General features: G+C 64.6%; 42 protein-coding genes and 1 pseudogene (1 of these 43 running past the window's edge). 20 read left to right on the top strand and 23 right to left on the bottom strand.

Going from position 1 to position 57,671, the window contains the following annotated elements:
* The 3 genes in view from KW842_RS26175 to tssF are tightly spaced (at most 9 nt apart) and all read right to left on the bottom strand, a layout consistent with a single transcriptional unit that may run on beyond the window.
* A protein-coding gene (locus KW842_RS26175; RefSeq protein WP_373925239.1) for a type VI secretion system Vgr family protein crosses the window boundary here: on the bottom strand, positions 1–1,205 show its 5' end (the start). 1,585 nt of this gene lie to the left of the window's left edge; the window shows 1,205 of its 2,790 coding nt (coding positions 1–1,205); it begins with the start codon at positions 1,203–1,205; the stop codon falls past the left edge of the window.
* Positions 1,206–1,214: 9 nt separating this feature from the next.
* The gene (gene tssG / locus KW842_RS26170) at positions 1,215–2,153 is read right to left on the bottom strand and encodes a type VI secretion system baseplate subunit TssG (RefSeq protein ID WP_218307086.1); all 939 of its coding nucleotides are present in this window, start codon (positions 2,151–2,153) and stop codon (positions 1,215–1,217) included.
* Positions 2,117–3,949 carry a type VI secretion system baseplate subunit TssF gene (tssF, locus tag KW842_RS26165; RefSeq protein ID WP_218307085.1) on the bottom strand — a complete coding sequence of 611 codons (1,833 nt, stop codon included), beginning with the start codon at positions 3,947–3,949 and terminating at the stop codon, positions 2,117–2,119. Before tssF ends, tssG begins: the two co-directional genes overlap by 37 nt.
* 261 nt (positions 3,950–4,210) lie before the next feature.
* Here tssF and KW842_RS26160 point away from each other — a divergent pair, with 261 nt between their 5' ends.
* Positions 4,211–4,807 (top strand): Wadjet anti-phage system protein JetD domain-containing protein, encoded by a 597-nt coding sequence (locus tag KW842_RS26160; RefSeq protein ID WP_373925238.1) that lies wholly within the window; start codon positions 4,211–4,213, stop codon positions 4,805–4,807.
* A gap of 39 nt (positions 4,808–4,846) precedes the next feature.
* Here the strand turns inward: KW842_RS26160 and KW842_RS26155 are convergent, their stop codons facing one another.
* Together KW842_RS26155 and KW842_RS26150 are read right to left on the bottom strand one after the other, a co-directional pair.
* Positions 4,847–5,752 carry a hypothetical protein gene (locus KW842_RS26155; RefSeq protein ID WP_218307083.1) on the bottom strand — a complete coding sequence of 302 codons (906 nt, stop codon included), beginning with the start codon at positions 5,750–5,752 and terminating at the stop codon, positions 4,847–4,849.
* Positions 5,753–5,796: 44 nt separating this feature from the next.
* Entirely contained in the window at positions 5,797–6,345 is a 549-nt protein-coding gene (locus tag KW842_RS26150; protein ID WP_218307082.1) for a type 1 glutamine amidotransferase domain-containing protein, read from the bottom strand.
* A gap of 96 nt (positions 6,346–6,441) precedes the next feature.
* Here KW842_RS26150 and KW842_RS26145 point away from each other — a divergent pair, with 96 nt between their 5' ends.
* A complete protein-coding gene (locus KW842_RS26145) occupies positions 6,442–7,164 on the top strand; it encodes an ABC transporter substrate-binding protein (protein ID WP_218307081.1) in 723 nt (240 codons plus the stop codon).
* Between the two features lie 6 nt (positions 7,165–7,170).
* Here KW842_RS26145 and KW842_RS26140 read toward each other — a convergent pair whose 3' ends face one another.
* From KW842_RS26140 to KW842_RS26100, 9 genes are all read right to left on the bottom strand, one after another.
* Positions 7,171–10,569 carry a DUF4214 domain-containing protein gene (locus KW842_RS26140; protein WP_218307080.1) on the bottom strand — a complete coding sequence of 1,133 codons (3,399 nt, stop codon included), beginning with the start codon at positions 10,567–10,569 and terminating at the stop codon, positions 7,171–7,173.
* An 85-nt stretch (positions 10,570–10,654) separates the two neighbouring features.
* Positions 10,655–11,929 carry an FCSD flavin-binding domain-containing protein gene (locus KW842_RS26135; protein ID WP_218307079.1) on the bottom strand — a complete coding sequence of 425 codons (1,275 nt, stop codon included), beginning with the start codon at positions 11,927–11,929 and terminating at the stop codon, positions 10,655–10,657.
* On the bottom strand, positions 11,926–12,249 hold the full coding sequence (locus KW842_RS26130) for a c-type cytochrome (protein ID WP_218307078.1): 324 nt from the start codon (positions 12,247–12,249) through the stop codon (positions 11,926–11,928). Before KW842_RS26130 ends, KW842_RS26135 begins: the two co-directional genes overlap by 4 nt.
* The gene (gene soxA, locus KW842_RS26125; protein WP_218307077.1) at positions 12,246–12,998 is read right to left on the bottom strand and encodes a sulfur oxidation c-type cytochrome SoxA; all 753 of its coding nucleotides are present in this window, start codon (positions 12,996–12,998) and stop codon (positions 12,246–12,248) included. Before soxA ends, KW842_RS26130 begins: the two co-directional genes overlap by 4 nt.
* Positions 12,995–13,321 carry a thiosulfate oxidation carrier complex protein SoxZ gene (gene soxZ / locus KW842_RS26120; RefSeq protein ID WP_218307076.1) on the bottom strand — a complete coding sequence of 109 codons (327 nt, stop codon included), beginning with the start codon at positions 13,319–13,321 and terminating at the stop codon, positions 12,995–12,997. Before soxZ ends, soxA begins: the two co-directional genes overlap by 4 nt.
* Positions 13,321–13,761: a SoxY-related AACIE arm protein gene (locus tag KW842_RS26115; RefSeq protein WP_218307075.1), complete on the bottom strand. Its 441-nt coding sequence runs from the start codon at positions 13,759–13,761 to the stop codon at positions 13,321–13,323. Before KW842_RS26115 ends, soxZ begins: the two co-directional genes overlap by 1 nt.
* The gene (soxX, locus tag KW842_RS26110; RefSeq protein ID WP_218307074.1) at positions 13,758–14,225 is read right to left on the bottom strand and encodes a sulfur oxidation c-type cytochrome SoxX; all 468 of its coding nucleotides are present in this window, start codon (positions 14,223–14,225) and stop codon (positions 13,758–13,760) included. The genes KW842_RS26115 and soxX overlap by 4 nt, the downstream gene beginning before the upstream one ends.
* Before the next feature lie 2 nt (positions 14,226–14,227).
* Positions 14,228–16,405: a molybdopterin cofactor-binding domain-containing protein gene (locus tag KW842_RS26105; protein ID WP_218307073.1), complete on the bottom strand. Its 2,178-nt coding sequence runs from the start codon at positions 16,403–16,405 to the stop codon at positions 14,228–14,230.
* Positions 16,402–16,905: a (2Fe-2S)-binding protein gene (locus tag KW842_RS26100; protein ID WP_218307072.1), complete on the bottom strand. Its 504-nt coding sequence runs from the start codon at positions 16,903–16,905 to the stop codon at positions 16,402–16,404. The genes KW842_RS26105 and KW842_RS26100 overlap by 4 nt, the downstream gene beginning before the upstream one ends.
* Before the next feature lie 152 nt (positions 16,906–17,057).
* Between KW842_RS26100 and KW842_RS26095 the strand changes: the two genes are divergently transcribed.
* On the top strand, positions 17,058–17,666 hold the full coding sequence (locus tag KW842_RS26095) for an OmpW family protein (RefSeq protein ID WP_218307071.1): 609 nt from the start codon (positions 17,058–17,060) through the stop codon (positions 17,664–17,666).
* Positions 17,667–17,738: 72 nt separating this feature from the next.
* Positions 17,739–18,164, top strand: coding sequence for a hypothetical protein (locus tag KW842_RS26090; protein ID WP_218307070.1), 426 nt, complete (start codon positions 17,739–17,741; stop codon positions 18,162–18,164).
* Between the two features lie 15 nt (positions 18,165–18,179).
* Here the strand turns inward: KW842_RS26090 and KW842_RS26085 are convergent, their stop codons facing one another.
* Positions 18,180–19,793, bottom strand: a complete 1,614-nt coding sequence (locus KW842_RS26085; protein ID WP_218307069.1) for a methyl-accepting chemotaxis protein — start codon at positions 19,791–19,793, stop codon at positions 18,180–18,182.
* A 204-nt stretch (positions 19,794–19,997) separates the two neighbouring features.
* Here KW842_RS26085 and KW842_RS26080 point away from each other — a divergent pair, with 204 nt between their 5' ends.
* Positions 19,998–21,587, top strand: coding sequence for a M20/M25/M40 family metallo-hydrolase (locus KW842_RS26080; RefSeq protein WP_218307068.1), 1,590 nt, complete (start codon positions 19,998–20,000; stop codon positions 21,585–21,587).
* Here the strand turns inward: KW842_RS26080 and KW842_RS26075 are convergent.
* From KW842_RS26075 to nudC, 3 genes are all read right to left on the bottom strand, one after another.
* Positions 21,584–22,903: a thioredoxin family protein gene (locus KW842_RS26075; RefSeq protein WP_218307067.1), complete on the bottom strand. Its 1,320-nt coding sequence runs from the start codon at positions 22,901–22,903 to the stop codon at positions 21,584–21,586. The two genes, KW842_RS26080 and KW842_RS26075, sit on opposite strands and share 4 nt — an antisense overlap.
* Before the next feature lie 16 nt (positions 22,904–22,919).
* A complete protein-coding gene (gene folE / locus KW842_RS26070; protein WP_218307066.1) occupies positions 22,920–23,480 on the bottom strand; it encodes a GTP cyclohydrolase I FolE in 561 nt (186 codons plus the stop codon).
* A gap of 65 nt (positions 23,481–23,545) precedes the next feature.
* Positions 23,546–24,364 (bottom strand): NAD(+) diphosphatase, encoded by an 819-nt coding sequence (gene nudC, locus KW842_RS26065; protein ID WP_218307065.1) that lies wholly within the window; start codon positions 24,362–24,364, stop codon positions 23,546–23,548.
* A gap of 207 nt (positions 24,365–24,571) precedes the next feature.
* Between nudC and KW842_RS26060 the strand changes: the two genes are divergently transcribed.
* The 7 genes from KW842_RS26060 to KW842_RS26030 all read left to right on the top strand — a co-directional run bounded on the left by KW842_RS26060 (position 24,572) and on the right by KW842_RS26030 (position 41,075).
* On the top strand, positions 24,572–33,661 hold the full coding sequence (locus KW842_RS26060; RefSeq protein ID WP_218307064.1) for an S-layer family protein: 9,090 nt from the start codon (positions 24,572–24,574) through the stop codon (positions 33,659–33,661).
* 143 nt (positions 33,662–33,804) lie between these two features.
* Complete coding sequence (locus KW842_RS26055; RefSeq protein ID WP_218307063.1) at positions 33,805–37,011, top strand: methyltransferase domain-containing protein; 3,207 nt, start codon at positions 33,805–33,807, stop codon at positions 37,009–37,011.
* Positions 37,012–37,027: 16 nt separating this feature from the next.
* The gene (locus tag KW842_RS26050; RefSeq protein WP_218307062.1) at positions 37,028–37,930 is read left to right on the top strand and encodes a glycosyltransferase family A protein; all 903 of its coding nucleotides are present in this window, start codon (positions 37,028–37,030) and stop codon (positions 37,928–37,930) included.
* Positions 37,927–38,343, top strand: a complete 417-nt coding sequence (locus KW842_RS26045; protein WP_218307061.1) for an FdtA/QdtA family cupin domain-containing protein — start codon at positions 37,927–37,929, stop codon at positions 38,341–38,343. The genes KW842_RS26050 and KW842_RS26045 overlap by 4 nt, the downstream gene beginning before the upstream one ends.
* Positions 38,344–38,350: 7 nt before the next feature.
* Entirely contained in the window at positions 38,351–39,457 is a 1,107-nt protein-coding gene (locus KW842_RS26040) for a DegT/DnrJ/EryC1/StrS aminotransferase family protein (protein ID WP_218307060.1), read from the top strand.
* A 46-nt stretch (positions 39,458–39,503) separates the two neighbouring features.
* Complete coding sequence (locus KW842_RS26035; RefSeq protein ID WP_218307059.1) at positions 39,504–40,262, top strand: acyltransferase; 759 nt, start codon at positions 39,504–39,506, stop codon at positions 40,260–40,262.
* Positions 40,263–40,421: 159 nt separating this feature from the next.
* Positions 40,422–41,075, top strand: coding sequence for a hydrolase (locus tag KW842_RS26030; protein WP_218307058.1), 654 nt, complete (start codon positions 40,422–40,424; stop codon positions 41,073–41,075).
* Positions 41,076–41,087: 12 nt separating this feature from the next.
* On the opposite strand, the gene KW842_RS26025 is transcribed toward KW842_RS26030, so the two are convergent.
* The gene (locus KW842_RS26025) at positions 41,088–41,492 is read right to left on the bottom strand and encodes a CBS domain-containing protein (protein WP_307729880.1); all 405 of its coding nucleotides are present in this window, start codon (positions 41,490–41,492) and stop codon (positions 41,088–41,090) included.
* Positions 41,493–41,572: 80 nt separating this feature from the next.
* On the opposite strand from KW842_RS26025, the gene KW842_RS26020 reads away from it, so the two are divergent.
* The 8 genes from KW842_RS26020 (at position 41,573) to KW842_RS25985 (ending at position 50,559) form a co-directional block, all read left to right on the top strand.
* On the top strand, positions 41,573–44,416 hold the full coding sequence (locus KW842_RS26020; RefSeq protein WP_218307056.1) for a glycosyltransferase: 2,844 nt from the start codon (positions 41,573–41,575) through the stop codon (positions 44,414–44,416).
* A 103-nt stretch (positions 44,417–44,519) separates the two neighbouring features.
* The gene (gene rfbF, locus KW842_RS26015) at positions 44,520–45,293 is read left to right on the top strand and encodes a glucose-1-phosphate cytidylyltransferase (protein WP_218307055.1); all 774 of its coding nucleotides are present in this window, start codon (positions 44,520–44,522) and stop codon (positions 45,291–45,293) included.
* Positions 45,290–46,375: a CDP-glucose 4,6-dehydratase gene (gene rfbG, locus KW842_RS26010; protein WP_218307054.1), complete on the top strand. Its 1,086-nt coding sequence runs from the start codon at positions 45,290–45,292 to the stop codon at positions 46,373–46,375. The genes rfbF and rfbG overlap by 4 nt, the downstream gene beginning before the upstream one ends.
* Before the next feature lie 10 nt (positions 46,376–46,385).
* Positions 46,386–47,711 carry a lipopolysaccharide biosynthesis protein RfbH gene (gene rfbH, locus KW842_RS26005; RefSeq protein WP_218307053.1) on the top strand — a complete coding sequence of 442 codons (1,326 nt, stop codon included), beginning with the start codon at positions 46,386–46,388 and terminating at the stop codon, positions 47,709–47,711.
* Position 47,712: 1 nt separating this feature from the next.
* Positions 47,713–48,345, top strand: a complete 633-nt coding sequence (locus KW842_RS26000; RefSeq protein WP_218307052.1) for a hypothetical protein — start codon at positions 47,713–47,715, stop codon at positions 48,343–48,345.
* A complete protein-coding gene (locus KW842_RS25995; protein WP_218307051.1) occupies positions 48,342–49,121 on the top strand; it encodes a hypothetical protein in 780 nt (259 codons plus the stop codon). Before KW842_RS26000 ends, KW842_RS25995 begins: the two co-directional genes overlap by 4 nt.
* Positions 49,118–49,675, top strand: a complete 558-nt coding sequence (gene rfbC / locus KW842_RS25990; RefSeq protein WP_218307050.1) for a dTDP-4-dehydrorhamnose 3,5-epimerase — start codon at positions 49,118–49,120, stop codon at positions 49,673–49,675. The genes KW842_RS25995 and rfbC overlap by 4 nt, the downstream gene beginning before the upstream one ends.
* Positions 49,672–50,559 (top strand): NAD(P)-dependent oxidoreductase, encoded by an 888-nt coding sequence (locus tag KW842_RS25985; RefSeq protein ID WP_218307048.1) that lies wholly within the window; start codon positions 49,672–49,674, stop codon positions 50,557–50,559. The genes rfbC and KW842_RS25985 overlap by 4 nt, the downstream gene beginning before the upstream one ends.
* Before the next feature lie 17 nt (positions 50,560–50,576).
* Here the strand turns inward: KW842_RS25985 and KW842_RS25980 are convergent, their stop codons facing one another.
* The 4 genes and pseudogenes from KW842_RS25980 to KW842_RS25965 form a co-directional block, all read right to left on the bottom strand.
* Positions 50,577–51,359 (bottom strand): glycosyltransferase family 2 protein, encoded by a 783-nt coding sequence (locus KW842_RS25980; RefSeq protein ID WP_218307046.1) that lies wholly within the window; start codon positions 51,357–51,359, stop codon positions 50,577–50,579.
* Between the two features lie 16 nt (positions 51,360–51,375).
* Positions 51,376–52,743 carry an HlyD family type I secretion periplasmic adaptor subunit gene (locus KW842_RS25975; RefSeq protein ID WP_218307044.1) on the bottom strand — a complete coding sequence of 456 codons (1,368 nt, stop codon included), beginning with the start codon at positions 52,741–52,743 and terminating at the stop codon, positions 51,376–51,378.
* Entirely contained in the window at positions 52,716–54,866 is a 2,151-nt protein-coding gene (locus tag KW842_RS25970) for a peptidase domain-containing ABC transporter (protein WP_218307042.1), read from the bottom strand. The genes KW842_RS25975 and KW842_RS25970 overlap by 28 nt, the downstream gene beginning before the upstream one ends.
* Before the next feature lie 207 nt (positions 54,867–55,073).
* A pseudogene (locus KW842_RS25965) lies at positions 55,074–57,671 on the bottom strand (heme utilization protein); the annotation flags it as partial.

The following is a 57,671-nucleotide window of genomic DNA, read 5'->3' as shown; positions in this document are numbered from 1 at the left end:
ATATCTCGCAGCATGTCTAGTTCTCCCCCGCCGTGCACCCAACGGCTACGGGTAAATAGACGCTCTACACGCGCAGCAAGGGCTTGGGGCAGGTTGTTTTGGGCAAGCACCTGCAAGGCGGTGACGACAAAGTCGCGCTCTTCGGGCGGATGCGCGTCCACTTCCGGATGCTCGGCCAGCGTGAAGTACTCGCCAGCGCACAAGTCGCGCACACTGCCTTCGCCGTGGAAGCATTTCGACTCGTAGTCGTGACGACTCATGCGCAACTGGCCGAGGCGGAACAGGTCTTCGTTGTCATCGCCGGCGTGCGGCGGCAGGATCTGGTAGTCGTCCAGGCTGGCAGCCAGTTCGTTGCCGCTCACGCCCTGGTCGATGCCACTGCTGGCTCCCACCAACATGAAGTCCCTGCCCTGTGGATTCATATAGTCCCAGCTATGACGCGTGACCGTGCCGGGTTGCAGACTGCGTACCGCGCTCCAGGCGGTGATGGTGTCGCGTTCCTCGGTAGCGTTATCGCGGTGGTAGCGGATGGTGCCGGCGGCATTCTGGCGTAGGCTGTCGGCGCTGTTGAATAGGACCAGCGTGTGGCCAGCGTCGGCGGCACGGATATACCAGCAGATACCGCGTCGCTTCAGAAGACGACGGATAAAAGCGGCGTCCGATTCGTTGTACTGCATAGTGAATTCGCGCTTGGGATAACTACGCTGACTGAAGGCTTCATCGACTTCGTGATTGAAGCAGGTGCCCAGTAGGGGGCTTTTCTGCCGCCATTCGTTGAGGATGCGCTGGACGATTTCCATTTCGTTCATGTTGCGGAACACGCGCGTGTTGCTGCGTTTTTCCAGGATCGCCAGTGCATCGCGCAGCACCAGTTGATAGCTGGCCAAGCCGCCATCGCTGTCGCCGGAGCTAGCTTCGGTAACGATACCGCACACGCTGCGCAAGCCGCCGCGATCAGTAACGAATTCCAGCACCGCTGACACAGCGATCAGTTGTTTTAGTGGCAGCTGGGCGTTGACGGAGACGCACAGCACACGGTATTCGATGCCGCCGCAGATACTCTCCGATCCATACACGCGCTGCGGCAGCAGCATGTCTTCATTGGCGCCGCCGGGCAGGTCGAGGCGTAGCCGCAACGGACGGTTGTCCGTCACCAGTTCCTTGGCCAATGCCATGAAGGTGAAAAAATTGCTGTCGCTTTCCACAGTGGCTCCTTAGCTATGCAGCAAATACATCAACTCGTCGTGGTCTTCCTTAGACGGACCGCTTTGCAGCCGGGTGGTGACACCCAGACGGCTGTTGGCATCCAGCAGCGCGCCTTGCATCTCCTGCCCGCGCAGCAGCAGACGCACTTCCCACGTCATGCCCACACCACAGTGCAGTTTGAGCATGGCGTGCAGTTTTTGCGCTGACGTTTGACCGTTCAGGAAGCTGGTGTAGCGCTCCCGGCCCAATGGTCCGATACGCAGCCGGACACGCGCATCGCAGCTGTATGCACGGCTGCCGAGCATCACACCGCCGTCCAGATCGACGTTGGCACGCCCCAGCTGCGCCTGATCATCAGTGGGCAGCGTGGCCCATTCGCCGACTAGCTGCTCCACCTTTACAGCCACCCCAAAGTATTCCGTGTACATGCTGGCCATCTGCGGTGCGGTGAAGGTACGGCTGCGGATGTGCATCGCGTAGCGGGCCAGCGTTTCGCGGTCGATGGCGCCGTCACTGTATTGTGTGCCGGCCAGCGCGTTCAATAGGTCAAGATAGTCTGCGCTCACGCATTCCGGGCGGTTACGCGCCCATGCCTGATAAAACATCTCCACTGGGCGATGCGATAGTATGCCGAGGAAGGCGCGCGGACCGCCATCGTTGTGATCTTTTTCGTGGCGGGCAATGCGTTCGGAGTAATGCAGCGGTAGCACGCCTTGACTGCCCAGAAAGCCAATAAAAGCAGGCGTGATGCGTACGCTGTTATCGTCCATGCTGATGTTTTCGATCTGGTTCGGTGCGTAGCTCAGCGCAAGACGATTACGGAAGCGCACGCGATCCCGGCGCCATTGCGCCGCCAGCCGCACCGCCTGGAAGAATTCGAAGCGCTGCGGATGGACTAGCAGTTCGCCGATCACGCCAGTGTCAGTTCGCCGTTGCGAGGTGGGCATCGCAGCAACTCCTTTCCGCTAACATGGGACAACACCACCAGCCGCGTGAAGCTGTTCAGGTGCACATGCAAGGCAAACAATTGGTCGAGTATCTGCGCGAAGGCGTGGATGCCGGTGCCGACATACGCTTCCTCGTCCAGCGACACGCTTACTTCGACGCCGCGCAGGTAGGCGTTGCCTTGTGCCTGGCGTATCCATGCGGTGCTCGGGCGATGACTTAGCGCCATCACACCGGCGATCATCCGCTCCGAGACCATGCTGTCCTGCTGCGCATACAGCCGCAGCATGGCGATCAGCGCCGGCAGGCCTTCCTGCATCAGTGAGCGGTGATTGAGCGCCAGGTGGGCGATCAGTCCCCACTGGCGGCTGCCTTCGCTGGAGAGACGATATGACAGCGTTGGCCGGCACAGCATGCGGATGGGGAAGCTGCCGGCCAGGCTTTCGGTGCTGAGGTCTCCACCGGCCCGTCCATACTGCAAACCATGCGGCAGGTTGCGATTGGTACAGGTCAGCCGCACGGAGACGGTACCCTCGTCGATGTGCATCGGCGAGAAGTCACGGTCTACCAGCGTGATGGTGTGTTCATGGCCAGCGGACATCAGGTCATCGCGTTGCACCAGCCAGTAGCGGCCCTTGCGGCTTTCCTCTTCTCCGTGACGCAGCGAGTAGTAGGGAAAGAATTCCGTGACCATGCTGCCTTCCGCTGTCTTGCGCACCATCTGCACGCTGTCGATGCTATAGATGTCGCAGGCATGGCCCGGCATTTCGTCCGCCATCAGCGGATAGCTGCTACTGGTATGGGTGATCCGGATTGGCGTGGCAGGCTGCGTGAACAGGTTGACGATAGGTGTGCAGCCTAGCAGCAGGTTGTCCGCGCTGAGCGTGCGCAGGGTACGCGCGGCTTGCGTGTCGGGCCGCACGTCGCGCAATAGCAGGCGCAGGGTGAGCTGTGAGCTGCCTTCTGGCGCGGCAGCGATCAGCGCGACAAGGTCGATATCGACGAAGTCGAACTTTTCGGGAAAGGCGAAGTATTCGCTCAGCAGCCGATAAGCCCCATGCTCGGATGGCGCGGCGGGCAGCAGCGCTTCGTCGGTGGTCAGACCGACAGGCTGTAGCGGCAGTCGTTCCAGCATCTGCCACTGGCCGCTCGCCTCCACGCATGAGCATGCGGTGTGCATGAAGATAGCGTCGCGCAGGGAAGCGCACAACGATGCTTCGCCATCAATGTGGACGCGCAGTGTGGATAATCCAAGTGAAGCTAGGCTGCGGCCAGCGGTGCTACAGGCAATGCGGATACTGATGGCGACGCCGGCGTCCGGTGGCAGCGATAGCGTCGGCGGCGTTTGCGGATAGGGTTCAAAGCCGGCCGCGCTGATGATCACCGGCGCTACCACAGTGTCGTAGACGGTGCGAAATCGGCACACCACCGCGCCCTGCCCTAACGCCTTCAGCGTGGCGCCGCGCGGCAGCACATTGACACTGCTGATTTCATTGGAGCGCGCGCCACTGTAGTCGATGCGCGCGATCGAGCAGGAAGGAATCGGCCGCAGAAAATGCGGGTACAGCATCCCCAGCAGGGCTTCGGTGAAGTGGGCATAGCCGTCATCCAGCAGGCGCGCCACGCGAGCGTTGAGGAAGGCGGACGACTGGATTAGCCGCTCAACATGAGGATCGGCGCAGCTTTCGCCGCGCATCTGCAAGCTGCCGGCAAGCTTGGGATAGCGTCCCGCAAACTCGGCGCCGGCGCGCCGCAGCATGCTTAACTCGCGCTCGTAGTACGGTAGCAGTTTTTCCATCGTGACATCCGTCGCAATATGGACGCCCGCCTATCGGGATGGCCCAGGTTGCCGATCATGTCATGGGTGCTAGCGCTTCTTTTTGAGAAAAAGCAATGCCCGGCCAGTTTATGTGCCGTTGAGCAATCGTCGCTCGCCTACTCATAGCCGACCGGCTTGGTAGCGTTGCATCACAGCGGCAATACCGGCGATTGCCGTAAATGGCGTCATGAAAGCCGACAAAGCCCTCGCCACCTACTAGCGCTTGCGCCAGCAACCGCTGTGGCCGATGCCTGGACACTGCGCGGGCTAAAACGTCCGGCGACGCTGGTACGGTTGCGTGTACTGGATCCGGCACTGCGCGCCAGCATCGGTGGCCTGGGCGATCTCTGCGCACCGCTGGCAATGATCGCCCACCTTGGCTGGCAGCCCACCACGGTGCTGATTGTCGAAAATCTGCAGACCGGGCTGGCGTTGCAAGACCTGCCGGGGACGGTAGCCATCATCGGCCTGGGATACGCGGTGGAATTGCTCGGCAATATACCTTGGGCCTCACGCACGGCTTGCCTTTACTGGGGCGATATCGACACGCACGGACTGGCGATCCTGCATCGGGCACGCAGCGTGTTGCCGAATCTGGTTTCAGTGATGATGGACGACACCACACTGCATCGTTTTACCGACCTGTGGAGCAATGAAATTGGACAGTCCGCAGCGGAGGTCCTGCCTGCCCTCACGCTGGCCGAACACGCCCTCTATGATGGGCTACGCAGCAACCGCTGGGGACAAGGGGTACGCCTGGAGCAGGAACGTATCAGCTGGGACTACGCCTGGCTTGCCCTTTGCGCAGCGGTCACCCAGGCTACGGCCATCGATTAAACAGCCGAGCCTGGCGTGTGCTCTGCGTTATCAAAGGAATTAGCGCGTGATGCGTTCCCAGCCATGCTTCACCGCATCCTTGAACTTTTCCCAGCTCGATTGCGGCTGCTGGCTCTCCCAGCTGGTGCGGGCTTCCGGTTCAACGTCATTCCATTCCTTGTCGCGGTAGGTCGGGTTATCCTTCAGCGACTCGCCATAGCGGTAGGCCGGGTCGTATTCCTGGTAAGTGCCGCCGGTGTAGGTCTTCTCCCAGTGCGAGCGGAAGTAGTCGTCCTCGGCTTCCTCGCTGCCGGTCAGGATGTCGATGCTGTCCTGGTTGATGCCAGCGTCACGCGGGTAGATGCGCATGCCGCTGCGCTGCACGGTGCTCTGGATGTCGGCCACCGCTTCCTGCGCCACCGGCGGCACGGCCGCCAGCACGTCGCCACGTTGCAGCGAACCCGGTGCCGCCACCTGTTCGGCACGCGCAAACACCACCGCGTCCTCGCGCGGGCGGATGCCGTGCTGTTCCGACGCCGCCTGCTGCGCGCCCACACTGGTCTGCAGCGGACCGGTGCCGCTGCGCAGCACGTCCGCCCCCCAGCCGCTGGCGCGCCACATGGTTTCGTGGTCGTCAATGTCGATCGGGTTGAAGTCGTCGATGATGTCGGCCGCACGCTCGGCCGCCTCCAGGTTGACGGTATCCAGCGACAGTACGGCGTGGCCGCGGTTCAGCGCTTCGGCGTAGAGGTGCTGGTCGACTTGGTCGCGGCCGATCAGCTCGCTGAACATCTGCTTGACGGTGCCCAGCACCGAGGCATCGTCGTTGATGCGCGCGGTGCCGGCCGCACTGGTGGAGTCGTGGATCTGGATGCGGTCGCTGTCAAAGCCGTTGTGGATCAGTTCTTCCTTGGCCAGGTTGGCTTCGGCGCGGGTTTCAAAGACGGCGGCTAGAGTGTGGTTCATGGTGATCTCCTGGGTTTCAGACACATGAGGTCGATGGTGGAAATTCAAGCGGCTTGCAGCGCCTGCTTGAAGGCGTCGTTGAAGGCCGGGATGTCATCCGGCTTGCGGCTGGTGACCAGCGTGCCGTCGGTCACCACTTCCTGGTCGCGCCAGTCGGCGCCGGCGTTTTGCAAGTCCTGCTGCAAGGATGGCCAGCTGGTGATCTGCCGGTCCTTGACCAGGCCGGCGTCGATCAGCGTCCACGGGCCGTGGCAGATGGCGGCAATCGGCTTGTTCTCGCGGCCGAATTCACGGATGAAGCTGATCGCTTCGCTGTGCAGGCGCAGCGTGTCCGGATTGGCCACGCCGCCCGGCAGCAGCAGCGCGTCGAAGTCGCCTGGGCGGGCGTCGCGCACGTTCAGCTCCACGGTGAACTGGTCGGCCGGGTCCTGGTGGTGGTAGCCCTGCACCTGCTCGCCTTTCGGCTTGACCGACACCAGCGTGACCCTGGCGCCCTGCTGTTCGAGGAAGTCGCGCGGCTGGGTGTATTCCACCTGCTCCACGCCGTCGGTCATCAGTACTGCGATATGCTTGTCTTGCAAGTCCTTGCTCATGGGAATGCTCCTTGCTAGTCATACAGGAGTCACAGAGTGCCATAGTCGGCCGTGGCTGCATGTGCGGGGGCCAACATACAGCAGCTATAATGGATCATGCCTTCCCGACACTTACTCTCCGCCGCCCTGTGGGCGCTGTCCGGTGCTGCGCTTGCCGCGCCAGGCGAACTGGTGATGTTGGCGCCTGCCGATCAGGCGATGCCGATCGCGCGCTTCCAGAATGGCGTTTTGGCCGGCGGCATCGTCAAGGATTTCGGCGATGTGCTGGCGCAACGACTGGGACGGCGCGCCGTGTATCTGACCGCGGATACGCCGGACGTGACGCCGGCGCTGGGCAGCGGCCGCGCCGACGCCATGTGCTATGTGCTGCCGTTCTGGATCGACGGCGACTACAACTGGAGCCCGCCGCTGTTCCCGGACGCCGAGATGCTGGCGGCGCGCAGCGACATGCCGCAGCTGCGCTCGCTCAAGGATCTGCGCGACCAGCCGGTCGGCACGGTAACCGGCTATCGCTATCAACGGGTGGAGCTAGTGCTGGGCAGGCGCTTCCGCCGGGTGGACGCGGCCAATATGGAAGCCAATATCCAGCAGATGATCGCCGGCAAGGTGCCGTACACCATGCTTAGCGAGGCGACGCTGACGTATTTGCAGCGCACCCGGCCGGACCTGAAAGTGCGCGCCGGCCTGGTGTTTTCCGCCTACAAGGCGCAGTGCGCGTTTTCCACCCAGTCACAGATACCGTTCGACGAAGTCAGCCGCGCCATCGACACGCTGCTGAAGGACGGCAGCATCAGCCAGATTCTGGCGCGCTACCGCTAGCCTGCATTAGCCCCCGTATGGCGTATAGAGGAAGCCGTTGCCGATGAGGGTGGCAACGTTGTCGTGGTTCTCCGCGCTTTCGCTGAAGCCCACCAGTACCTGGGCGCGGCTCTGGCCATTGCCGAGCTGCTCCAGCCAGTGCGCCTTGCCGGCCGCCTCCGGTTCGCGGTGCAGTACGTTGCGGTACAGCAGCGTGACGAAATCGGCATCGCTGGGCGCCGCACCGTACGTGTTGGTGAACTCGGTGCTGGCGATGAAGCGGCTGGCCACTTCCTGCAAGCTCATGCCTTTTTCCATGTGGTCCATCCAGAAGCCGACGCCAGCGGAGTCCGGGCGGCGGTTGAAGGCGCTCTGGTACATGCGGTAGGCCTGGCCGCCAATACCGTCGATATCCATGGCAAAGGCGTAGTCGGTGAACATCAGGCGCTCGATCCCGGTCAGCTTCTGCACGGTATCGTAGTTGTCATAGCTGCGTACCTCGATGCTGCCGTCCGCCTCGCGCTGGTAGCTGTAGCGGTAGGAGCTGTTGGTGTAGAACACCGTATCGATGCCGGCGCCGCCATCCAGCGCTGTCCCGCCGCTGCCCAGCAGGTAGTCGTTGCCGGCAGTGCCGGTGCTGACCGGCGCCTTCACCGTGAAGCTGAAGCTTTGCGTAGCGGCGGCCGGATTGCCGGACAGGTCCACCACGCTGCCCGGTTGCAGGTTGAGCGTATATTGCATGCCCGGTATCAGCTTGGCATGCGGGTCGAAGGTGATGACGCTGCCGGCCACCGTCGCCTGCACCGAGGCGGTGCCGCTTACCTTGGTGCCCAGGCTGTCAGTCAGGGTAATGCCGTTGCCCAGCATCACGGTTTCATTGAAGGTCAGTGTGATCTTGGTCAGCGGCGACACATTGCTGGCGCCGGCCGCCACGCTGCTGGACAGCAGCTGCGGGCCGACCGTGTCCAGGTTGGTCTGCACTTCCTTGACGGTATAGGTGCCCGTGCTGGTGTTGGAACTGTAGTTGTTGCGCACACTCAGGTAGTAGTCGCCAGTGGCGTTGGCCACATACTGGATGCGCGGGTCGCTGCCGGCGCTGGTGGCGGGAAGGCTATGCGAGGCGACGTTACTGCCGTTGGCGTTGACCAGCGAGAAGCTGGCCAGACTGGTGTCCAGCGTGCCACCGCCGCTGTATTTTCCTTGCAGGTCGAATACATAAGTGCGGCCCGCATCCAGGTGAACCTTGATCCAGTCGACATCATCGCCGACGTGCAGCGCTCCCTGTACCGCTTTGGATGGCTCGATGAATGCGGTGGTGCTGGCATTGGCGCTGTAATCGTCCATACCCGCCGCGCGCACCGACATGGTGTAGCCGCCGGTGACGTTGTAGCTGCTCGAAGCAGCCAGCGTCATGTAGTAGTCGCCGCCCTTGGTGGCTTCGAATACGCCATAGGTCTTGCTATTGACCTGCGAAGTGCGGAACGAGATGTAGTTGGAGCTGGTGCCTGCATTCACGCTGAAGCTGGTGGCGTAGCTCCAGTTGCTGGTGGCCTTGTCCGGGGTTATTTCCACCAGGTAGGTCATGCCGGCTACCGCGCTCAGCTTGAATACATCCTTGTCGGCGACTAGCTCCAGCGAGCCTTTCAGCGGCACGCCGTCCAGGATGACGGCGGCGTGGGCGGCGTCATTGCCATAATCGTCTGGCGTGCCAAGCTGCGCTTTCACCGTGTAGGTGCCAGTTGCCGTGCTACTGGACGAGGATACCTCCAGATAGTAACTGCCACGCTGCGGCGCCTTGAACGCCAGTACCGGCGAGTCCGAAATATTGCTGGGTGTGCTGGCCAGCTCCTTGCCGCTGCTGTCGTACAGCTTGAGCACGGAATACGAATAGTAAGGCAAGGTACCGCCGCCATCCTTGCTGCCTTCCAGCTTGAACCAGTAATAGCCATCGGCCGCCAGGCTGACGGAGAACCAGTCGCGGTCCGCGCCGCCGGCGCCCATCGTCCCCTTGGCCGAGCCGCCCACCAGCAGGCGCCCTGCGCCGGTAACGCTGGCGGTGTAATCGTCTTCAGGGGTGCTGACGGTCAAGGTGTAAGGCGTATTGCTGCTGGAGTAGTTGCTGGTGGCAATGTAGTAGGTGCCATCCTTGTACGGCGTGTAGTTGTAGCCCTTGGTGTTGTAGCCAATCGAAGCCAGGCTGTTGCCATTGCTGTCGGTTAGCTGGCTGGACAGCTGCGTGCTCGTCATATCACCGTAGGAAATGTTATACGTTACGCCGGCCTTCAGCTCGATCTTGAACATGTCGATATCGCGCGACGACTGGAGCACGCCGCTCATGGGCGTGTCCAGCGGCACTGCGGTAGCGGTATCGCGGGTGCCGCCATGGTCGTCTGTCTCGCCGTATGACGCCGTCACCACATACGAAGGACGGGTGTCGACGCTGCCGCTGATGTTGATGCCGAAGGTGCCGCTGCCGGTGGCCAGATAGCGCAGTGTCAGCGCGCCATTTTCAGCCGGATAGCTTGCGGAGACAGCGGAGAAATCGCCGCTCGGGCCGGTCACCCACATGGACAGCGGGCTGGGGCTGGTGGCGCCTGGCACGCGCAAGGTCAGCGTGTACACCTGGCCGGCTTCCATGCTCATCTGGAAGCGGTCGCTGTCGCCGTAGTAGTCGATGGTGCCGTATGCCTGGCTGCCGGAGTAGATTCTGCCGGTACTCGTGCTGTCGGCCGCGTAATCGTCGGTAGCCACCTGCATGGTCTGGGTGTAGGCGCCGATACGGCTGCCAGCGCTGACGGCCAGATAGTAATCGCCGCTCTTGCTGGCGATAAAAGGACCGTCGGTAAGATAGCCAACCCATGCGCCGGAAGCGTCATAGACGGTGCGGCCGGCCTTGTACTGGCCGCCGGCAATTCCGCCCGCATCGAACACGATGATCTGGCCTTTTTCAGCGCGGAACTTGAACCAGTCGACATCTTCCGCCCGCTCGAACACGGCCGAGGTGGCAACGCCTTGTTGCAGCCTGCCGGCGGTGTTGACGTTATTGCTGTAATCGTCCGCAGCCGGCGTGGCGGCGCGCAGCGTATAAGTGCCGCTGCCGACACTTCCGTTGGCGCTGACAAAGTAGTCGCCCGTCGTTTGGGCAGTGAATTGCAGCGTGGCGCCAGTGCTGCTGCTACTGGTGTAGAGGCCCCCGGAGGCATAGCTGCCCTTGCCGTCATACAAGTTAAGACTAATACGCTCCAGCGTATTCAAGGTGCCGTCACCGGTGGCGCTGCCGCTCAGCGTAAAAATATAGGTGGTGCCGGCCTTGAGTGAAATCTTGAACCAGTCACTGTCGTAACTTGTTTCGAATTCGCCGCTGGCACTTCTGCCGACGCTCAATTTACCCGTGGTGGAGATAGTAGAACTGTAGTCGTCGGCCATGTTGTTAGTTAAGTAATTAAATCTTTACATATTTTAACAACTTGCCATACGGAAAAACTATCCAATTATCACTTTTGTTTTTTAACTAAGCAAGCGTATCGGCCCAGATATTGCGGGCCCAGTTCATCGCATATTCTCCTTCCAGCGTGCTGGCTTCTGCTGACACGCCGCCGGAGCCGGAAACCACCAGCAGGGTTTTCTTTTCGGCGTTGTAGGCGTGCACGGAGGCGACGTGGATCACGTCGTGGTCGGACACGTAGCTGTAGCAGGTGTTGGTGAGCATCGGCTGCGCGTATGGCGCCCGGCCGCTCAGCAGGTCGATCACGGCGGCGGCGCATACCTTGGCGTGCTGGTTGGCCATGTGCGCGGACTTGGGCATCAGCGGCGCGACGGCGATGGCGTCGCCCAGCACATGAATGTTTTTCGCCTGCGTCGATTCGAACGTGAGGAAATCCACCGCGCACCAGCGCCCATTGGCGTTGGCCAGCCCGGTTTGCACGGCGATGCCGCCGGCACGCTGCGGCGGAATGATGTTGAGGACGTCGGCCTGCACCTTGTCACCCAGCTCTGAGATGGCGGTGTGCGTCGCGGCGTCCACGTCTGCAGTGCGGAATGAGGGACGATAGTCGATGATGCCGGCATAGCGCTCGCGCCAGATCTTCTTGAACAACGGGCCTTTGGAGACCACGTCGTCATTCGCGTCCAGAATCAGCACCTTGGATTTCGGCTTGTGGCGGCTGAAGTAGAACGCCACTTGCGAGGCACGCTCGTAGGGGCCGGGCGGACAGCGGTAAGGTGCTGGCGGGATGGTCATGGCATAGACACCGCCGTCCGGCATCGCCGCCAGCTGCGCGCGCAGCGCGACGGTTTGCGGACCGGCTTTCCACGCATGCAGGATGGCGTCCTGTGCGCCCGGCTTCAGCATGCCGGGCAGTTGGTCCCACATGAAGTCAACGCCAGGCGAGACGATCAGGCGATCGTAGCGCAATGTCTGGCCGCCAGCCAGCGCCAGCGTGCGTTGCGCGGCGTCGATGCGGGTGACGCTGTCGCGCACGATACGCACGCCGTGCTTGCTGGCCAATGCGTTGAGCGATAGCGTGAGCTCACCGATCTGTTTCGAGCCGCCCAGCACCAGGTTGGAGAGCGGGCAGGAAATGAAGCTGGCATTCGGCTCGATCAGCGTCACGTCGATGCTGTTATCGCTCCACATGCGTATGTAACGCGCGGCGGTGGCGCCACCGTAGCCGCCGCCGATGACGGCCACCTGCGGTCTGGCCTGGCCGCCGATGCTGGCGCAGCCGGCCAGCATCGAGGTAGCGCCCGCCGCGCCAGCGGCCTGGATAAATTGGCGGCGTTTCATTTGGCCTCCTTCTGCTGCGCGGCGAAGTAGGCCGCCAGCAGTTCGATCTGTTCGTCGCTATAGCCTTTGGCAATCTGCGTCATGATGGTCGATTCGCGCTTGCCGGTCTTGAAGGCGTGCAGGCTGGCCGATAGCGCTTGCTGCGATTGGCCGGCCAGCGCCGGCAACGTGTTGCCTTGCGTATGGCCGGCGGTGCCATGGCAGGCCGCGCAGGTGGCGGCCAGGCGCGCGGCGGGCGGAATGGCGGGCGAGGTAGCCTGCGGCTCCGCAGCGCAAGCCAGATGGATGGCGGCCAGCAGGCCGAAGGCGGTCAGCTTCATGGGCGTACTCCAGGCGTTTCGATTTTCATGCCCTGGTCGCGCACGGCGAGCCAGGCTTCCAGTTCCACCAGTTCCTGCGCGCCAAAGGCCGGGACTTCGGCACGCACGCCGCTCATGCAGTTGCGCAGGCGCCGCTGAAGGCTGCCCATGCCCTGCCACTCCAGCCGATAGATCGGGTAGGCGCTGGCGTGTGCTTGCGGAATGGTGCTGCCAGCCAGCCGCTTGCCCCATTGCTGGTCGTGGCATTGCGCGCACGAGAGGTTGAGTTGGCCAATGCGCTGGAAGTACAGCTGCTGGCCGCGCGCGGCGCTGGCGCGCGTACCGGCGTCCTGTGGCGGCGTGACCGGCATGCCGCGCGATTGCATGGCGACGTAGGCTTCCATGTTCAGCAGTTCTTCGCTCTCGATGCGCCAGGGCGCGGCGTGCTGTTTGCGTTCGCGGCAAAGATTGATGCGCTGAGCGAGGTTGACGGTTTTGCCGCTATCAGCATCGAAAGCTGGAAAGCGTGCTGCCACGCCGCGCATGCTGGTGCGCGCATCGCCGTGACAGCTGGCGCAGGACTTGGCGTCGCTGCCCGCAGGCGCGTTCCATTGCGCTTCGCCGCCGCTGATCCACAGCATGGCGGGATTCTGCGCATCATCGCGCTGCATGGCTTGGGTGGTGGGACTCATGAAGTCCGCGCCGGAGCGGCGTTCGTCGGCGGCCAGTGCCGATGCGGCGATCACGGCCAGGGCCAGCATCAGCTTCATGCCGCTCTCACCGTGATGCTGGTGGTTTCGGTGTGGGCAAAGCCGTTGTCGCCTGCCCAAATGAATTCCAGCGTGCCGCTTTCCGTCGCCAGCGTGAAGAAGGCGATGTAGGGATTGGCGGAGATAGCCTGATGCAGCTCTGCGCCGAAGACTTGTTCGCCGTTGTAGCGGCAGGTGAAACTGCGGATGATGTCGCGTGCCATCAGCTTGCCGTCCGCGCCGACGCGGTATCCGGTTTCCATCGGGTGACCGATCAATGCGCGGATTTCGATGATGTCGCCGCGCTTTGCAGTGGCGGGCATGTGGATCAGTGCGCGGGCCATCAGGGCGCCTCGCCTTCCACGCAGGCCGCCAGCGCGACGATCACTTCCACTTGATGCGACCAGTAGCTGCCGTCAGCCATGCGCGCCACGGCCATCAGGCGCTGCGAGGTGGCCAGCCGGATGCGGGTCGAGACTTCGGCCTTGGCCGAATGCGGGCTGAGCGTGAACACCGCCACCTCGGTTTGCGGATTGCGTTCGGTGAAGATGGCGATGGCGCGCACGTTTTCTGCCGGGCCCTGCACCGATACAGTGACCGGCACTGCGTTGCCGTTATCGATCAGCTGTGCAATATCGAAGTTGACTTTACCGGCTTGCGGCTTGGCGCCGCCGCTAAAAGTGTTGATGGCGGCCGTCATCTCCGCCGGCGTGGCGGATGCAGGGCGCACCAGCGCCAGCATCGCCAGGCCGGCGCCCGCCGCCAGTGCGTCGCGGCGCTTCATGGTGCTGCGTCCTTCAAGGTTTGCAGCCAGGCCACCACGTCTTCAATCTGCTGCGCGGTGAGGATGGTTTTTCCTTGCTGCGCGGTGGCGACGCGGTTCAGGCCTTCGGTGTTGTAGTAAGAGGGCATGATGGTGTCCGGGTTGATGCGGCTGGCGTCGGCGATGCGCAGGCGCAGTTGCGCGGCAGTCCAGCGCTGGCCCGCGCCGCGCAGGTCGGTGGCCAGCTTGCCTTGAAAGCGTTCTTCAGAAATCGGCCCGGTGTGGCACAGCAGGCACAGGCCGACCTGGCGATTGGCGACGATGGTGCGGCCGCGTGCTGCATCGCCCAGCGCCGCGCCGGGCAGCGGCGCGGGTATGCCATCGCCAATCACCACGAGCGCCGGCATGGCGGTGGCTGCGGACGACAGCGCGGCAAAGATCAGCGTGACCGCTACCCTGCCGCGCCAGCGCCCTCGCCCGGCCATGCTTACGCCTTCTTCAGCAGATTGTGGTTCTTCAGCGGCAGATCGCGCACCCGCTTGCCGGTGGCGGCGAAGATCGCATTCAACACCGCCGGCGCAGCCACCGCAATCGTCGGCTCGCCGACGCCGCCCCAGAAGCCGCCGGACGGCATGATGATCGACTCCACCTTCGGCATCTCGTCCAGCTTCATCATCTGGTAAGTGTCGAAGTTCTGCTGCTCCATCTGGCCATCCTTCAGCGTGCACTCGCCGTACAGCGCCGCCGACAGCCCGTAAACAAACGAACCTTCCACCTGCGCCTCGATCTGCTGCGGATTCACCGCATAGCCCGGATCGGTCGCCGCGATGATGCGGAGAATCTTCACCTTGCCCGTCTTGCGATCGACCGACACCTCGGCGCACGCCGCGACATAGCTGCCGAAGCCCATGGTCTGCGCCAGGCCGCGATACACGCCCTTCGGCGCAGGCTTGCCCCAGCCGGCCTTCTCGGCCACCGCGTTCAGTACCGCCAGATGCTTGGGATGCTCGGCCATCAGCTTGCGGCGCAAGGCCAGCGGATCCTGCCTGGTCGCATGCGCGATCTCGTCGAGGAAGCATTCGAGGTAAATCGTATTCTGATTCAGATTCACGCCGCGCCAGAAGCCCGCCGGCACCGGCGGATTGCGCATCGCATGGTCCACCAGCAGATGCGGGAAGCTATAACCAATCGACGCTTCCGGTCCCGGCGCGTTCAGGCCCTGGAACACCACCGGGTCCTTGCCATCCTTCAGCGTGGAGCCGAGCGACGCCAGAATCGACTGGCCGGCAATGCGCATGTGCAGCCCGGTCACATTGCCCTTGGCGTCCAGGCCCGCAGTCAGCTTGCACTGCGTGATCGGGTGATAGCGGCCATGCAGCATGTCCTCCTCGCGCGACCAGATCAGCTTGACCGGCGTGCCCGGCATCTCCCTGGCGATCTTCACCACCTGCGACACCCAGTCATGCGTGGCGCCGCGACGGCCAAAGCCGCCGCCCAGGTGCATCTTGTAGACATCGCACTTGGCAGCGGGCAGACCGGCCGCTTCGGCGGTGGCGGCCAGCGCGGCTTCGCCATTCTGCGTCGGCGTCCATACCTCGCAGCGCTCCGGCGTCCAGATCGCGGTGGCGTTCATGGTTTCCATGGTGGCGTGGTTCAGCCACGGGAAGGAGTACACCGCCTCGATCTTGCGCGCGGACGCCTTGATGGCGGCCTTGGCGTCGCCATTGGCATTGCCCACAACGGCTTCCGGCGCATCCAGCGCGGCCCTCAGCGTGGCCTTGATATCCTGCTGCGACAGCTTGGCATTGGGGCCCTTGTCCCATTCAATCGGCAGCGCATCCAGAGCGGACTTGGCGCGCCACCAGGTATCGGCAACCACCACCACCGCACTATCGCCCAGCTTGAATACCTTCTTGATGCCGGGACGCTTCGCGATCTCGGCCGCATCAAAGCTCTTCACCGTGCCGCCGAACACCGGGCAATCCTTGATCGCCGCGTTCAGCATGCCGGGCATGCTGATGTCCATGCCGTAGATTTGCGCACCGGTGGTTTTATCCACCGTATCCAGCCGCGCCAGGCGCTTGCCGGCCAGCTTCCAGTCCTTCGGATCTTTCAGCGCCACCTCGGTGGGCGGCGTCAGCCTGGCGGCGGCATCCGCCACCTTGCCATAGCTGATGCTGCGGCCGCTCGGCGTGTGCGTGATGATGCTGTTGGCGGCCACGCATTCCGACGCCGGCACTTGCCACGCATCGGCCGCAGCCTGGACCAGCATGGTGCGCGCAATCGCACCGCCTTTGCGCACATAGTCATGCGACTCGCGCACGCCACGGCTGCCGCCGGTGGAGAAGCTGCCCCACACGCGCTTGCGCGCCAGGTTCTGCCCCGGCGATGGATATTCGGTGGTGACCTTGCTCCAGTCGGCATCCAGCTCTTCCGCCACCAGCTGCGCCAGGCCGGTCAGCGTGCCCTGTCCCATCTCGGAACGGGCAATGCGGATCACGATGCTGTCATCCGGTTTCACCACCACCCAGGCGTTGACTTCCGGCGTGGCGGTGGCGGCGCCCTTGGCGATAGGCGGCTGATCGGCAGCCGCTGCATCAAATGGAATATGGAAGGCGACCACCAGGCCGCCGGCGAGTTTGAGGAAGCTGCGGCGCGAGTTCATGCCTTGCTCCCTTCAATGCGTTCAATCGCCAGGCCGGCCGATGCCGGATCACCGCCGCGCACCGCGACGTGGATTGCCTTGCGCACGCGGTTATAGGTGCCGCATCGGCAGATATTGGTCATCGCCGCGTCGATGTCGGCGTCGCTACATTTGGGCTTCTCGCGTATCAGCGCGGCGGCGGCCATGATCATGCCGGATTGACAGAAGCCGCATTGCGGCACATCCAGCGCCGCCCATGCTTTTTGTATGGGATGCGAACCATCGGACGACAACCCCTCGATGGTGACGATCTTCTGTTCGGCAGTGACCGCCGCTGCCGGATACACGCAGCTGCGGATTGGATTGCCGTCGATATGCACAGTACACGCGCCGCATTGCGCGACACCGCAACCGTACTTGGTGCCGGTCAGCGCCAGCTGCTCGCGGATCACCCACAGCAGCGGCGTATCCGCCTCCGCCTCGAACTCTCTTACTACGCCGTTGACGTTCAGCTTGGCCATGTAAATCTCCTGTAAGCAGCGCTGCAAAAATAACGCTGGAGATACTACCACTCTTTGTCTGTTGCAAAGTTTTGACTTGGATCAAGGTTTTTACTGCGCTGCATCAATAGACTTTATTCCGTTACTTAACGACGACAATGAGGGGAAGTAAAATGAGTAAGTCCGTAGCAGCAGTATTAGCAGCCCTGACCCTGGTAAGCGGTAACGTGCTGGCGCAAGAAAGCCCATGGCTGGTGCGCGTGCGTGCTGTGCATATCGACCCGGCTGACAAATCCGATCCAGTTGGCGGCGTTGGCGCATCCGATCGCATCCACGTCAGCGACAAGACCATTCCGGAAGTGGATGTCTCCTACTTCTTCACCAAGAACATCGCGACCGAACTGATCCTGACCTATCCGCAGAAACACGACGTCAGCCTGGACGGCAAAAACATCGGCACCATCAAGCACCTGCCGCCGACGCTGACCGTGCAGTACCACTTCGTGCCTGATGCAACCATCCGTCCTTACGTGGGTGCCGGTGTGAACTACACCACCTTCTCGAAAGTGAAACTGCTGGATGGCGCGGGCAGCCTGGAGCACGACAGCTTCGGTCTGGCGCTGCAAGCCGGCGTGGATTTCGCCATCGACAAAAACTGGTCGATCAACCTGGACGTGAAAAAAGTGCAGATCCGCAGCGATGTGATGATTGGCGGCGCCAAAGCCAGCAAAGTCAAAGTTGATCCGGTGCTGCTGGGCGTGGGCGTAGGCTACCGCTTCTGATCCCGATGCGCTAAACATTCCCGCCGGGCAGCTATAATGTGATCGAACAGATAGCTACCCGATGGGATTTCCATGCGCAAGATTCTGATTGTCCTGATGCCCCTGATGCTGGCCGCTTGCGTCGACGACAGCGCGTCGTACTACGCGGACGGGCCGGTGGGCAACCATGCGCTGACCATCCACCGCGCGCAAAAACACTTCTGGAGCAAAGAGAGCCGGGTCGAGCTGATCATGCAGCGCCTGCCGGACTGCCTGCGCCGGGTCGAGCTGAGCGACATGCCGGCCGACGAAGTGGAAATCGAATTGCTGTCCGGCGGCGACAACGTCTGGACGCTGCGTTCCGGTTCAGAGATGTGGCAAGTCGAAACCCAAACCTGCACCATGTATGAAGACGTCAAAGGCGACGGCGGCGAGCTGATGGGCGTCTTCCGTCCCGACGGCGACAAATTCGTCTACGAAGCCGCCGTCATCGAAACCGTCCCCGCCGACCACCCATAGTCCGGGCCCCCGGTTTTAGCGGACCAGCGCCATCTGACGCTTGGCTGGACGGGGTGTCGCGCGTGGTGGCGCTGCGGTTTCGCCGCTCAGGTGGAAGCGCGCCACCAGCGATGCCAGCATCGCTGCCTGTTCCTGCATGCTGCCCGCTGCGGCAGCGGCTTCTTCCACCAGCGCGGCGTTTTGTTGCGTTACCGAATCCATCTCGGTGATCGCCATGTTGACGTGACCAATACCTGTGCTTTGCTCGCTCGATGCTTCGGTAATCGCCTGCATGATCTGCGTCACGCGCGAGACGCTGGTCACCACCTGATCCATGGTCGTGCCCGCCTCCGCCACCAGCGCGCTGCCGTTGTTGATGCTGTCCACCGATGCGTTGATCAGTTCCTTGATTTCCTTGGCCGCCGCCGCCGAACGTTGCGCCAGATTGCGCACTTCCGATGCGACCACCGCGAAGCCGCGCCCTTGCTCGCCGGCGCGTGCCGCTTCCACCGCCGCATTCAGTGCCAGGATGTTGGTCTGGAAGGCGATGCCATCGATCACGCTGATGATGTCGACAATCCGCGTCGCCGAGGCGTTGATGGTTTCCATCGTCTGCACCACCTGCGACACCACCTTGCCGCCGCGCTCCGCCACTTCCGAGGCCGACTGCACCAGTTTGTTGGCCTGCACCGCATTGTCGGCGTTCTGATTGACGGTCGAGGTCAGCTCCTCCATCGAGGCCGCCGTTTCTTCCAGCGAGCTGGCCTGCGATTCGGTGCGCGCCGACAAGTCCATATTGCCGGAGGCGATTTCACCCGAAGCAGTGGCGATGGTGTCGGCGCTACGGCGGATTTCGCCGATGGTGTCCGCCAGCCGCTGCTGCATCACTTTCACCGAATGCAGGATGCTGGCCTGGTCCGATGCGTGCGTGCTGATTTCGATGCTGAGATCGCCATCCGCAATCTTCTGCGTGATTTCGCTCACATATTCCGGCGTACCGCCGATGGTGTGGCGCAAGCTCTTGTTGACGATGCTGACAATCACCCACAGCAGCCCGCACACCAGCGCCAGCCAGCCGGCCGATTTCAGCAGCGAATCGCGGAAGGCGATATCGATATCGTCGGTATACACGCCGGTGGTCAGGTCCCAGTTCCACGGTTCGTAGTGCACCACGCGGCTCAGCTTGGGCACCGGCTCGGTCGAACCGGGACGCGACCAGTAATAGCTGACGAAGCCGCCGCCCTCGGGCAAGGCGCCGGTAGCGGCGATGGCGCGATAGACGTACGTGCCTTTCGGATCTTTCAGGTCGACCAGATCCTTGCCGTTGTTTTCCGGCTTGATCGGGTGCATGATCGACAGCGTGCCGGTGCTGATGGTGAAGTAGCCGTCCTTGCCATAGCGCAGGCCCTTGACGATCTCGATCGCCTGCTTCTGCGCCTCTTCTTTGCTGAGCTTGCCGGAGGCAGCGCGATCGCCGAACTGCTTGACGATGTTCAGCGCCATATCGTCCACATGCCGCAAATCGCTTTGCCGCTCCTCCATCCGCACGGTGCGGGTCTGGATGGTTTCAAACAGAAAAATCGCGGTAATGCACAGCAGGCTGCATATCAGCGGAACCCATAGCTTTTGCTGAAAGGACAACTTGTTCATGGTGCCAGTCTCCTATTGTCTTATGGAAACAAGCATACGCCCAAAGCAGCTTGCACACTGCAACAAATTTAATAGCTGTGGTTTATCTGCCAAAATCCAGTGCATAAAGGGAAACAGCGGTAAACACAGTTTCTTTAGAAATGTGTCGTGAGGAAACAAAATGTGTCACAATGGTGATCTTATTGGTAACACTCATTCATCCACATGAAACCGCTCCTGTCGACCTTACTACTGGCAATATGCGCGTGCGAGGCCCACGCGACCGCGCCCAAGATTGACAGCGCGGCGCTGCTGGAACAGATCACCACGCTGGCCTCCGACGAATTCGAGGGCCGCGCGCCGGGCACCCGTGGCGAAGTGATGACCATCGATTACCTGCAGCAGCAGTTCAAGAAACTCGGCCTGGAGCCGGGCAATCCGGACGGCACCTACCTCCAGGAAGTGCCGCTGGTCGGCATCTCCAGCCATCCAGTGCTGAGCTACGGCGCGACCAAGCTGCGCTTCGGCGAAGACTACATCGCCTGGACCGCGCGCGCCGACAAGCAGCTGGACGTAAGCGATTCGGAACTGGTGTTTGTCGGCTACGGCGTGCAGGCGCCGGAATTCAAATGGGATGACTACAAGGGCGCCGACCTCAAGGGCAAGACGCTGGTCATGCTGATCAACGATCCGCAGCTAGCGGACGCCAGGCGCCCCAGCCAGCTGGATGCGAAAGTTTTTGGCGGTAACGCCGTCACCTGGTATGGCCGCTGGAACTACAAGCTGGAGATTGCCGCCCGGCTGGGCGCAGCGGGGGCGCTGATCGTGCATGAGACCAAGGCGGCCGGCTACCCGTTTGAGGTAGTGGTCAACAGCTGGGGCCGTGAAAACTTCGCGCTCAAAAGCGGCCAGCCGGAACCGTATCTGCCGGCGCTGGCCGGCTGGTTGCAGCAGGATAGCGCGTGCGCGCTGTTCAAGGCGGCCGGCATGGACTTCAAGCAGCTGAAACAGAAGGCTCTGGCGCGCGATTTCAAACCGCTGCCGCTGGGGATCAAGCTGAACCTGACCATGGAAAACGCCATCCGCGACGTTCCCTCGCACAATGTGGTGGCGCGCATCCCCGGTTCCGATCCGCAGCTGAAGAACGAAGTTATCGTCTACACCGCGCACTGGGACCACTTCGGCATCGACGAAACGCTGCCCGGCCCGCGCACGCAGCAAATCTTCCACGGCGCGGTGGACAACGCCAGCGGCGTGGCCGCGCTGCTGCAAATCGCCAAGGCCTACAAGGCGCTGCCGACGGCGCCCAAACGCAGCATCGTCTTCGTGGCCACCACGGCAGAAGAGCGCGGATTGCTGGGCGCGCAATACTATGTGCGCCATCCGCTGTACCCGATCAGCAAAACGGTACTGAACATCAATATCGATGGCATGAACCTGTGGGGCCGCACCCGCGATGTCGAACTGAGCGGCATGGGCAAATCGACCGCAGACGACCTGGTGAAAGCGATCGCCGCCAAGCAAGGGCGCACGGTGCGGGCCGACAGCAACATCAGCTACGGCAGCTACTACCGTGGCGACCAGCTGGAATTCGCGCGCGCCGGCGTGCCGACCATCTACCTGCGCAGCAGCGCCAACAAGCTGCTGTTCTACACCGCGCACCAGTTCCACACCGTGCATGACACGGTGCAGCCGAACTGGAACACCGCCGGCGCGCTGGAAGACATCAGCCTGCTATTCCAGGCCGGCTACCAGGCCGCGCAAGCCAAAGACCAGCCGAAGTGGAAAGAAGGCGCCGAGTTCCAGCGCCGTTAGATGGCGGCGGCGAGGGTGGCGGTGTGGGGGCCGGGCGGGATGGCCGCCAGTTTGGCGGACAGCTTTTGCAGCTGGCTGAGATTGCGCTGCTGGTGTGCATCGGCGCCGGCGGCTTGGATGTCGGCCAGCAGGCCTTGCGCGGCTAGCTCGATGCGGACGCTGTCCTGCGGCGCCAGGTCGATCAGGCTGGACAGGTAGGTGACGCCCCATTGCAGGCGCGTCGCCGGGCCGATCGCTGCGTCCCATGCTTTGCCGTACCAGGACAGCACGCCCGCGCTATCGCTGCGCCGCTTGGCGGCGGCCGCCAGGCTGAGCATGAAGTAGTACGGGGAATGCGAACGCGGTAATTCAGCCAGCAGCACTTGTTCCGCCTGCGCCGCCAGGCCAGCATCGTTCAGCGCGCTGACTGCGGTGTTGACCAGCGTGTGGCGTTCATAGGGATCGGTCGATTCGGCCAGCGCTTGCGTCACCTTCTCGTGGACCAGTTCCTGCAAGCCATGCGCCGGCGCCAGCAGGCGCGCCAGGCGCATTTGCAGGCGTACCGCCATCAGGCGGTCCGGCGCGCCCAGCCACAGATCGTCGGCCCACTGCGCAGCCACGCTGCCCATTGCGGCCGCCAGTTCTTCACGGCGGCTGGCGAGCTTGATCAGGTTGACGCCGCTGTTGTTGAAGATGTCCATATTGGATCGCGCCAGCCGCGCGTCGGCCAGCACTGGCAGCAACAGCGCGGCATCGGCTGCGCCGCCGGCCAGCTGGGCGTGCAGCCCGAGGCGCACGGCGGCGTCAGGATTGGTGCTGGCGGCGGCCAGTGCGGCCAGCGCCGGCGCCAGCGCGCGGCCGTTCAGCAGCTTGGCTTCGTCGGTATCCCAGGAATAATTACTCAGCAGCGACCACTCATCGGCGCTCAGCGGACGGGCGCCGCTTAATGCGGCGTCCAGCGCGGCCGACGCCGATGAGCCGGCGGCATGCACCGCCAGTGCGGCGTCGAAGGCGGCCACGAACAGTTCGCCATCAAGCTCGCACGGCAGGCGCGTGATTTCGCCGCCGTCCGGGGCGTACAGCACCAGCGTCGGATAGCTGCGCAATTGCAGCCGCGCGGCCAGCGCCTGTGCGCCGGCGCTGTCGCCGTCCAGGTGGAGGCACAGCACCGAGGCGGCGCGCTGCGCGAATTCGGCGCGCCCGAAGATTTCCGACTTGACCCGGTTGCACGGCGGGCACCAGACGGCGCCCCAGTACAGGAACAGCGGGCGTTGCTGCTGCCGCGCCAGCGCGAAGGCGGCGTCGACGCCGCCGTTCAGCCATTCAATTGCCGCCATCGTCGCCGCCATCCGTTTAGTCCTTGGCCAGCGCCAGGAATTCGGTGCGCATCGCCAGATTCGGCTGTAATTCGCCCAGCATGGCCGAGGTCACCGTTTCTTCGCCCGGCGTGCGGATGCCGCGGCTTTCCATGCACAGGTGGCGGCACTTGACGATCACGCCCACCGCTTTCGGCTCCAGCACTTCCATCAGCGCGTTGGCGATCTGCATGGTCATGCGCTCCTGCACTTGCAGGCGCTTGGCGTAGCAGTCCACCAGACGGGTCAGCTTCGACAGGCCGACGATCTTGCCGTTAGGAATGTAGCCGATGGTGGCCTTGCCGAAGAACGGCGCCAGGTGGTGCTCGCAATGGCTGTACACCGGGATGTTGCGCACGATGATGAATTCGTTGTACTGCTCGGCGCCGTCCTCGAAGGCTTTCAGCAACGCCGCCGGGTCCTGGTCATAGCCCGAGGTCCAGTGCTTCCAGGCCTTGGCCACGCGCGCCGGCGTTTCCAGCAGACCGGGGCGGTCCGGGTTTTCGCCGATGCTGGCGATCAGGCGGCGCCAGTCGTTTTCTGTAAATTCTTGAGACATGATGAAACACCTTTTTTAAATTTGCCCGACAGTATATAGGACTTGCGCAGTGCAGACCTGGCGTCCTAGCGCCTGGGCCGGTGGGCGTCGATCAGCTGCGCCGCCACCGATACCTTGACCGGCAACTCCGGCCATTCGTCGTCCGGCCCGAACCAGCGCGCATCAGCGATTTCCTCCGGCTGGACGCGGATCTCGCCATCCAGGTAATCGGCCGTGAAGGCGATCATCAGCGAATGCGGGAACGGCCACGACTGGCTGGCGAAGTATTGCAGGTTATGCACCCGCAAGCCGACCTCCTCGTACACCTCGCGGTGTACCGCTTCCTCGATCGATTCGCCGGCCTCCAGGAAACCGGCCAGTGCGGTATAGCGCTTGTATGGCGAGTTGGTGTGCATGGCCAGCAGCACTTGCTCGCCCTTGCGGATCAGCACCATCATCGCCGGCGAGATGCGCGGATAGGCGCTATGGCCGCACTGCGGGCACTTGAAGCAGCGCTCGCCTTCGAGCAGTTGCAGCGGCGTGGCGCAGACGCCGCAATAGCGGTGCGTGCGCGCCCATTCGACCAGTTGCATGGCGCGCCCCGCCAGGCCGAGAAAGCCGTCATCCACCACGCCAAACAGCGCACGCAGGCCGTGATAGCCGAATTCCGGCCCCGGCAGCAGCGCCTCGTCCAGCCACGCCGCCTGGTAGTAGCGGCCGTCCCAGACGCCCAGCGGATGGATGCGCTGCGGCGCCAGCGACAGCGCATCCAGCGCGTCCGCCTGCGGCAAGGCTAGAGAATTGTTGCGCAAAAGCAACTCTCCACGATGAAACACAAACGTCTGCGGCGGCATGCCGGCTAGCGGCAAAATTGACGGGGAAAATCCAGGGGGCGTGTGCAGCATGGCGATACAGTCTCGGCGTTTCAGGGCAAGCGCTCATCTTACCGCGTTTCCGCCGTCGCCATCAGGCGCCGGCAAAGATGACCGCAGCATGACAAAACTGCGGCTAAGTCTTTGTTTTCAGGCCAAGATTTGAACTATTTTTAGGGGCTTAATCGCTGTTTAGGGGTGTTTGACGGTAGTATATATTGCCGTGAGGAGATTATTTATATGCCATCGATCGTACTGGACCTGACCACTGAACAAATCGCCGACTTGCGCGCCGACCAGATTGCCCTGCTCGGCACGGCAGACATTGCCGCGCTCTCGACCTTGCAAATGACCGCCCTGGGCAGCGCCCAGCTGGCGGTGCTCAGCAGCGCCCAGGTCAGGGCCCTGTCGACCGCCAACCTGCAGGCGCTCAGCGCCACCCAGTTCGGACAAGGCTTGACGACCAAACAGATCCAGGGCCTCAGCACCGCCCAGGTGGCCAGCCTGAGCACCAGCCAGCTGGTCAACGGCCTCAACGCCACCCAGATCGCCGCCTTCGGCACCGCCCAGTTGGCCGCCCTCAGCAGCACGCAAGTCAGCGTACTGAGCAACGCCGACATCGCCGCCTTGCGCACCGCGCAAGTGATCGCCCTCAACTCCAGCCAGCTGCGCGCGCTCAACAGCAGCCAGATTGCCGCGCTGACCACCGCCCAGGTCGCCGCATTGCAGACGCGCCAGATCGCCGCACTGAACGCGGCCCAGGTGTCCGCCATTGAAACCGAAGACATCAGCGCACTGACCACGACCCAGCTGGGCGCACTCGGCACTGCCCTGCTGGGCGCGCTGGACACGCTCCAGGTCGCCGCCCTGCGCACCGCGCAACTGGCCGGCCTGTCGACCCAGCAAATCGCCGCCCTCAGCAACGGCCAGGTGGCCGCGCTCGGCGCCGACGGCTTCGCCGCGCTGAAAACCGCGCAACTGGCAGCCTTGAGCAACGCGCAGTTTGCCGCGCTCGGCACCGACCAGATCGTGGCGCTGACCACCGCCCAGGCTGCTTCGCTGAGCACGCGCCAGCTGAGCCAACTGTCCAGCAACCAGATTGCCGCCATGGAAGCGCAAGATATTGCCGCGCTGAAGAGCCAGCAACTGGCGGCGCTGGGCGCCAACGCCACCGCCACGCTGAGCACCAGCCAGATCGCCGCCCTCAGCACGGCCCAGGTGGCCACGCTGTCGACCGCCCAGATTGCCGACCTGAGCAGCGCCCAGATCGTTGCCTTCACCACGCTGCAAATTGGCGCGCTGCAAAGCGCCCAGCTGCGCGCGCTGAGCAACGCCCAGCTGGCAGCGCTGGAGACCCGCGACGTGGCGGCGCTGAAAACCGCGCAAGTCGCCGTGCTCGCCACCCAGCAATTGAATGCGCTCAGCAGCGACCAGTTCGCCAGCCTGAGCACCGCGCAGATCGCCAACCTGAGCACCGCCCAGGTAGCCGCGCTGGGCGTCGCCCAGCTGACCGCCATGGACGACGAAGACCTGCAAGCCCTGCGCAGCCGCCAGATCGCGGTACTTGCCACCGACACGCTGGCGGCGCTGGGCACGGCGCAAATCGCGCTGCTGGGTTCGGCCCAGCTGGCTGCCTTGCAGACGCGCCAGCTGGCCGTGCTGACCGCCGCGCAAATCGCCGTACTGGGCTCGGCCCAGGTGGCCGGCCTGAGCAGCCAGCAATTGGCCACGCTAACGCCGCAGCAGGCAGCCGCGCTGAACACCTTCAGCCTGGCCAGCCTGAAAACCCAGCAGATCGCCGCCCTCTCCAGCGCCGCCGTGGCCGCGCTGGGCACCGACCAGATTGTCGCGCTGACTACCGCCCAGGCGGCGGCGCTCAGCACCCGCCAGGTTGCCGCGCTCGACAGCGCCCAGCTGGCCGCCATGGAAACCCGCGACCTGGCCGCGTTCAAGACCGCGCAGATCGCCGCCATCGGCACCAGCGAGCTAAGCCAGCTGGACATCGGCCATATCACCGCACTCAGCACTTTGCAGCTGGCCGCGCTGGGCACCGCCCAGGTGGCCGCGCTGAACAGCAACCAGGTGCAGGCGCTTGGCACCGCCGCGCTGGGCGCGCTGAAAACGCAGCAGATCGCCGCGCTGGATAGCAGCGTCATCGGCGTGCTGTCCACCGATCACATCGCCACGCTGAAAACCGCGGCGCTGGCGGCGCTGACGGCGGACCAGGTGGCCGCGCTGAGCACCGCGCAGATCGTTGCACTCAGCACCGCCCAAGTGGCCTCGCTGACCACCCGCATGCTGACGGCACTGTCCACCAACCAGTTGAACGCACTGGAAACGCGCGACTTCGCCGCCCTCAAGACCAATCAGATCACCAGCCTCAGCGCAGCCCAGATCGGCTCGCTGAACACTGCGCTGATCGTCGCCCTGACCACCGCCCAGGCGTCCGCGCTGACGCCGCTGCAACTGGTCGGCATGAGCACCGAACAGCTGGGCGCGATGGAAGCCGAGGACCTGGCCGCGCTGAAAACCAACCAGATACTGGGCCTGGGCACCAAGACCATCGCCCCGCTGACCACCACCCAGATCGCGGCGCTGAAAACCGCGCAGATCATCCAGCTCAGCTCGGAACAGATCCAGATCCTCAGCAACACCCAGCTGGCGGCGCTGACCACCGCCCAGGTCAATGCACTGAGCACCCTGCAGATCAGCTACCTGCTGACGCAGCAGATTGCCGCGCTGACCAGCGCCGACTGGACCAGCCTGCAAGCAGTCCAGCTCAACGCGCTGAGCGCCAGCCAGTTGGCCGCCGTCACCACCGACCAGATTGTCGCGCTGAACAGCCGGCAGATGTCCAGCCTCGACACCCGCCAGCTTGCCGCGCTCAGCGATGAGCAGCTGGCCGCAATCGAAACCCGCGACCTGATCACGCTGAAGAGCGCGCAGATCGCCAGCCTCAGCGCCAGCCAGCTGAACGCACTGGCCAGCAGCCAGGTGCGCGCGCTCACCACCGCCCAGCTCGCCGCATTGAACAGCAGCCAATGGCAGGACCTGAATACCAGCCAGGTGGCAGCCCTCAGCACCGCCCAGATTCTCAGCCTGCCGACCGCGCAACTGCCGTCGCTGCGCAGCGACCAGCTGGCAGCGCTGGGCACCGGCACGCTGGCATTGCTGAAGACGCAGCAGATCGCCGCGCTGTCGACCCGCCAGATCGCCGCACTGGACGGCGACCAGCTGGCCGCCTTATCCACGCTGCAGGCCAGCAGCCTGACCAGCCTGCAATTGGCCAGCCTCAGCGCCGCCCAGCTGAATTCACTGGAAACCGTAGACCTGGCCGCACTGAAAACCGCCCAGATCGCCGCGCTGACCACGGCCCAGGTCGCCGCGCTCGACAACGCCCACATCACCGCCCTCAGCACGCTGCAGATCGGCGCACTGGCCACCGCCCAGGTAGCGGCGCTTGGCAGCGCGCAGCTGCAAGCGATGGATACGCGCGATATCGCCGCACTGAAAACCGCGCAAATCGCCGCCCTCAGCAACCAGCAGCTGGACGCGCTGCTGAGCGAGCAGTTCCGCGCGCTCAGCAGCGCCCAGCTGGGCGCGCTCAGCACCGAGCAGTTCCAGTCGCTGGGCAGCGCGCAGATTATTGCCCTCAGCACCCAGCAAGCCGCCAGCCTGAGCACCCGCCAGTTGCAGGCGCTCAGCTCGGCCCAGTTGGCCGCACTGGAAACCGAAGACCTGGCCGCGCTCAAGACCGCGCAGATCGCTGCGCTGGCCACGCTGCAGGTAAGCCAGCTCAGCGCCGACCAGATCGCCGCGCTGAGCACGCTGCAAGTGAGCAACCTGGGCACACAGCAACTGCTGGCCCTGAGCAACAGCCAATGGCTGGCCCTGGAAACCCGCGACGTGGCGGTGCTGAAGACCGCGCAAATCGCCGCGCTGGGCAGCGGCCAGCTTGTACAGCTGAGCAGCGACCAGTTGCGTGCGCTGACGGTTGCCCAGCTCAGCTCGCTGAACACCACGCAGCTGCAAGGCCTGCTGACGCAGCAGATCGCCGTGCTGACCACCGCCCAGGCCGCCGGCCTGAGCACCGTGCAGATCAGCAACCTCGGCGCCAGCCAGCTGCTGGCCATCAATAGCGACGACATCGCCGCCTTGAAAGCGGCCCAGCTGGCGGCCCTGCGCACCGAGCAGATCGCGCTGCTGGCCACCAGCCAGGTCGCCGCGCTGCGCAGCAATCAGGTGGCCGCGCTCAGCACCGCACAACTGTCGGCGCTGAACTCGGACCAGATCGGCGCACTGACGCCGGATGATTTCGCTGCGCTGAGCGTGGCCCAGCTGGGCGCGCTGGGCGTGCTGGGCAATCTCAGCACCGAGCAGATCCAGGCACTCACGGCAGCCCAGGTCGCCGGCCTGAACACGGCCCAGATCGCCGCGCTGAACACCGCGCAAATTGCAGCGCTGACCACCCGCCAGATCGGCTCGCTGAGTACCGCCGGCATCGGCGTGCTGAACAGCGATCAGGTACAGGCGCTGGAAACCGACGATCTGGCACAGCTGAAAGCGGTCCAGGTGGCGGTGTTCAGCAGCGACCAGATCCAGGCACTGCGCACCGCCCAGGTGGCGGTGCTGGGCAGCGCGCAAACCCAGGCGTTCAGCACGGCACAATTGCAGGCGCTGAGCAGCGCGCAAATCCAGGCGCTGAGCAGCAATGCGCTGGCCACGCTCAAGTCCACCCAGGTGGCCGCGCTGGGCAGCGACCAGCTGAACGCGCTGCGGGAAAGCCAGCTGCAAAGCCTGACGCAAGTGCAGCTGATTTCGCTGACCAGCAACCAGTTGCAGGCACTCGACACCCGCCAGATCGTGGCGCTGACCAGCCAGCAGTTTGCAGTGCTGACCAGCGCCCAGGTGGCAGTACTGAGTTCCAGCCAGATCAGCGTCATCGAGCTGGACGACCTGGCCGCACTGAAAGCTGCCCAGGTAGCAGCGCTGGGCAGCGACCAGCTGCGCGCGCTAAGCCTGGACCGCATCGCCGCGCTCAGCACGCTACAAGTGCAGGCGCTGACCAGCGCCCAGCTGGCCAGCCTGGCGACCGCGCAAATCCACGCCATGGAAGTGGAAGACGTGGCCGCGCTGAAGGCCGCCCAGGTGGCAGCACTCGGCAGCGACCAGCTGAACGCGCTGGACGACCAGCAGCTGCAAAGCCTGGGCGCGGCCCAGCTGAACGCCATCGCCAGCGTGCAGTTCAGCGGCCTGGCGACGGCGCAAATCGCCGCGCTGACCAGCACCCAGGCCAGCCTGCTGGCGACCGCGCAGATTGCCGCGCTGACCGCCACCCAACTGGCCGCGCTGGAACTGGAAGACCTGGTGGCGCTGACCACCGGCCAGATCGCCGCCCTGCGCACCGAACAGATCCAGCAACTCGACCTGGCGCACATCGGTGTGCTGACCACGGCGCAAGCCGCCGCGTTGCGCAGCGACCAGGTGGCCGCGCTCAGCACGGATCAATTGCAGGCGCTCGACAGCGCCGCGCTGCAAGCACTGAAGCCGGTGCTGATCGGCCAGCTGAGCACCGACCAGATCGCCGCGCTGACGCTGGAACAATTGCAGGCGCTCAGCTCCGACCAGCTGAACGCCCTCAGCACTAGCCAGGCGGCCGCGCTGAGTGCGCCGCAAATCGGCACGCTGACCACCCAGCAGATGGGCAGCCTGGGCACCCGCCAGCTGCACGCACTGAGCAGCAACCAGCTGGGCGCCATCGGCCTGGATAATCTGGCCGCGCTGTCGGCGCTGCAAATCGGCGCGCTCGACGCCGCCCAGTTCGGCGGCCTGGACCTGAGCCAGATCGCCGGCCTCAGCACCGCGCAGATGGCAGGACTGCATAGCGACCAGATCGCCGCGCTCAATAGCGACCAGTTCAACGCGCTGGAAACGCAAGACTTCGCCCTGCTGCAAAGCGCGCAAATCGGCGCCATCACCACCGCCAATATCGCCGCGCTGACGCTGGACCTGCTGCGCACACTGGGCAGCGCCCAGATCAGCGGCCTGGGCAGCGATCAAATTGCCGCGCTGAGCGCCGACAATATCGGCGCGCTCAGCACCAGCCAGGTGCTGGCGCTGAATGCGGTACAGATCGGCGCGCTGACCACCGAGCAGATCGGTGCCCTCAGCACCGCCGACTTCGTGGCGCTGCGCAGCGGCCAGCTGGCCAGCCTGAGCAGCCAGCAATTCGCGGCGCTGACCAGCAAGCAGCTGAACGCGCTGTCGACCAATGCCTTCACCGCGCTGACCACCGACATGCTGGGCTCGCTGACCGTCGCCCAGTTCAGCAGCCTGAGCAGCGCGCAAATCAGCGCCCTGACCGGCAGCCAGTCGGCCAGCCTGGCGACCGCGCAACTGAGCGCCCTGACCACCAGCCAGTTTGCCGTGCTGAATACCGCCGCACTGCGCGCGCTGCATTCGGAACAGTTCGGTGCGCTGACCACCGACCAGATCGTTGCGCTCAGCACCTTGCAGGCACGCGCACTGGGCAGCACCCAGCTGACGTCGCTGGCCAGCGACCAGCTGGTTGCGCTGGAAACCGAAGACCTGGCCGCGCTTGGCACGGCCCAACTGGTGCAACTGCGCGCCGACCAGCTGCAGGCACTGCTGGCGCCGCAACTGGCGGCCTTGACCACCGCGCAGATCGCCGCGCTGACCACCGAACAGCTAAGCCAGGGCATCAGCACGCAACAGATCGCGGCGCTGACCAGCGCCCAGGCGGCGGCGCTCGGCACCGTGCAGGTGAGCGTACTCGGCAGTGATCAGCTGGCGGCGCTCGACAGCGCCAATATCGCGGCGTTCAGCACCGCCCAGCTGGTGTATGGCCTGGGTTCGGACGGCATCGCCGCCTTGCATACCGCACAGATCGCCGCCTTGCGCACCGCGCAGAGCACCGCGCTCAGCACCGACCAGATCGCGGCGCTGCGCAGCGAGCAGATCGTCGCCCTGACCACCGCCCAGGCAGCCACGCTGGGCACGCAGCAGATTGCCGCGCTCGGCAGCGACCAGGTCGCGGCACTGGAGACGGTTGACCTGCAAGCACTGGGCACGCGCCAGCTGGCGACGCTGAGCGCGCTGCAAATCAGCGCCCTGGGCAACGACCAGCTGAACGCCCTGCTGGCCGCGCAAGTGGCGGCGCTGGGCACGGCGCAGCTGCTGGCCGGCCTCGCCACCAGCCAGGTGGCGGCGCTGAACAGCAGCCAGGTGGCCGCCTTCAGCACAGCCCAGCTGGCCTACGGCTTCAGCCTGGACAGCCTGGCGGCGCTCAGCGCCAGCCAGGTGCAGGCGCTGCAATACGCCCAGGTGGGCGCGCTGACCAGCACCCAGCTGGCCAGTCTCAGCACCACCCAGATCGCCGCACTCAGCACCGACCAGATCGGCGGCCTGAGCACCGCGCAGATGCCGGCCCTGAACGCCGACCAGCTGGCAGTGCTGGGCACCGACCAGATCGCCGCGCTGGACACCCAGGACCTGGCAGCGCTCAGCGCCGCCCAGTTCGGCGGCCTGGCCACCGCCCAGACCCAGGTGCTGAGCACCGCCCAGGTCCGCGCCCTGACCACGCTGCAAGTGGCGGCGCTGGCGACTGGCCAGGCTGCAACGCTGCGCAGCGAGCAGTTGCAGGCGCTGAGCACCCAGCAAGTGGCGGCCTTCAGTGCCGATACCCTGAATGCGCTGTCCACCGCGCAGCTGGACGTGCTGTCCAGCGCCAGCATCGCCGCACTCGGCACGCTGCAACTGTCCAGCCTGGAAGCCAGCCACCTGGCCAGCCTCAACACCAGCCAGGTGCAGGCGCTGACCAGCGCCCAGCTGGGCGCGCTGACCGCCGACCAGCTGTTCGCCATGCGCACCGGCCAGATCGCTGCGCTGCGCACCGCGCAGATCGGCTACCTGGGCACCGCCCAGCTGGGTGCGCTGTCCAACCAGCAGGTACAGGCGCTGAGCACCGAGCAGATCGCCTCGATCAAGCTGAGCCAGCTGCCGGGCCTGAGCGTCGACCAGATGGCGGCGCTGGGCAGCGAGCAGTTGCAAGCGCTGACCACCACCCAGGTGCAGGCACTGGCCAACACCCAGCTGACCGCATTGAGCGGGCTGCAGGCCAGCCAGCTGACCACGCTGCAGATGGGTGCGCTGAAAAACGCCCAGATCGCCGCGTTCAGCATCGACCAGATCAGCGCCTTCAGCACCAGCCAGCTGGGCGCCTGGAACACCAGCCAGGTGGGCGCACTGACCAGCAGCCAGATCGGCTACCTGTCGACCGCCCAGATCGCCGGCCTCAGCACCACCCAGGTCGCCAACCTGAAAACCAGCCAGCTGATCGCCTTCAGCACGCCGCAACTGGCCGCCTTCGATGTCGACCAGGTGGCGGTGCTGGCCACCGCCGGCCTGACGGCGCTCAGCCTGGCGCAGGCCAATGCCTTTACCGCCACCCAGGTGGCGGCGATGTCGGTGGCGCAGACCATGGCGCTGAATCCATCCTCGGTGAACTACGCCACCCCGCTGATCCTTGACCTGGACGGCAACGGCGTGCGCACGCTGAGCCTGGCGGCCGGAGTACAGTTCGACATCCGCGCCGAAGGCCAGGCGGTGCACACCGGCTGGGTCGACGCCCACGACGGGCTGCTGGTACTGGACCGCAACGGCGACGGCGTGATCAACGACGGCGGTGAACTGTTTGGCAGCGCCACCACGCTCAAAGACGGCAGCAAGGCGGCCGACGGCTATGCCGCGCTGCGCGAACTCGACAGCGACGGCGATGGCAAGATCACCAGCGCCGACAGCGCCTATGGCGCGCTGCGGGTGTGGGTGGACGCCAATTCCGACGGCATCAGCCAGGCCGACGAGCTGCACAGCCTGCAACAGCTGGGCATCGCCGCCATCGACACCAGCGCGCGCAACGTGCTGGAACAGCAGAACGGCAACCTGGTCGGCCTGGCCTCCAGCTACACCAGCGGCGACGGCAGCAGCCACGCCAGCGCTGACGTGTGGTTCCTGGCACAGACCGCCTCGGCAACAACGGCTGCCCCACTGCAACAACAAGCGCGCGGCCTGACGGCGTCGATCAGCGCTTATGCGGAAACCGCCAGCACGCCTGCAGCGCCGGCGCAACAACTGCTGGCCACGCCGGCTTCGGCCGCCAGCGCAGCAGCGTCCGCGCCAGCGCTGGCGCTGGCCGAAGCGCTGCAGCAGTACCGCGCCGCGCAAGGCCTGCAAGGCGCCGCTGCGGCGCTGAGCAAGCCGCAGCGGGTGGAAGACAGCGCGGCGCACTGGTTCGGCGTCGCGGCGCGCTAAACCGCCACCGGGCCGCCGCCACACGCGGCGGCCCGCCATCCCGCAAACAGCGGGGCGTTTAGGCTCTTGCTCACAGCCAAAAGTTGCCCCTGCGCTGCGACAAAAAGGTATCATAGGACAGACCGATCAACTTACGCTCTGCCATGACCTCACAAGCATCCGCAGTACCTCCTTCCCCCGACAACAGCCCGCTGGGCAACTTCATGGCGCTGGCCACCGGGGGCCAGTTGTCGATTGCCGATTTGTTTGCCGGCGCCGCCGTGCTCCAGGAAAGCAACCAGCTGCCAGCCGCGATAGCGCTGTACCGCGCCTGGATCGAGCACACGCCGTCGCCGCTGATCTATGCGGCCTGCTTCAACCTGGCGGTGGTGCTGTCGGCCGCCGGCGACGATCCCGGTGCCGAACAGATGCTGCGCAAGGCGATCGCGCTCAACCCGAATTTTGTCGAAGGCCGTCTCAACCTCGGCACGCTGCTGGAACGCACCGGCCGCCCGGACGAGGCGCTGGCCACCTGGCAGGCCATTCTTGACGGTCCGCTGGAGCCGGAAATCAAGACCCAGACGACGCTGCACCTGCAAACCCTGAACAATCTCGGCCGCCTGCTGGAAATCCGCAAGCGCTATCCGGAAGCGGAAGCCATGCTGGCGCAGAGCCTGCGTGTCGATCCGCAGCAGGCGAATGTGATGACCCACTGGGTGCACCTGCGCCAGAAGCAGTGCGAATGGCCGGTGTACAGCGGCCTGGAGCATATTTCGCTGGCCACCATGATGGAAGGCACCTCGGCGCTGGCCATGCTCAGCGCCTCCGACGACCCGGCCCAGCAGCTGGCCGCCGCCAGGCGCTTCATCACCGACAAGGTCAACGCCGCCGTGGCGCCGCTGACCGGCGCGCACGGCTACGGCCACCAGCGCCTGCGCATAGGCTACCTGTCTTCCGACTTCTGCTCGCACGCGGTGTCGATCCTGACCGCCGAGCTGTACGAACTGCACGACCGCAACAAATTCGAGGTATACGCCTTCAGCTGGAGCAATGACGACCGCACGCCGCTGCGCGCGCGCGTGGTCAAGGCGATGGACCACTACATCCGCATCGACAAGCTCAGCGACGAACAGGCGGCGCGCACCATCCGCGCGCACGAGATCGACATCCTGGTCGACCTGCACGGCCTGACCCTGGGTGCGCGTCCCAACATCCTGGCCTACCGTCCGGCGCCGGTGCAGCTGACCTACCTCGGCTTCCCCGGCAGCACCGGCCTGCCCGGTGTCGACTATGTGCTGGCCGACGAATTCCTGATCACCCCGGAGATGGCCGAGCATTTCAGCGAAAAGCCGCTGTACCTGCCGGACACCTTCCAGATCAACGACCGCCAGCGCCAGATCGCGCCCAAGCCGAGCCGCGCCAGCGTCAATCTGCCGGATGACGCCTTCGTGTTCTGCTCGTTCAACAACAACTTCAAATTCACGCCCGAGGTGTTCGGCACCTGGATGAACATCCTGCGCCGCGTGCCCAACAGCGTGCTGTGGCTGGTGGCCGATTATCCGGAAGTGCGCGAGAACCTGTGCCGCCAGGCCGAACAGGCCGGCATCGCCCGCCAGCGCCTGATCTTCAATACCCGCGCCACCCCGGCCGAATACCTGGCGCGCTACCAGCTGGCCGACCTGTTCCTCGACACCTACCCATTCAACGCCGGCACCACCGCCAGCGATGCGCTGTGGGCCGGCCTGCCGCTGCTGACCTGCGCCGGCCGCACCTTCTCGTCGCGCATGGCCGGCAGCCTGCTGCGCGCGGTCGAACTGCCGCAGCTGATCACCTACAACTTTGCCGACTACGAGGAAAAAGCCGTGGCGCTGGCCAACGCGCCGGCGCAGATCGCCGCCATGAAGCGCCAGCTGCAGGCCAACCGCCTGAGCTGCGCGCTGTTCGACAGCCCGCGCTTCGTGCGCAACCTGGAACAGCTGCTGCAACAAGTGGCCAAACCAGCCGCGCCACGGCTGCCGACGCCGACCCACGCGGTACATCCGGCCGAGGACCAGCTGGCGCCGGCCGCGCCGGTGCGCATCGACCAGATCCCGGTGGTCACGGTGTCGTACAACGCGCCCGACCTGATCGAAGCACTGCTGCGCACGCTGCGCCAGTTCTACACCAACCGCGTGTACGTCATTGACGGCTCCAACCCGGACGTGGCCGAGCAGATCCGCGCCATCGCCGCCGGCCATGACAATGTCGAGTTCATTCCGTTCGGCTACAACATCCACCACGGCCCCGGCATGGCGTGGGCGATCAACCACCTGGGCCTGTCCGGCGAAGTGCTGTTCCTCGATTCCGATGTGGAGATCCTGCGCGCCGGCTTCCTGGAGTCGCTGCACGCCGCGCTGCGTCCCGGCATGTACGGCGTCGGCAGCATCCAGCCGGTCACCGATCAGGGCTACGACCGTCCCGACGGCCCTATCCCGTATCTGCACCCGGCCTGCATGCTGACCAATATCGAAGTGATGCGCCAGTGGCCGCTGCCGATCAAGCACGGCGCACCGCTGATCCCGACCATGGTGGCGCTGCACGCGGCCGGCGCGCGCGACCTGATCGGCTCGCTCGACTGGGTGCGCGAAGACTTCGCCCGCCAGCCGAAGCGCCATTTCATCAAGCACGACTGGCAGGGCACGGTGCTGCGCACCGGCGGCTACCACTACGACCTGCCAAGCGCGACCAACACCTACAACCAGGATCTGCTGCAATTCGTGCCGCTGGAAGCGCGCAAGATCGTCGAAATCGGCTGCGGCGACGGCGCCTTCGCCAAGGCCTATCGCCAGCGCAACGCGGTCTGCAACTACACCGGTATTGAAGCATCGCCGGCGCCAGCCCAGGCGGCGCGCCCGCATTGCGATTTCGTGTTCAACGAGGACATCGAGCATGCCGGCGCCGAGCTGTGGGACCATGTGCGCAAGGCCGACTGCTGGGTGCTGGATGAGGCGCTGGAGCGCTGCGACGATCCATGGACGCTGCTGCAAAAGATCCGCACCAGCATCGCCCCCGGCGGCCGGATCGTGCTGGCGGTGCGCAACTTCCAGCACTGGGGCATGCAGGCGCGCCTGAACGCCGGCGATATGCGCTACGGCGACACCGGCATCGAAAAGCACCGCAAGCGCCTGTTCACCCGTGGCGTGATGCTGGAAATGCTGCAGCAGTCGGGCTTCCAGGTGAGCGGCGGCAGCGCCCGCATCATCGATGAACCCTCGCGTGAAAAATACCTGCCCGCCATCCGCATGATGGCCGGCGCCAGCGGCATCGACCCGGTAGCGGCAGTGGAAGACGCGCTGCCATGGCAATACATCATTGCCGCGGTCGCCGTCTGAAACAAAGGAACCCCTCATGAGTTTGCCTTTAGTCAGTATCGTGATCCCGTCCTACAAGGCGGGCCACTTTGAACAATGCCTGCGCTCGGCCATCGGCCAGACCTATCCGCACATTGAAATCATGGTCAGCGACAATTGCCCGACCGAAGAGATCAAGCAGATCTGCGCGCGTTTCCCGCAGGTGATCTACCAGCGCAACCCGGCCGTGCGGAACCAGAACGTGCTCAGTTCGCTGTACTCGGCCAAGGGCGACCTGATCAAGCCGCTGTTCGACGACGACATCCTGCACCCGTTCTGCGTCGAGCGCATGGTCGCCACCATGCACATGGCGCCGGAAGTGCAGCTGGTGTTTTCCGCCTCCGAGGTGATCAATGTGCAGAACGAGCGCACCGAGACCCGCCGCCCTTACCAGGTCAGCGGCTCGCTGCCGGGACGCGAAATGCAGCGCTCGATGATGCTGGGCATGCGCAACTTCATCGGCGAATTCAGCTCGATCATGCTGCGCCGCGAGCGCCTGTGGGAAGTCGGCCCGCTGCGGCTGTTCCACTACGGCGGCCATGATTGCAGCAAAGGCCTGGCCGACGTCGCCGCCTACATCAACCTGGCCGGCGACGGCCATATGTTCTACATCGACGAGGAACTGAGCTACTTCCGGCACGACCAGCGGCTGGAATCGAACTCCAATCCCAAGGTCAATCCGAATTTCGGCTACTGCTTCTCCGACTATATCGACCTGGCGATCGAGTCGCAGATCGCCGGCGTGCTGAACATTAACGAACTGCGCGCGCTGGTGCCGATGGTGGACGATATGACCGCCCGCCTGCACCGGGTGTTCCCGATGGTCGGCCAGTCGTGCGAGCGCATGCACCAGCATCTGGCGGCAGCCGATGCGGCAGGTGCGGCAGGTGCAGCGCCATGATGGACCAATGCCGCATCATCGACCTGCCCAAGCACCACGATCCGCGCGGCAACCTGTCGGTGATCGAAGGCGGCATCCACGTGCCGTTCGACATCAAGCGGGTGTACTACCTGTATGACGTGCCGGGCGGCTCCTCGCGCGCCGGCCACGGCCACATCGAGCTGCAGCAGCTATTCATCGCCATGTCCGGCAGTTTCGACGTGGTGGTCGACGACGGCTACCAGCGCAAGAAAATCCACCTCAACCGTTCCTACTACGGCTTGTACGTGCCGGGCATGATGTGGCGCGAAGTCGAGAACTTCTCGTCCGGCGGCGTCTGCCTGGTGCTGGCCTCGACCCTGTACGACCCCAAAGACTACTACCACGACTACGACGAATTCGTGGCTGCAACACACCAACACATCATCAAGTGAGCATTGCATGAGCGTCCCCTTCCTCGACCTGAAAGCCATCAATCAGGTGCACGCCGCCGGCCTGGAAGCCGCGTTCAAGCGCGTGCTGAACTCCGGCTGGTATGTCCTCGGCGCTGAAACCGCTGCCTTTGAAGCCAGCTTTGCCGAATACTGCGGCAGCGCCCACGGCATCGGCGTGGCCAACGGCCTGGACGCCATTTTCCTGATCCTGAAAGGCTACGGCATCGGTCCCGGCGACGAGGTGATCGTGCCATCCAACACCTTCATCGCCACCTGGCTGGCGGTCAGCCACTGCGGCGCGCGACCGGTGCCGGTGGAGCCGCTGGAAGGCACCTACAACCTCGATCCGGCGCGGGTGGAAGCGGCCATCGGCGCCAACACCAAGGCCATCCTCGCGGTGCACCTGTACGGCCAGCCAGCCGACATGGCGCCGCTGCAGGACATCGCCCGCCGCCGCGGCCTGAAGCTGATCGAGGATGCGGCGCAGGCGCATGGCGCGCGCTACCATGGCGGCGTGGTCGGCCAGCTGGGCGACGCTGCCGCCTTCAGCTTCTATCCGGGCAAGAACCTGGGCGCGCTGGGCGACGGCGGCGCCGTCACCACCAGCGACGACGCGCTGGCCGAACGCATCCGCACCTACCGCAACTACGGTTCCAAGATCAAATACTACAACCAGGTGCCGGGCTATAACTCGCGCCTGGACGAGCTGCAGGCGGCACTGCTGGCGGTCAAGCTGCCGGCGCTGGACGGCGACAACCAGCGCCGCCGCGCCATCGCCGCCATCTACCAGCAGGAACTGGCCGGCATCGCCGGCCTGGTGCTGCCAGAGATTCCATCCTGGGCCGAGCCGGTCTGGCATTTGTACGTGGTGCGCCACCCGCAGCGCGACGTGCTGGCCAAGGCGCTGGCCGAACAGGGCGTTGGCACCATCGTCCACTATCCGGTGCCGCCGCACCTGCAGCCGGCCTACGCCGACCAGGGCTACAAGGAAGGCGACTTTCCGCTGGCCGAGGCGATCCACCGCGAGGTGCTGAGTCTGCCGATCGGGCCGACCATGAGCGAGGCGCAGGCGCTGGAAGTGTGCGCCGCCGTGCGCAAGGCGCTCAATGCATAGGCCAGCACACAAATAAGCACATAAAAAACCACTACGGAGGAGACGCATGATACATCCCAGCGCATCGGTATCGCCGAAGGCCAGGCTAGGCGCCAATGTCAGCATCGGCCCGTTCACCATCGTCCATGACGACGTGCAGATCGGCGACAACACCAGCATCGACGGCTTCTGCGAGATCGGCTATCCGAGCCCGCTGGCGGAAGGCCTGCCGCTGATCATCGGCGCCAACTCGACCATCCGCTCGCACGCCATCCTGTACGCCGGCTCGACCTTCGGCGACAAGTTCATCACCGGCCACCGCGTCACCGTGCGCGAGAAAACCACGGCCGGCGCCAACTTCCAGCTGGGCACGCTGAGCGATATCCAGGGCGACTGCCAGATCGGCGACTATGTGCGTTTCCATTCGAATGTCCACATCGGCAAGATGTCCAAGGTCGGCAACTTCGTCTGGATCTTCCCGTACGTGGTGCTGACCAACGATCCGCACCCGCCCAGCTCGGTGCTGCTGGGCTGCGAGATCGGCGACTATGCAGCGGTGGCCACCATGAGCGTGGTGCTGCCCGGCGTCAAGGTCGGGCGTGGCGCGCTGGTGGCGGCGCACAGCATGGTCGGGCGCGACGTGGCGCCGGACACCGTGGCCGGCGGCAGCCCCGCCAAATACATCTGCGACACCAGCAAGATCAAGCTGAAGGACGGCAGCGACCGCCCGGCCTATCCGTGGACCAGCCACTTCCGCCGCGGCTATCCGGTCGAGGTGACGGCAGGCTGGGATATTCCCCCTTCCCCGCTTTCCGGCCAGGCGTGACCCTGCTCAATATTCGAAAATTTCGATAATAAAGCGGAAATTTTTCCGCTTTTTGTTTATCTGCGTGCCCCGCATAATGGCATTCATCAGCGCAGAACACGGCGCCAAACATCATGTTTGACCACATCGAAAATTTTGAATATCTTAGGAGAATATAATATGCCGACCGCTATCGCCCAAGCAGGCAACAGCTTGCTGAACCCAGTCAACCACGCCCTGATCATGATCGATCACCAGTCGCAGATGGCATTCGCCACCAAGTCGATCGACCCAGTCCAGCTGCGCAACAACGTCGCGCTGGTGGCCAAGGCGGCCAAGGAATTCCAGGTGCCGGCCATCCTCACCACGGTGGCGGAAAAATCCTTCTCCGGCCCGATCTTCAACGAAATCAAGGACGTGTTCCCGAATCAGGCGCCGATCGACCGCAGCAGCATGAATACCTGGGAAGACCCGCGCATCGCCGACCGCGTCAACGCCATCGGCAAGGACAAAATCGTGCTGGCTGGCCTGTGGACCTCGGTATGCATCGTCGGCCCGGCGCTGTCGGCACTGGACCAGGGCTTTGAAGTCTACGTAATCACCGACGCCAGCGGCGACATCTCGGACGAAGCGCATGAACGCGCCGTCGCACGCATGATCCAGGCCGGCGCCCGCCCGATCACCTCGCTGCAATACCTGCTGGAACTGCAACGCGACTGGGCCCGTGGCGAAACTTACGACCAAACCGTCGCCACCGCGATCGCCAACGGCGGCGGCTACGGCCTGGGCCTGATCTACGCCAAAACCATGTTCAACGCCGCCGAAGGCCACTAAGTAGTTGCTGCGTCAGGACTCCTCGTCCGAGTGGCGGCTGTGCAGGCTGCGCAGGATGTCGCGCCAGCTGAGGATGCCGACCAGGCGGTCGTCCTGGCTGAGGATGGGGATGCAGGAGATCGCATGTTCGGTGAACATGTCGATCGCCGCATCCACCGTCGCGTCCTCGCGCAGGCACTTCGGCTTGCGCGACATGATCTGGTGCACCCGCTTGTTCAGCGTGGCCGTGTCCTTGTAGGACTCGGTGCTGGTGCCGATGTTCGGACTGAGCGCCTTGAACAGGTCGCGGTCCGAGATCACGCCCAGCAACTCGCCGTTTTCCAGCGCCAGCAGGTGGTGAAACTTGCTGTGGTCAAAAATTTCCTTGACCAGCGCCAAGGTGTCGTCGAGGCCGACCGTGACCACGTTGCGGCTCATGATATTTTTAACCAGCATAATTTTGGGGACTTTGTGCTCTGAAGATTGAATCCTAGACGGATTCAGCCGACAATACCAGCATGAGCTCCAGCCAACCCAGCGATGAATCGCAACTGCAGGAACTGAACCGGGCCCTTGCCGCCAATGAATTGACGCAAGCAGCCAGGCTGGCTTTTGTACTGGCGAAACGCGGAACTTTGCCCATCATGCAACTGATCGGCCTGGCTGGACTGATGGGCCATGCCGGCCAGGCCGGGCGCGCCGCCGAACTCTATCACCTGTGGTTGCGCTGTACCGAATCGCCGCTGCTGTTTGCCGCCTGGTACAACCTGGGCGTGCTGCAAATCCAGGCCGACGAGCAGCGGGAGGCCGAACAGTCGCTGCGCGCCGCGCTGGCGATCAAGCCCGATTTCATCGACGCCCGCATGACGCTGGGCACCCTGCAGGAACAGCTGCGCCAGCACGAGGCGGCGCTGGCCACCTGGCGCGCGGCGCTGGCGCAGATCGACCCCGACCATCCCGCCAGCCGGCCGCAGCAGATCCAGGCGCTGAACAGCGTGGCGCGCGTGGCGGCGCTGCGCCAGCACTATCCGGAAGCAGAGGACGCCTGCGCGCGCAGCCTGCTGCTGGACCCGCAGCAGCCGGAGGTGACGGCCCAGTGGATCAGCCTGCGCCAGCAGCAATGCGCGTGGCCGGTGTGCGCGCCGTTGCCGGGCCTGGCCGAAGCCGAGCTCGGCCGCAGCGCCTCGGCCGCCGCCATGCTGTGCCTCAGCGACGATCCGGCCGCCCAGCTGGCGGCCGCCAGCCGCCACCCGGTCAACCTGGCGCCGGCCCCGGCACCGCTGGCCGACCCGCAAGGCTACCAGCACCGCAAGCTGCGCATCGGCTACCTGTCATCCGACTTCAGCAGCCATGCGGCGCGCCTGACGGCCGAGCTGTACGGCCTGCACCAGCGCGATCAGTTTGAAATCTACGGCTTCAGCTGGAGCGAGGAAGACCGCAGCGGCCTGCGCGCCCGCGTCGCGCCGCGGCTGGACCACCACATCCGGCTGACCGTGATGAGCGACCTGCAAGCCGCGCAGACCATCCGCGCCCATGAGATCGACATCCTGGTCGACCTGCACGGCCTGGGCGCCGGCGGCCGCCCCGGCATCCTGGCGCAGCGGCCGGCGCCGGTGCAGATCGGCTGGCTCGGCCATCCGGGCAGCAGCGCCATGCCGGCGCTCGACTACATTCTGGCCGATGCTTTCGTACTGCCGCCGGGTCTGCGCGCCAGCTTCACCGAACAGCCGCTCTACCTGCCCGGCTGCGTGCAGATCCACGACCGCCAGCCGCCGCCGCATCCGGCTGGCACTGCGCCAACCCGCGCCAGCTGCGGCCTGCCAGAACAGGGCTTTGTGTTTTGCAGCTTGCACAGCAGCCGCAAGCTGGCGCCGGCGCAGTTTGCGGCCTGGATGCGCATCCTCACGCGTGTGCCGGACAGCGTGCTGTGGCTGAGGGCTGACAGCGAGGCGCTGCGCGACAATCTGCGCGTGGCCGCGCTGCGCCACGGCGTGTCCAGCGAACGCCTGGTGTTTGCGCGGCGCGTGCCACCGGCTGAGCACCTGGCACGGCTGCCACTGGCCGACCTGTGCCTGGACACGCTACCGTTCAGCGGCGGCGTGGCAGCCGCCGACGCGCTGTGGGCCGGCGTGCCGTTGCTGACCCAGGCCGGCCACAGCTACGCGGCCAGGCTGGGCGGCAGTCTGCTGCACGCAGCCGGCTTGCCGGAACTGGTGACGCACACCGCGCGCAGCTATGAAAACACGGCAGTGCGCCTGGCCGGCAAGCCGGAACCGCTGGGCCGCCTGCGCCGCCGGCTGGTCAAAAACCGCAGCCAGGCGCCGCTGTTCGACACGCCCAGGCTGGTACGCGCGCTGGAGCAGCTCTACCTGCAGGTGGCGCGCGGCGCCTTGCAGCGCGACGGCGCGACCCGGCAGCAGGATAGCGAACTGCCGCTGGTCAGCATCCTGATCCCGACCGGCGACTCCGACGACGCCGGCCAGCTGGAACGCACGGTCCGCAGCGCGCTCGACCAGCACTATGGCCGCTGCGAAATCATCGTCAGCGACAGCGGCGCCAGTACGCGGCGCCGCCGCAAGCTGGCCGGACTGCTGCGCGCCCATCCACGCCTGCGCTACAGCCGCGCGCCAGAACTGAGCGCCGCGGACAATCTCGACCACTGCCTGACGCTGGCCCTGGGCGAGTACATCGCGGTCGCGCCGCCAGGCGAGCTGCTGCGCGCCGACAAAATCGGCAGGATGATGCACTTTTACCAGACCTACCCCGGCATCGGCCTGGTGGCCAGCTGGCGTCAGCCGCTCGATGAACACGGCCAGCCGCTGCCCGGCATGCCGCTGCTGCCGGCCGAAGCCGCCGTCGGCGGCGCCTCGCTGGCGGCGCTGCTGCTGTCCAACGAGCGCGGCGCCGGCGACCTGCTGTGCCAGCCTGCCAGCCTGCTGCTGCGGCGCTCACAGCTGGGGGCCAGCTTCGGCCATTACCAGGGGCGGCGCTACCGCCACCTGTCCGGCGTGGCCACCGCGCTGGCGGCGCTGGCCGACCGTGAATGCGCCTACCTGCCGGATCCGCTGTCGAGCTACACACAGGGGCCATCGGCACCATCGGCCCCTGCTGCTGCCCGCCAGCCGGCGGAACTGCTGGCGCCAGTGCTGGAACGCCTGTATCTGTTGTATGAGGCCCACACCCGCCAGCATTTCCTGACCGACAGCGCACAGTTCAAGACCCTGCTGGCGGCGCGCCTGGCGGCACTGGGGGCGCTGGTGCAGCAACACCACAGCCAGCTGGCGGCAGGCGATCCGCAACTGGCCGAAGACCTGCAACAGGCGCTGCGCCAGGGTTATCACATGCTGCTTGCCGCATCCTGAGCAATTTCAGGGGCCAAATACCCTGTTCTTTTCGTTTAAAATACCTCGGCAATGGCTGACAATGCAGTCTGCGAGCACTCATCCCCATCAATCCGGAGACAGCATGAAAGCAGTGATTTTGGCAGGCGGCCTGGGCACGCGGCTCAGCGAGGAAACCACCGTCAAGCCGAAACCGATGGTCGAGATCGGCGGCAAGCCGATTCTGTGGCACATCATGAAGAGTTATTCCGCGCACGGCATCAATGATTTCGTCATCTGCTGCGGCTACCGCGGCTACATCATCAAGGAATTCTTCGCCAACTACTTCCTGCACACCTCGGACGTGACCTTCGACCTGCAGGCCAACAGCATGGAAGTGCACGAACGCCATGCCGAGCCGTGGCGCGTGACCCTGATCGACACCGGCGCCGACAGCATGACCGGCGGCCGCCTGAAGCGCGTGCGCGAACACCTGAAGGATGAGGAAGCGTTCTGCTTCACCTACGGCGACGGCGTGGCCGACATCGACATCGGCGCCTCGATCGCCTTCCACAAGGCGCACGGCAAGCTGGCCACCATGTCGGCAGTGCTGCCGCCGGGCCGCTTCGGCGCAATCGACATCGACGGCCAGCGCATCGTCAGCTTCAAGGAGAAACCGCGCGGCGACGGCGCCTGGATCAACGGCGGCTATTTCGTGCTGTCGCCCAAAGTCATCGACTACATCGAGAACGACGCCACCATCTGGGAAAAAGAGCCGATGGAAACGCTGGCCCTGGACAACCAGATGGACGCCTTCTTCCACCACGGCTTCTGGCAGCCGATGGACACCTTGCGCGACAAGATCCACCTGGAAGAACTCTGGGACAGCGGCAAGGCGCCGTGGAAGCAATGGCCATGAACCCGGCGTTCTGGCGCGGCAAGCGCGTCTTTCTGACCGGCCATACCGGCTTCAAGGGCAGCTGGCTGAGCCTGTGGCTGCAACAGCTGGGCGCGCAGGTCACCGGCTACGCGCTGGAAGCGCCCAGCCAGCCTAGCCTGTTTGATGCGGCCCAGGTTGGCAGCGGCATGACCTCGGTCATCGGCGACATCCGCGACGCCGCCGCCTTGCAGGCCGCCATGCAGGCCGCCCAACCGGAAATCGTCATCCACATGGCGGCGCAGGCGCTGGTGCGCTATTCCTACGCCAACCCGGTGGAAACCTACGCCACCAACGTCATGGGGCTGGTCAACTTCTTTGAAGCGGTACGCAACACGCCCGGCGTCAAGGCAGTGGTCAACGTCACCAGCGACAAGTGCTACGAAAACAAGGAATGGGCCTGGGGCTACCGCGAGAACGAAGCCTTCGGCGGCTACGACCCGTACAGCAACAGCAAGGCCTGCGCCGAACTGGTCACGGCCGGCTACCGCTCCTCCTTCTTCAATCCGGAAAAATACGCCGAGCACGGCGTGGCGCTGGCTTCGGGCCGCGCCGGCAACGTCATCGGCGGCGGTGACTGGGCGCAGGACCGGCTGATTCCCGACATGCTGCGCGCGATCGCCGCCGGCACGCCGGTGCGCATCCGCAGCCCGCACGCGATCCGCCCATGGCAGCATGTGCTGGAGCCGCTGTCCGGCTATCTGACGCTGGCCGAACACCTGTACCAGCACGGCCCGGCGTTTGCCGAGGGCTTCAATTTCGGCCCGCACGACCTCGACGCCCGCCCGGTCGAATGGATCATCGAACACCTGTGCCAGCGCTGGGGCGAAGGCGCCGCCTGGGAACTCGACCAGGCGCCGCAGCCGCACGAAGCGCATTACCTCAAGCTGGACTGTTCCAAGGCGCGCGCGCGCCTGCAATGGCAGCCGCGCTGGCACCTCGGCCACACCATCGACATGATCGTCGCCTGGCACCAGGCCCAGCTGGCCGGCGCCGACATGCGCGCGCTGACGCTGGCGCAAATCGACACCTATCAAAACACCGCCCCCCTCGGCACCACCTAAGGTAGCAACCATGAGTGAAGTACAAACCAAAGAACAACTGCGCGAACAGATTATCAAGCTGGTGGCCGAATACGGCGCGCTGGCCAGCGTCCCGAAACCGTTCGAGCCTGGCGTGACCGTGATCCCGCCGGCCGGCAAGGTGGTCGGCGCGCCGGAAATGGAACTGATGGTGGAAGCCTCGCTGGACGCCTGGCTGACCACCGGCCGCTTCAACGACCAGTTCGAGGCCAAACTGGCCAAGCTGATCGGCGTGGACTTCCTGATCACCGTCAACTCCGGCTCCTCGGCCAACCTGGTCGCCTTCAGCGCGCTGACCTCGCCGAAGCTGGGGCCGCGCGCCATCCAGCAGGGCGACGAAGTGATCGGCGTGGCGGCCGGCTTCCCGACCACCGTCAACCCGATCATCCAGTTCGGTGCGATCCCGGTGTTTGTCGACGTCGAGCTGGGCACCTACAACATCGATGTGACGCAGCTGGAAGCGGCGATCTCGCCAAAAACCAAGGCCATCATGCTGGCCCACACGCTGGGCAATCCGTACAACCTGGACGTGATCACCGCGCTCTGCAAGAAATACAATCTGTGGCTGATCGAAGACTGCTGCGACGCGCTCGGCTCGACCTACAACGGCAAGATGGTCGGCACCTTCGGCGACATCGGCACCATGTCGTTCTACCCGGCCCACCACATCACCATGGGTGAAGGCGGCGCGGTGTTCACCAACAATCCGGAACTGAAAGCCATCGCCGAATCGTTCCGCGACTGGGGCCGCGACTGCTACTGCCCGCCAGGCAAGGACAATACCTGCGGCAAGCGCTTCTGCCAGTGCTTCGGCACGCTGCCGCCCGGCTACGACCACAAATACACCTACAGCCACCTCGGCTACAACCTGAAAATCACCGACATGCAGGCCGCCTGCGGCCTGGCGCAGATCGACCGCGCGGCCGGCTTCATCCAGTCACGCAAGGACAACTTCGCCTACCTGAAAGACCGCCTGAAATCGTGCGAGGAATTCCTGATTCTGCCGGAAGCCACCGAGAACTCCGACCCGTCGTGGTTCGGTTTCCCGATGACCTTGAAGCCGGAAGCGAATATCGCCCGGGTCGACCTGCTGACCTATCTGGACCAGCACAAGATCGGTACCCGTCTGCTGTTCGCCGGCAACCTGGTGCGCCAGCCGTATATGCAGGGCCGCAACTACCGCATCTCGGGCGAACTGACCAACACCGACCGGGTGATGAACGACACCTTCTGGATCGGCGTCTATCCGGGCCTGAGCCGCGAGATGCTGGACTTCGCGGTGGAGAAACTGGAAGCCTTCTTCGGCGTCAATTTCTAAGATGACGCAGCCGGCCGCCTCCGCCTCGGCCTCGGCCTTGGCCTATATCCAGCCGCTGCGCGACACGCTGCCGCCGAATGCCCGCCTGCTGGTGCAGGCCGGCGCCACCGACGGCGGCGTAGCGCGCGAGTACCGCAGCCTGTACCCGGCTTCTTCGCTGCTGGTGGTCGAGGCCGAGCAGGCCGGCGCCCAGGCGGCGCAGGCGTATGCCGAACGCGTCTACCTGGCCGACCTGAGCACCGCCAGCGACCATTTCTACCGGCAACTGGCGATGGCCGACGGCTGGTACTTCGACGCCACGCTGGAGCAACTGAAAGACCCGCTGCGCGTGCTGCGCCAGGTGCGCAAGGTGATTCCGGTGGATGCCTGCATCGTGGCCCGCGTGGCCAACCGGCTGTACTGGGATGCGCCGGCCGTGCCGCCACGCCACGCCTGGTCGGTCAGCGACATGCTGTCGCTGTTCCACCAGGCCGGCTTCAGCGTTGCCAGCGGCACGCTGCTGATCCCTGGGCCGATGCCGGCCGCCACCGAAGCCACGCTGCGCCAGCAGATCTTGCCGGCCGGCGTCAGCGTCGACACGCTGCTCGCTGCGGCGCAGCCCTCCCATTACCTGATCAAAGCTGTCCCCGCGTGATGACCGACAAGCCGCACTTTTACTGCATCGCCCACGCCCCCTTCGCGTGGCGGATGCCGGACTTTATGACCATGGTCGGCTCCGGCGACTATGTGCCGGAAACCGGCCTGGCGATGAGCCAGCTGCTGTCGCCCGAGGAAGCGGCGCGCAACCGCTACCTGGGCGAATACCTGGCGCTGTTTGAAATCCGCCGCCGCCTGATTGCCGAGCAGGCCCAGGGCTTTGTCGGCTTCTGCCATTACCGCCGCTTCGCGCTGACCCATCCGATCGGCGAGCTGCAAGGCTTTAACTACCATGCGCATCCGGACCTGCTGGCGCAGGTGCTGCCCGAGCATTTTTACGGCGATGGACAGACCCCGATCGTGCCGATCTCGGTGACCTTTGGCGGTACCATCGTGCAGCAGTACCAGGCCGGCTGCAATGCACGCGATTTGCTGATGTTTTTCGGCGACGCCATCGACTGCGGCGTGATCAGCGACCTGGACGCCGCCAACTTCCTGTCCAATCCCTCGTTCATCACCGCCCCCACCGTGGCGTATATTCCGGTGCAGTGGTTTGTCGAGATCGTGCGCGACCTGGAACTGGTGATGTCGCGCTACTTCCGCCACCACTATGTGCACCGGCCCGGCTACGCCGACCGCAGCATGGCCTTTTGCTGCGAACGCCTGCAAGCCTTCCTGCTGTCGCGCTACATTGCCGCCTGGGGGGCGGACAAGGTCATCGCGCGCCCGCTGGTGCTGCTCAACCCTGCTTATCCCCGCCCGACCACGCCATGAAAATCGTCGCCACCGCCCTGCCGGGCTGCTATCAGATCATTCCCGACATCCGCCGCGACGAGCGCGGCAGCTTCGTCAAGGTATTCCACCAGGATATCTTCCGCCAGCATGGACTGGCCACCGATTTTGCCGAGGAATACTATTCGACCTCGCAGCGCAATGTGATACGCGGCCTGCATTTCCAGACCCCGCCGCACGACCATGCCAAGCTGGTCTACTGCGTGCAGGGCGCGGTGCTGGACGCGGCAGTCGATCTGCGGCGCGGCTCGCCCACTTACGGCCAGCACATCACGCTGGAGCTGAGCGCGCAGAACGGCCACATGCTGTACCTGCCGGCCGGCCTGGCGCACGGCTTCTGCTCGATCAGCGAGCTGTCGCTGATGGTCTACAAGGTCACCACCACCTATGCGCCGCAGCATGACGGCGGCATCCTGTGGAATTCGGCCGGCATCCCCTGGCCAGTACAGCAGCCGGTGATCTCGGCGCGCGACCTGACCTTCCCGGCGCTGGCCGAATTCGATAGCCCGTTCAGCTACCACGGAGCGGCGGCATGAGCGGCGCGCGCCGCGCGCTGGTCACCGGCGCCTCCGGCTTCATCGGCGCCGCGCTGACGCGCCGCCTGCTGGCCGACGGCTGGGAAGTGCATGTGCTGCTGCGCGACAGCTCGTCCACCGGCGGCCTGCCGCCGGCGGCGCAGCTGCACCGGCATGACGGCAGCACGCTGCAACTGATCGACATCATGCGCGCCGCCGCGCCGGACGTGGTGTTCCACCTGGCCTCGCTGTTCCTGGCAGCCCACCAGCCGCAGGATGTGGAACGGCTGATCCAGGCCAATCTGCTGTTCTCGACCCAGCTGGCGGAAGCCATGGCGGCCTGCGGCGTGCGCCAGCTGGTCAACACCGGCACCTCGTGGGAACACTATCAGGATGCGGCCTACAACCCGGTCTGCCTGTATGCCGCCACCAAGGCCGCGTTCACCGCGCTGCTACGCTACTACGTGGAGGTGCACGGCCTGCGCGTGGTCACGCTCAAACTGTTCGACACCTATGGCGCCGGCGATCCGCGTCCCAAGGTGCTGAACCTGCTGAAGCGGATCGCCAACGAAGGCACGTCGCTCAGCATGTCGCCGGGCGAACAGCAGGTGGATTTGGTCTACATCGACGATGTGCTGGAGGCTTTCCTGCTGGCCAGCGAGCAGCTGGCCACGCAGGCGGAAGCGATAGAAGAATACGGCGTCTCCAGCGGCGCGCCGCTGCCGCTGCGCGAGATTGCCGCGCTGTATGCCCAGGTCAGCGGCAAGCCGCTGGCCATCGACTGGGGCGGCCGCCCCTACCGCGAACGCGAAGTGATGCTGCCATGGCATAGCTACCGCAGCGTGCCAGGCTGGACGCCCAAGGTCGGGCTGGCACAGGGCCTGGCGCTGTTCCACCAGGCCTGAGCCGCCAGTTTGGCTGCTTAGAAGTGCGACAGGTCGAAATGAATGTCGGCGCTGGCCAGCAGTGCCTGGCGCGCCAGCCGGGTTTCCATGTTGGGCGCCGCATGGCGGCGGTAGAGTTCCAGCATCACCGGTAGCGTCAGGTCCTCGCGGGTATTGCCGCGGCGCATATTCTCCGGCGCGGTGGCCGGGGTCTTGTGGATCACCACAGTATCGGTGGCCAGGTGCACCAGCGAACGGCCATGCATGGCCGCCAGCAGGAAATCCCAATCCTCGTAAATGCGCATGGTGGTGTCGGTGCGCACGCCCTTCACCACATCGGCGCGGTAGGCCAGGCAGCTGTTGGGGATGGTGTTGCGCACGTAAATACTGTCAAAGGTAGCGCCGGCGATCGACATCGACTGGTTGGAGATGAAGGTCGGCGGATACACCGCGCGGTCTTCAAAGCGCACCTGGAAGTCGCAGAACAGGATTTCCGGACGGTCCACCAGCAGGCGCTGCTTGAAGCGCGCGAAGTGCTCCGGCTCGAAAGTGTCGTCATCGTCGATGAAGACGATGTATTCGCCGCTGGCGATGTCCAGGCCCATATTGCGGCTGGCCGCCGGGCCCGCTTCGCCACTGCAGCGCAGCACATAGTCGAAACGGCCGCTCAGCTGCGACAGCTCTTCGTAGGGCGGCAGATAGGTGCCGGAATCGGACACCACCACCACCTTGAAATCCTGGCAGGTCTGGGCGATCAGCGAAGCCAGCGTGCGCTTCAGCAGCAGCGGGCGGTCGTGGGTGGTGATGATGACAGTAAACATGGAAAGCCTGTAGTGGTTAAGGTTCGCGGATGGCTTCGTCCATCGCCCGCGTCAATGGGTACATCAGGTAGGACATCACGGTGCGATGACCCACCACGACCTCGGCCGATACGGTCATGCCCGGCAGCAGCTGGGCGCCGGGCGGCAGCTTGCGCAGCTTGCCGCTGTAGGTGATGCGGCTCTGGTAATAGGTATCCATGCCGCCGCCGTTCTTGTCGGCGTTCTCGCGCTTGAAGGAGTCGCGGCTGATGACGCGCACCTTGCCCTCCAACATGCCGTGTTTCATGAAGGTGAACGCATCGATTTTCAGGTGCACCGGCATGCCGGTCTTGATATAGCCGATGTCAAGCGAATCGATTTCCACTTCCGCTTCCAGCTCTGCATCCAGCGGCACCAGCGTGAACAGCGCCTCGGCCGCGCGCGCCACCGAGCCGACCGACAGCTTGCCGATCTCCAGCACCACGCCGTCGGCCGGCGCCACCAATTGCACCAGCTTGTGGCGCTTGTCGGCCTTGGCCAGCTGCTCGTTGAGGTCGTCGCGCTCGCGGCTGGCATCGCGCAGGTCTTCCATGGATTTCTGGCGCCAGCTCTTGTCGAAGGCGGCGCGCTCGGATTCGGCTGCGGCCAGCTCGCTGCGCGTCTCAATCGACTTGTTACGCTGCATGTCCATGTCGCGCTCGACTTCCAGGCGGCGGTCGCGCGCTTCCAGCAGCTGCATCTTGGCGCCGAAGTTCTCGGCCACCAGCTGCTCCTGCATGGCTTCCACCTCGCGCAGCGACTTGACCCGCTTGGCCAGGATTTCCTGGTCGTGGCGGTTGGTTTCCAGACTGGCGCGCAGCCGCGCGATGTTCTGGTCCATCTTGTTCTTCTGCGCCGCGAAGTTGGCGCGGCGTTCGTTGTACAGCTGCGCCTGCAACTGGGCGTCGGCGCTGCTGCCCTGCTGCGCGGTTGCGCCCGGTGCACCGGACAACTCGGCGCTCAGGCCGGCGCGCTGCGTGTCCAGCGAGGCCAGGCGGTTGCGCAGCTGGGCTTCATCGGCGGCGGTAAACGTCGGGTCGAGCGTGGCCAGCACCTGGCCCTTGCGCACCACCTGGCCGGTGCGCACCTCGATGCTCTGGATGATCGCGGTGTCGAGCGGCTGCACCACGATGTTCGGCAGCGGATTGACCAGCCGCCCGTGGCCGATCACGATCTGGTCCAGCGGCGAGACACTGGCCCAGACGATGAAGCTGATAAACACCAGCAGCATCAGGTGCAGCGTCAGGCGCACGAAGCGCGGCAGCGGGCCGCGCTCGATGGCGTCGGCGTCCGGCAGGAACGCGATCTCGGTTTCGTCCTTCTTGCGCTTGAAGAAGCTCAGAGGTGACTTGTTTGCTGGTTCCATAAATGCTGATAAGTGTCGCTACGGGTAAGCAGTTCTTCATGCCGGCCGGCGTCCACCAGGGAGCCTTGTTGCATGACCATGATTTTGTCGGCGTTGACCAGCGTCGACAGGCGGTGCGAAATCATCACCACCGTGCGGCCGACGGCAATCTTCGACAGGTTGCGGATAAAGATGGCTTCCGACTCCGGATCCAGCGCCGAGGCGGCCTCGTCGAGGATCAGGATGCGCGGCCGCGCCACCAGCGTACGGGCAATCGACAGCCGCTGCTTCTGGCCGCCGGACAGGTTGGCGGCGTTCTCTTCCAGCATGGTGTCATAGCCTTGCGGCAGGCGTTCGATGAATTCGTCGGCACCGGCCGCCACCGCCGCCTCGACCAGCTCCTCGAAGGTCGCGTCGGGACGGGTCACCGACAGGTTGTCGCGCACCGTGCCGCGGAACAGGAAGTTCTCCTGCAAGACCACGCCGATCTGGCGGCGCAGGTGCGGCAGCTCGATCTCGCGCGCGTCGATGCCGTCAAAGCGCACCAGGCCTTCCTGCAGCGGATACAGGCCCTGGATCAGCTTGGTCAGGGTGGTCTTGCCGGAACCGGAGCGGCCGACGATGCCCACCACCGTGCCCTGCTCGATGGTGAAGCTGGCCTTGTTCAGCGCCATATTCTGCGCGCCCGGATAGCGGAACACCACGTTGTCGAACTTGATCTCGCCTTCCAGCACCGGGCGCAGGCCGTTGGCGCCGGGGCGGCCTTCCGGCGCGCGGTTCATCACCTCGCCCAGCATGCGCACCGACAGCGCGGTTTCCTGGTATTCGTTGACCAGGCCGACGATCGAGATCAGCGGCTGGGTGACGCGGCTGGACAGCATCTGGAAGGCGATCAGCGCACCCACCGACAGCGTGCTGTCGAACACGTCGGCGGCGCCGACCACGATCAGCATCACCGGCATCAGCTTGCCGAGGAAGTCGGTGACGGCATTGCCGGCAATCGAAATCTGGCCGACCCGGAAGTGCATGGTGATCGCTTCGGCCGAGCGCTGGTCCCAGATGCGCCGCTGCGACGGCTCGATCGCCAGCGCCTTGACGGTGCGCATGCCGTGGATGGTTTCCACCAGCATGCCCTGGCGCTGGCCTTCGGCCGCATACAGCGCGTTGAGGCGGCGCTGGAAGGTCGGCACCATGGCCATCACCACCGCGCCGATCATGCCGGCGAACAGCAGCACGATCATCGCCAGCTTGAACGAATAGCTGAACAGGACCGGCACGAACACCAGCAGCGAAATCAGGTCCAGCACGGTCATGAACATGCGCCCGGTCAGGAAGCCGCGGATTTTCTCCAGCTGCTGCATGTGACGGGTGACCACGCCGGCGCTGGTGGTCTCGAAGAAATCGATCGGCAGCGACAGCAGGTGGGCGAACACGCGCCGGGTCAGCCGCATGTCGATCTTGTTGGAGGCAGCCAGTGTCAGCGTCTGGCGCAGGAAGCCGAAGGTGGCGTCAAACACCAGCGCCATGATGACGCCCACCGACAGCACCTGCAGCGTGGTCACGCTCTGGTGGGTCAGCACTTTGTCGATCACCAGCTGGAAGAAGATCGGCGACGCCAGCGCCAGCATCTGCATGGCGATCGCGGCGATGAAGATGTCGCGGAACGCCGCTTTCTGCTTGAGGATCTCGGGAATGAACCAGCGCAGCCCGAACGGCTGGTTGGGATCGGTAAACTTGTGCTCGCGCTTGATGAACACCACGTCGCCGCGCCAGCGCTGCTCGAAATCGGCGCGCGGCACCAGCATCACGGTGGCGTTGGCCAGCGCAGGATTGAGTACGGCCGCCTGGTCGGCGGCGCCGTTCTCGCCCGGCTTGACCCCGACCACGATCACCATATTGCCATCCGCCAGGCGCGCCATCAGCGGGAACACCCCGCCCTGCGCCATCAGGCGCGACCAGTCGATGGTATCTGCCTTGGCCTTCAGGCCGATGTCGGAGGCGATGCGCAGCAGCGCGCCGGTGCTGGGTTCTTCGGCACGCAGCGCGTTTTCATCGATCAGGCGCTCGGGATTGATTTGCAGACCGTGATGCTGGGCGATGGCAGTCAGACACTGAATCGCGGTATGAGGAAATTTATCTTGCATAGGCCTGTAGTCGTGAAAGCTGGGGGAAAGCTTGCATTAGCGCACTATTGATCCAGCCTTGCGATTCTAACCCAGCCCACTGCCGCCAAGGGCAATTTGTTGTTGCTAAACACACGCAGCTTTCTCCTGCTGTTCCGCCGATCAAAAAAAAACGGCAAGGCCCGCAGGCCTTGCCGTTTTATGCGCCGTTGTTGCTGGCGCTAAAGCTTACTTGGCAGCCAGGAAGCCCTGTTGCGCACCGCCTTGCAGCGCTTTCAGGCGCAGCGACTCGTCGCTAGCGGCCTGGTAGCTGGTCGCGGTCAGCTGGTTCTCGTAGCTGCCGATCGCGCTGGCCAGTTTGGCCGCCGAGCTGGCGACGTTGCCTGGCACTTCCAGCTTGGCCGTGGTGCTGGCCGAGGCGGCTGCTTCGAAGCTCGACAGCGCCGACGACAGGCCGCTGACATTGCTGCTCAGGCTGGTCGCTGCGGTGCTGCCCATCTGGAACCAGACGTCCGCTGCGGTATGCGTTGCGCCGTCGGCGGTCTCGAAGCTGGAGGTGATGCCGACGATGTTGCCATTGTTCAGCGACACATCCTGCTTGGCGTCCAGGTTCAGCTTGGTGATCGACAGATCCGCCAGCGATTTCAGCTCATCGGCCTGGCTGATGCCGTCGCCGTTGGCGTCCACCCACACACGCAGGTTGCCGAACTGCTGGTCCTTGGCATCGATCACGCCGTCGCCGTTGGTATCCAGTTCCGCCAGTGCTTCGTAGCCGGTCTTGGCTTTCTGACCGTTGGCCAGCGTGGTGCCTGCGCCGAACAGCTCAGTACCATCGTTGATCAGGCCATCGCCGTTGCGGTCCAGTACCAGCAGACCGTCGCCGCCGGCAACCCAGCCGACATTGGTCTTGTTACCGTTGCCCAGCAGGTCGAAGTTGACGCCTGCATCGAGGCCAACCGTCTGGATGCCGTTGCCGTTCAGGTCCAGCACCAGTGGGGTACCCAGAGGCGATGGCAGCGCAGCGATCTGTTCGGTGGTCAGGCCAGGAACCTGTGCCGAAGTCAGCGAGCAAACCTGTGCGGTGGTCAGCGCGTGGATCTGGTCGGTGGTCAGCTTGCTCAGCTGATTGCTGCTCAGCGCGGCAATCGCGGAGGTGCGCAGTGCACGCAGGTCAGCGGTTTCGATCGCCGCCAGTTGCTCGGTGCTCAGCGCCGACAGCTGGGTGCTGGTGATCGCGGCAAACTGCGCGGTGCTCAGGCCAATCACCTGCTCGGTGGTCAGCGCCTTGACCTGGTTGCTGCTCAGTGCAGCGACCGACGCGGTCTTCAGTGCGGCCAGGCTCTCGGTCGCCAGTGCTTTCAGCGTATCGGTTGCCAGCGCGGCGGCTTGCGAGCTGCTCAGCGCAGCGACCTGGTTGGATTTCAGCGCGGCGGTCTGCTCGGTGCTCAGGCCAGCCGACAGCACGGTGGTGCTCAGTGCGGCAACCTGTGCGGTCGACAGCACGCCAACCTGGTCTGCGCTCAGGCCTTTGACCTGCTCGGTGCGCAGGGCAGCGATCTGGGCGGTGCGCAGGCTGCTGATTTCGCCCGATTCAATCGCCGCGATCGAATTGCTCGACAGTGCGACGAACTGGACGGTGCTCAGGGCAGCGAACTGGTTGGTACCCAGCGCCACGACCTGCTCGGTGGTCAGACCGTTCGCCAGCACGTTGGTGCTCAGCGCAGCCACTTGCGCGGTGGTCAGCGCGGCAACCTGGTTGCTGTCCAGCGCACGCAGTTGCTCGGTGGTCAGGCCATTGATTGCCGCCGTACGGATGGCGCGCAGGTCATTGGTTTCCAGCGCCGCGATGCTGTTGGTGCTCAGCGCAGCAATTTGCAGCGTGGTCAGTGCACCGGCCTGGGCGGTGGTCAGCGCCACGACCTGTTCGGTAGTCAGCACTTTGACCTGGTCGCTGGTCAGGGCGGCAACCGCCGAGGTTTTCAGCGCGGCCACATCTTCGGTTTCCAGTGCTTTCAGCTGGTTGCTGCTCAGCGCCGCGATCTGCGCGGTGGTCATCGCAGCAGCCTGGTTGGTGCCAATGGCGACGATCTGATTGGTGCTCAGGGCGGCCAGGTTGGTGGTGTTGATCGCGCCGAACTGGGCACTGGTCAGTGCTTTTACCTGTTCGGTGCCCAGCGCTTTGAACTGCTCGCTGCTCAGCGACGAAATGATGCTGGTTTTCAGGCCAACGATGTCAGCGGTCTCGATCGCGGCGATGTTGTTGGTCGACAGCGCGTTGAACTGGGTCGAGTTGAGCGCACCGAAGTGGGTCGAGTTCATCGCGACGATCTGCTCGGTGGTCAGGCCGGTCAGCTGGTTCGAATTCATCGCGGCAAACTGCGCGCTCTTCAGGGCGACCACGTCTTCGGTGGTCAGCGCGCCGATCTGGTTGCTGGTCAGCGCGGCGATCACCGAGGTTTTCAGGGCGGCCACGTCGGCAGTTTCCAGATGGGCGATCTGCTCGGTGCTCAGGCCCAGTACTTGCGAGCTGGTCAGCGCGGCGGCTTGCGCGGTGGTCAGCGAAGCCAGTTGCTCGGTGGTCAGTGCTTTGACCTGATCGCTGCCCAGTGCGGCAACGGTCGCGGTTTTCAGCGCGGCGAAGTCTTCGGTTTCCAGTGCTTTCAGCTGGTTGCTGCTCAGCGCCGCGATCTGCGCGGTGCTCATCGCAGCAGCCTGGTTGGTGCCAATGGCGACGATCTGATTGGTGCTCAGGGCGGCCAGGTTGGTGGTGTTGATCGCGCCGAACTGGGCGCTGGTCAGTGCTTTTACCTGTTCGGTGCCCAGCGC

This window comes from Duganella sp. sic0402, assembly GCF_019219065.1.
Taxonomy (GTDB): Bacteria; Pseudomonadota; Gammaproteobacteria; order Burkholderiales; family Burkholderiaceae_D; genus Rugamonas.
This window is presented reverse-complemented; position numbering and strand designations above follow the sequence as displayed.

Coding starts and splice junctions, on each gene's coding strand:
- tssG (WP_218307086.1), bottom strand. CDS start 2,153: ATGCCCACCTCGCAACGGCGAACTGACACTGGCGTGATCGGCGAACTG.
- tssF (WP_218307085.1), bottom strand. CDS start 3,949: ATGGAAAAACTGCTACCGTACTACGAGCGCGAGTTAAGCATGCTGCGG.
- KW842_RS26155 (WP_218307083.1), bottom strand. CDS start 5,752: ATGAACCACACTCTAGCCGCCGTCTTTGAAACCCGCGCCGAAGCCAAC.
- KW842_RS26150 (WP_218307082.1), bottom strand. CDS start 6,345: ATGAGCAAGGACTTGCAAGACAAGCATATCGCAGTACTGATGACCGAC.
- KW842_RS26145 (WP_218307081.1), top strand. CDS start 6,442: ATGCCTTCCCGACACTTACTCTCCGCCGCCCTGTGGGCGCTGTCCGGT.
- KW842_RS26140 (WP_218307080.1), bottom strand. CDS start 10,569: ATGGCCGACGACTACAGTTCTACTATCTCCACCACGGGTAAATTGAGC.
- KW842_RS26135 (WP_218307079.1), bottom strand. CDS start 11,929: ATGAAACGCCGCCAATTTATCCAGGCCGCTGGCGCGGCGGGCGCTACC.
- KW842_RS26130 (WP_218307078.1), bottom strand. CDS start 12,249: ATGAAGCTGACCGCCTTCGGCCTGCTGGCCGCCATCCATCTGGCTTGC.
- soxA (WP_218307077.1), bottom strand. CDS start 12,998: ATGAAGCTGATGCTGGCCCTGGCCGTGATCGCCGCATCGGCACTGGCC.
- soxZ (WP_218307076.1), bottom strand. CDS start 13,321: ATGGCCCGCGCACTGATCCACATGCCCGCCACTGCAAAGCGCGGCGAC.
- KW842_RS26115 (WP_218307075.1), bottom strand. CDS start 13,761: ATGAAGCGCCGCGACGCACTGGCGGCGGGCGCCGGCCTGGCGATGCTG.
- soxX (WP_218307074.1), bottom strand. CDS start 14,225: ATGGCCGGGCGAGGGCGCTGGCGCGGCAGGGTAGCGGTCACGCTGATC.
- KW842_RS26105 (WP_218307073.1), bottom strand. CDS start 16,405: ATGAACTCGCGCCGCAGCTTCCTCAAACTCGCCGGCGGCCTGGTGGTC.
- KW842_RS26100 (WP_218307072.1), bottom strand. CDS start 16,905: ATGGCCAAGCTGAACGTCAACGGCGTAGTAAGAGAGTTCGAGGCGGAG.
- KW842_RS26095 (WP_218307071.1), top strand. CDS start 17,058: ATGAGTAAGTCCGTAGCAGCAGTATTAGCAGCCCTGACCCTGGTAAGC.
- KW842_RS26090 (WP_218307070.1), top strand. CDS start 17,739: ATGCGCAAGATTCTGATTGTCCTGATGCCCCTGATGCTGGCCGCTTGC.
- KW842_RS26085 (WP_218307069.1), bottom strand. CDS start 19,793: ATGAACAAGTTGTCCTTTCAGCAAAAGCTATGGGTTCCGCTGATATGC.
- KW842_RS26080 (WP_218307068.1), top strand. CDS start 19,998: ATGAAACCGCTCCTGTCGACCTTACTACTGGCAATATGCGCGTGCGAG.
- KW842_RS26075 (WP_218307067.1), bottom strand. CDS start 22,903: ATGGCGGCAATTGAATGGCTGAACGGCGGCGTCGACGCCGCCTTCGCG.
- folE (WP_218307066.1), bottom strand. CDS start 23,480: ATGTCTCAAGAATTTACAGAAAACGACTGGCGCCGCCTGATCGCCAGC.
- nudC (WP_218307065.1), bottom strand. CDS start 24,364: ATGCTGCACACGCCCCCTGGATTTTCCCCGTCAATTTTGCCGCTAGCC.
- KW842_RS26060 (WP_218307064.1), top strand. CDS start 24,572: ATGCCATCGATCGTACTGGACCTGACCACTGAACAAATCGCCGACTTG.
- KW842_RS26055 (WP_218307063.1), top strand. CDS start 33,805: ATGACCTCACAAGCATCCGCAGTACCTCCTTCCCCCGACAACAGCCCG.
- KW842_RS26050 (WP_218307062.1), top strand. CDS start 37,028: ATGAGTTTGCCTTTAGTCAGTATCGTGATCCCGTCCTACAAGGCGGGC.
- KW842_RS26045 (WP_218307061.1), top strand. CDS start 37,927: ATGATGGACCAATGCCGCATCATCGACCTGCCCAAGCACCACGATCCG.
- KW842_RS26040 (WP_218307060.1), top strand. CDS start 38,351: ATGAGCGTCCCCTTCCTCGACCTGAAAGCCATCAATCAGGTGCACGCC.
- KW842_RS26035 (WP_218307059.1), top strand. CDS start 39,504: ATGATACATCCCAGCGCATCGGTATCGCCGAAGGCCAGGCTAGGCGCC.
- KW842_RS26030 (WP_218307058.1), top strand. CDS start 40,422: ATGCCGACCGCTATCGCCCAAGCAGGCAACAGCTTGCTGAACCCAGTC.
- KW842_RS26025 (WP_307729880.1), bottom strand. CDS start 41,492: ATGAGCCGCAACGTGGTCACGGTCGGCCTCGACGACACCTTGGCGCTG.
- KW842_RS26020 (WP_218307056.1), top strand. CDS start 41,573: ATGAGCTCCAGCCAACCCAGCGATGAATCGCAACTGCAGGAACTGAAC.
- rfbF (WP_218307055.1), top strand. CDS start 44,520: ATGAAAGCAGTGATTTTGGCAGGCGGCCTGGGCACGCGGCTCAGCGAG.
- rfbG (WP_218307054.1), top strand. CDS start 45,290: ATGAACCCGGCGTTCTGGCGCGGCAAGCGCGTCTTTCTGACCGGCCAT.
- rfbH (WP_218307053.1), top strand. CDS start 46,386: ATGAGTGAAGTACAAACCAAAGAACAACTGCGCGAACAGATTATCAAG.
- KW842_RS26000 (WP_218307052.1), top strand. CDS start 47,713: ATGACGCAGCCGGCCGCCTCCGCCTCGGCCTCGGCCTTGGCCTATATC.
- rfbC (WP_218307050.1), top strand. CDS start 49,118: ATGAAAATCGTCGCCACCGCCCTGCCGGGCTGCTATCAGATCATTCCC.
- KW842_RS25985 (WP_218307048.1), top strand. CDS start 49,672: ATGAGCGGCGCGCGCCGCGCGCTGGTCACCGGCGCCTCCGGCTTCATC.
- KW842_RS25980 (WP_218307046.1), bottom strand. CDS start 51,359: ATGTTTACTGTCATCATCACCACCCACGACCGCCCGCTGCTGCTGAAG.
- KW842_RS25975 (WP_218307044.1), bottom strand. CDS start 52,743: ATGGAACCAGCAAACAAGTCACCTCTGAGCTTCTTCAAGCGCAAGAAG.
- KW842_RS25970 (WP_218307042.1), bottom strand. CDS start 54,866: ATGCAAGATAAATTTCCTCATACCGCGATTCAGTGTCTGACTGCCATC.